This window comes from Streptomyces sp. AJS327, assembly GCF_013450295.1.
In the GTDB taxonomy this organism is placed as follows: Bacteria; Actinomycetota; Actinomycetes; order Streptomycetales; family Streptomycetaceae; genus Streptomyces.
In genome coordinates this window covers 1-57,671 of the sequence record NZ_SKBR01000001.1, presented here as the reverse complement: position 1 = coordinate 57,671, position 57,671 = coordinate 1, and the positions used below count along the sequence as shown (strand labels likewise).

Here is a 57,671-nt window from a genome sequence, read left to right as displayed (position 1 = left end):
GGCCCGCAGTACGCGGGGAACCGGCACAACGTCGGGTTCCTGGTGGCCGATCTGCTGGCCGAGCGGATGGGCGGCTCGTTCCGCACCCACAAGTCCCGCGCCCAGGTGGTGGAGGGGCGGATCGGCGATCCGGCGACCGGCAGCCACCGGGTGGTGCTGGCGAAGCCGATGAGCTTCATGAACCTCTCCGGCGGCCCCGTCTCCGCGCTGTGCGGCTTCTACAAGCTGCCGTTGAGCGAGGTACTGGTGATCCACGACGAGCTGGACATCGGCTTCGGCGCCCTGCGGCTGAAGTACGGCGGCGGCGACAACGGGCACAACGGACTGAAGTCGATCACCAAGACGCTCGGCCCGGACTACCACCGGCTGCGGTTCGGCGTGGGGCGTCCCCCCGGCCGGATGCCGGTGGCCGACTACGTCCTGCGGGACTTCTCCGCGCCCGAGCGCAAGGAGCTGGACTACCTGGTGGACCGCGCCACCGACGCCGTCGAGGCGCTGATCCTGGACGGCCTGGAGCGGGCGCAGCGCACCTACAACTCCTGACCGGGTCCCGGAGTCCCAGCCCGGACACCAGCCGCGGAGTGGCGGGGCACGCGCTCGCCGCCGTGGCCTTCCCGGCGTGCGCGCGCGGCATCCGCGTGACGGTGGAGGGTGTGGGGTGCTGGCCCCTCCCCGTGCCGGTGGTGGTGAGAGCCGTCAGAAGGCCGGGTGAGTCACCGGGGTGAGATCACGCAGGCCGGCCCAGCGGGAGGAGCGGAGGAACGCCGCCGCCCGTTCCGTCGTCGCCTGACCGACCGTGGCGGCCGTCTCGTCGCCCGTGCCCAGGTCCTTGACGGTGATGTGGAGAATGTTGTTGGCGTCGCAGTCGGCCGTCACCTCGATCCGGGGCGCGCCGCGGGGTGCGGGGGGCAGGGCGAGTTCGAGGACCGCGAGGGTCCTGTTGCGCGCCGCGTCCTCCAGTTCGCCCTCCACGACGTGGACCACCACCATGGGCTGGTCGTCCGTGTGCGTGGTGAAGATGTCGGAGCGCTTGGTGGGGACGGTCTCGTTCCGCGGGAGCAGCCTCGTCGTGGTCCCGTCGTGCGTTTCGACGCCGATCGAGTGGGGGGCGACGTCAAGCAGCAGCACGTCCTTGACCGTCCCGGTCAGGATGCCCGCCTGGAGCGTCGCGCCACTGGCTACGGCCCCGGAGGGCAGGTCCCGGTAGGGCTCCCGGCCGCCCGTGAGCCGACGGATCAGGTCGCCCACCGCGGGCATCCGGGCGGCGCCGCCCGTCAGGACGACCCGGTCGGTGTCGTCGAGCGTGTGCTGGGCGTCGGCGAGGACGTGTTCGACGGGGATCCGGCAGCGTTCCAGCAGGTCCCGGGTGAGCGTCTCGAACTCCTCGCGGGTCAGCTCCTCCTCAAGGTGGACAGGGCCGTCCGGTCCGGTGGCGAGGTAGGGCAGCCGGAGGGTCGTGGTGCGCGCCGCCGACAGTTCGACCTTCGCTGTCTCGGCCGCCTCCCGCAGCCGCTGGGTCGCGGCGACGTCGCCGTGGAGATCCATGCCGTGCCGCCGCCTCACGCGGTCGGTCAGGTGCTCGACGATCCGCAGACTCCAGTCGTCGCCCCCGAGCCGGCTGTCACCCGCGGTGGCTCTCACCTCCACGACGCCGTCGCCGAGTGCGACGAGGGAGACGTCGAGGGTACCCGCGCCGAGATCGAAGATCAGGACGGTACATTCGTCCCGGTACGGGCCGTACGCGATCGCCGCGGCCGAGAGCTCGTTGATCAGCCGCAGGACGTTGAGCCCGGCCCGTTCACCGGCCCGGACCAGCGCGGCCCGCTGGTCGCGGCTGAAGCCGGCGGGCACCGCCAGCACCGCGTCAGTGACGTGCTCACCGAGGTGGGCCTCGGCGTCCTGGCGCAGGCGGGCGAGGAGCAGCCCGGCGACGTCCTCGGCGGTCAACCGGACGTCGCCGCGTGCGACACGCCAGCCGGTGCCCAGCTTCAGCTTCGCGGCGCGCGCGGTGAAGCCGGGGTTGGTGAGGGCCTGCCGCTCGGCGGCCGTGCCGACGAGGACGTCCCCCTCGACGGTGAGGGCCACCAGACTGGGAGTGGTGTTCGCGCCCTGGGCGTTGGGGATCAGCGAGACCTCACCGCCTTCCATGACGGCGACGGCCGAGTTCGTGGTGCCGAGGTCGATACCGACGGGCCGACCCGCCCGATGGGCCGCGTCCGGTCCGCCGCCCGGCGGCGCCGTGGCCTCGGCGGCTTCGGTGTAGGGGGCTGTCGGGGGTGTGGCGTGCCGCTGGATGAGGGTGGTGACGGCGTCCGGCCAGGGTGAGCCGTCGGGGACGTCGTCCGGCGGCTCCCAGTGCGCGCCGATCCGCTCCAGCAACGTCGTGAGCGCGGGCCGGTCACGGGGATCCTTCGCCAGGCACGCGTCGACCAGCTCACGCAACGGCCCCGTGAGCCCGTCCAGCCGGGGCTGCCCGTTGACCACCCGGTGGAGCACCGCCAGCGGCGGGCCGTCCCCGAAGGGCCCGGTCCCCGTGGCGGCGAAGGCGATCACCGCCCCCAGCGCGAACACGTCGCCGGCCGGGCCGACCTCGCCGCCCTCGGCCTGCTCGGGCGCCATGAAGCCCGCCGTCCCCACCACCAGGCCGGTCGCCGTCAGCGCGGTGTCCTCCAGCGTCCGCGCGATCCCGAAATCGATCACCCGCGGCCCGTCGGCGGCCACCAGCACGTTCGACGGCTTCAGATCCCGGTGCAGCACCCCCACCGCGTGAATGGCCTGCAACGCCTCCACCAGTCCCGCCGCCAGCCCCCACACCGCGCCTTCTGGCAACGGACCCGCCACACCGACCGCTTCCGCCAGATCGGGCCCCGGAACGTAGACGGTCGCGATCCACGGCCGGTCGTCCTCCGGACCGGCGGCCATGACCGGAGCCGTGAACACCCCGCCCACCGCCCGCGCCGCCGCCACCTCCCGCGCGAACCGACGTCGGAAGTCCCCCTGCCGCGCCAGATGCTGATGCACCACCTTCACCGCCACCGCCCGCCCGCCCGGCGACCGGCCCAGGAACACCTCGCCCATCCCGCCGGCCCCCAGCCGGCCCCGCAGCCCGAACCCACCCACCCTCTCCGGATCCCCGGCCCTCAGCGGCTCCACTCCGGCCCCCTTCGCTACCCAGCACCCACGGCCCCGGCGCCAACGTCCGAAGCCCGCACGCAGGTTACGTTCCCCCGGCTCCGCCGGGATCAGCCAGCGGGCCGAGCGCACCGTGCGGTCCCCGCGTCGGGCAGTGCCTGGCCGTACTCGCCGAAGGTGCGGACGGCGGCCGCTGCCGGACGCGGCGCTGTCGGCCAGGCACGGCCCGGCCCGCCGCCCCACCACGCCCCCGCCGACAGCACGGCGTTCCCAGCCGCCCGGTAGCGCCCACAACCGGAGCCGACCCCTCGGAAGCAACCGGAACCAACAGGTTCGCGGTGGAAGCGAGTTGACGGGACAAGCGGTTACCTCAGGTTGACCGTCACGCTTTCTTCACCAAGGATCGCGCCATGCCCACGTCATCCTCCTCGTCCTCATCCTCCTGGGCAGACCGGTCCGTCCGGGCGCCCGCCCCGCGGCCCACCCGGCGCAGCCGCTCCCGCCGCGCCGGAGAGAGCGCCTACGGGGTGCTGTTGCTGGCCAGAACCGCGCTGATGGGGCTGGTGGCGGCGCTGCTGGTACTGGCCGGGGCCTGGTCCTGCTGGGGGGACGCGAGCACCGCGCTGGCCGGGGACGTCCGGGGGCAGGTCACCGTGGACAAGTGCGGCGGGGACACCTGCGAGGGCGCCTTCAGCGGCGACGGGCCGCGGCGGGTCACCATCGCCAAGTCGGTCTCGGGGGAACGGGGCGAGACGCTGGACGTGGCGCTGCGCGCCGGTGAGGAGCGGGCGGTGCGGACCGGCCCCGGCGGCGTCCTCTACACCTGGGTTCCGCTGGCGGGGGCGCTGCTGCTGGCGTCGCTGGTGGTGGCCGGGGGGCTGCGGATGCGGCGGACCGCCCTGGTGATGGGGCTGGTCGGCGCGGTGACGATGGCCGCCGCCTGGGGGCTGCTCGCCTTCTGAACCGTGCGGGCCCGCGAGTCCGCGCCCGCCGGGCCGGAGCCCGGACCCGAAGCCCGGCCCCGGACCCGGACCCGGAGGACCGTCCGGGACCGCCGAGGGCTGGAGCTGGGGGAGCGTCGGGTGGCCGCCCGGGGGCTGGCGGCCACCGCCGGGGTCAGGCGCGGCGGTGACCGATCAGCCGGGGCTTCTGCTCCATCCCGTCCAGGCCGTGCCAGGCGAGGTTCACCAGGTGCGCGGCGACCTCGGCCTTCTTCGGCTTGCGGACGTTCAGCCACCACTGGCCGGTCAGCGCCACCATGCCGACCAGGGCCTGCGCGTAGAGCGGGGAGAGCTTCGGGTCGAAGCCGCGGGACTTGAACTCCCGGCCCAGGATGTCCTCGACCTGGGTGGCGATGTCCGAGATCAGCGAGGCGAAGGTGCCGGTCGACTGGGCGACGGGCGAGTCCCGCACGAGGATGCGGAAGCCGTCGGTGTACTGCTCGATGTAGTCCAGCAGCGCGAACGCCGCCTGTTCGAGGAGTTCGCGGGGGTGGCCGGCGGTGAGCGCGCTGGTGACCATGCTGAGCAGCTGGCGCATCTCCCGGTCGACCACCACCGCGTACAGGCCCTCCTTGCCGCCGAAGTGCTCGTAGACCACCGGCTTGGAGACCCCGGCCTTCGCCGCGATCTCCTCGACGGAGGTGCCCTCGAAGCCGCGTTCGGCGAACAGGGTGCGGCCGATGTCCAGCAGCTGCTCCCGGCGCTCCTTACCGGTCATCCGGCGCCGGGAGCCGCGCGTGGGGGCCTTCTCGCGTTCTCGGGGTTTCCGGCGTTCCCTCGGCGCCCTGGAGTCCGCGGACCGGGCTTCCTTGGCTTTGCCGCGTTCCCGGTCACGGCGCGGGGTTCGGTCGCTGCTGTCGTCGGTGGGCACGAGTACCATCATGCCGCTTCGGACGCACGCTCCTTACGGCGGGCGTCGACGCGCTCGGCTTTCGGCCACCGCACGTCATAGGCCCAGCCGGCCTTCTCGCACCAGCGGATGATCCGGGCGCTGGAGTCGATCTGGCCGCGCTCCACACCGTGCCGCGCGCAGGTGGGGTCGGCGTGGTGCAGGTTGTGCCAGGACTCCCCGCAGGAGAGCACCGCCAGCCACCACACGTTCCCGGAACGGTCCCGGGAGCGGAAGGGCCGCTTGCCGACGGCGTGGCAGATGGAGTTGATCGACCAGGTCACGTGGTGGAGCAGCGCGACGCGGACGAGCGAGCCCCAGAAGAACGCGGTCAGCGCGCCCTGCCAGGACCAGGTGACCAGGCCGCCGACGAGCGGCGGGATGAGCAGCGAGACGGCGGTCCAGAGCACGAACTGGCGGGAGATGCGCCGGATCATGGGGTCGGCGACCAGGTCGGGCGCGTACTTCTGCTGGGAGGTCTGCTCCTCGTCGAACATCCAGGCGATGTGCGCCCACCACAGGCCCTTCATCAGGGCGGGGACAGTGTCGCCGTACTTCCACGGGGAGTGCGGATCGCCCTCGGCGTCCGAGAACTTGTGGTGCTTGCGGTGATCGGCGACCCAGCGCACGATCGGGCCCTCCACCGCCAGCGAACCCATGATCGCCAGGGTGGCGCGCAGCGGGCGCTTCGCCTTGAACGCGCCGTGGGTGAAGTGACGGTGGAAGCCGATGGTGATCCCGTGGCAGCCGATGAAGTACATCGCCACCATCAGGCCGAGGTCGAGCCAGCTGACGCCCCAGCCCCAGGCCAGAGGCACCGCCGCGACGATGGCGACGAACGGCACGATGATGAACAGCAGCAGGGTGATCTGCTCCAGCGAACGGCGGCGTTCGCCGCCCAGCGTCGCCGGGGCGCCGGTGGGGTCGGTCGCCGGGGGCGCGGGGGCCTGCGGCGAACTCTCAAGCACGTCGGGGCCAGTCGTCATAGAAGTCCCTTGTCGGGCCGGGGGCATGGCTACGGTGCCGTAACCTACGGCGACGTAAGTATGGCAGTAGTCGGAAGCAGTACAAGGGGGGCGTGCGGTTGCCCACCTTTCGGACGGTCCCCGGGTGCCCGCTCGGTGGCGGCCTATCCTGGTCGGGCCGGACAGCGCTGTCCGCGCCCTGCCAGAAGCACAGCTGCCCGAGCACACCAGCAAGGAGCCGCACCCGTGAGCAGCGCCGACAGCATCTCCACGCACGAGCCGGAACCCGGTTCGGAAGCCGCCACCGCGGCGACGCTGGCACTCCGGGCGGACATCCGCCGCCTGGGCGACCTGCTCGGCGAGACCCTGGTCCGCCAGGAGGGCGCCGAACTGCTCGATCTGGTCGAACGCGTACGGGCGTTGACGCGGAGTGACGGCGAGGCCGCCGCCGCGCTGCTGGGCACCACCGACCTGCCGACGGCCACCAAGCTGGTGCGGGCCTTCTCGACCTACTTCCACCTGGCGAACGTCACCGAACAGGTGCACCGGGGGCGGGAGTTGCGGGCCCAGCGCACCGCCGAGGGCGGCAACCTGTCGCGCACCGCGGTGCTGCTGAAGGACGCCGACCCGGACCACCTGCGCGAGACGGTCCGTCATCTCGCGGTCCGTCCGGTGTTCACCGCGCACCCGACGGAGGCCGCGCGCCGCTCGGTCCTCACCAAGCTGCGGAAGATCGCCGAGCTGCTGGAGAACACCGACTCCGGCGAGCGGCACCGCACGGACCTGCGGCTGGCGGAGAACGTCGACCTGGTCTGGCAGACGGACGAGTTGCGGGTGGCCCGCCCGGAGCCGGCCGACGAGTCCCGGAACGCCATCTACTACCTGGACGAACTGCACGCCGGGGCGGTCGGGGACGTGCTGGAGGACCTGGCGACCGAGCTGGAGCGGGTGGGCACCCCGCTGCCGCCGGAGACCCGGCCGCTCACCTTCGGCACCTGGATCGGCGGCGACCGGGACGGCAACCCGTACGTCACCCCCGAGGTCACCTGGGACGTCCTGCTCCTCCAGCACGAGCACGGCATCGACGACGCCCTGCGGCTGATCGACGAGCTGCGCGGCGCGCTGTCCAACTCGATCCGGAACGCCGGGGCCACCCCGCGACTGCTGGAGTCGCTGGAGACCGACCTGGAGCGGCTGCCGGAGATCAGCCCCCGCTACAAGCGGCTGAACGCCGAGGAGCCCTACCGGCTCAAGGCGACCTGCGTGCGGCAGAAGCTGCTGAACACCCGGGAGCGGCTGGCCGACGGCCTCCAGCACACCCCGGGCCGGGACTACCTGGGCTCCGGCGAGCTGCTCGCGGACCTCGTGCTGATCCAGGAGTCGCTGCGTGAGCACCGGGGCGGGCTGGTCGCCGGGGGGCGGCTGGAGCGCGCCCTGCGCACCCTGGCGGCGTTCGGCCTCCAGCTGGCCACGATGGACGTGCGCGAGCACGCCGACGCCCACCACCACGCGCTCGGTCAGCTCTTCGACCGACTGGGTGAGGAGTCCTGGCGGTACGCGGACATGCCCCGGGAGTACCGTCAGCGGCTGCTGGCGAAGGAGCTGCGCTCGCGCCGCCCGCTCTCCCCCAGCCCCGCCCCGCTGGACGAGGCGGGCGCCCGCACGCTGGGCGTCTTCCAGACGGTGCGGAAGGCGCTGCGGACCTTCGGCCCCGAGGTCATCGAGTCGTACATCATCTCGATGTGCCAGGGCGCGGACGACGTGTTCGCCGCCGCCGTGCTCGCCAGGGAGGCCGGGCTGCTCGACCTGCACGGCGGCTGGGCGAAGATCGGCATCGTCCCGCTGCTGGAGACGACGGACGAGCTGCGGATCGCGGACGAGCTGCTGGACGCGATGCTGTCCGACCCGTCCTACCGCAAGCTGGTGGCGCTCCGCGGCGACCTCCAGGAGGTCATGCTCGGCTACTCGGACTCCTCCAAGTTCGGCGGCATCACCACCAGCCAGTGGGAGATCCACCGGGCGCAGCGGCGGCTGCGGGACGTGGCGCACCGGCACGGCGTGCGGCTGCGGCTCTTCCACGGCCGGGGCGGCACCGTCGGCCGGGGCGGCGGCCCCACACACGACGCGATCCTCGCCCAGCCCTGGGGCACGCTGGAGGGCGAGATCAAGGTGACCGAGCAGGGCGAGGTGATCTCGGACAAGTACCTGGTGCCCTCGCTGGCGCGGGAGAACCTGGAGCAGACGGTCGCGGCGACGCTGCTGGCCTCCGCCCTGCACACCGCCCCCCGCCAGTCCGGGGAGGCGCTGGCCCGCTGGGACGCGGCGATGGACACCGTCTCGGACGCGGCGCACGCCGCGTACCGGCGGCTGGTGGAGGACCCGGACCTGCCCGCGTACTTCTTCGCCTCGACCCCGGTCGACCAGCTGGCCGACCTGCACCTGGGCTCGCGGCCCTCGCGCCGCCCGGACAGCGACGCCGGACTGGACGGGCTGCGGGCGATCCCGTGGGTGTTCGGCTGGACCCAGTCGCGGCAGGTGGTCCCCGGCTGGTTCGGTGTCGGCTCGGGGCTGCGGGCGGCCCGCGAGGCGGGGCTCGACGAGGTGCTGGAGGAGGCGTACGAGCACTGGCACTTCTTCCAGAACTTCCTCTCCAACGTCGGGATGACCCTGGCCAAGACGGACCTGCGGATCGCGCGGCACTACGTCGAGACGCTGGTGCCCGAGGAGCTGCGGCACGTCTTCTCCGTCATCGAGGCGGAGCACGAGCTGACGGTACGCGAGGTGTTGCGCGTCACGGGAGAGTCCCGGCTGCTGGACCGGAACCCGGTGCTGCGCCAGACGCTCCAGATCCGCGACGCCTACCTCGACCCGATCTCGTACCTCCAGGTCACGCTGCTGGCCCGGCAGCGGGAGGCGGCGGCCCGGGGCGAGGAGGCCGACCCGCTGCTGAGCCGGGCACTGCTGCTGACGGTGAACGGCGTCGCGGCGGGCCTGCGCAACACCGGCTGAGCACGACCGGCTGAGCGCACCCCACCCGCGGGGCCGTCCCGCCCGGCCACCCCGTTGCTCCCGCCCGGCCACCCTGTCCCTGCCGCCCGGCCTCCCTGTCCCTCCCGCCCGGCCTCCCCGTTGCTCCCGCCCGGCCACCCTGTCCCTCCCGCCCGGCGCCCGCGCCTCCCGTCCGGCTCGTCCGGCCCGGACGACGGGTCGGAGGGGGTGGCGGTGGCAGCGGGGGTGGTGGAGCACACCGCGGGGCCAGCGTCAACGTCTCGACGTCAAGAGGCTTAATGTCGACAGAACTATTACACTGGCGGCATGGAGGACGAGGTCGACCGCTTGGTGACGGCATGGCGCCGGGAGCGCCCCGACCTCGACGTGGAGCCGCTGGAGGTGCTCAGCCGGGTCAGCCGCCTCGCCCGCCACCTCGACCGGGCCCGCCGCCTGGCCTTCTCCGAACACGGCCTGGAGCCCTGGGAGTTCGACGTCCTCACGGCGCTGCGCCGGGCGGGCGCCCCCTACCAGCTCTCCCCTGGCCAGCTGCTCACCCAGACCCTGGTCACCTCGGGCACCATGACCAACCGCATCGACCGGCTCGCGAAGAAGGGCCTCGTGGAGCGGCTCCCGGACCCGCACGACCGGCGCGGCGTGTTCGTCCGTCTCACCACCGCCGGGCGGGACCACGCGGACAGCGCGCTCGCCGGGCTGCTCACCCAGGAACGCGCCATCCTCGCCGAGCTGTCGCCGCTTCAGCGCGGTGAACTCGCCGATCTCCTGCGTCAGTTGACGGCGCCGTTCGACAACACCCCAGGCTGAGCCGGGCACTGACCGCACGCACGCCCGTCCACCGCTCAACGGCGCGGCGCCGACTGGCCGGTGGCGCGGTGGGCCGCATAGCATCGGCGGCCATGAGCGCACGCTTCGCAGACCGTACCGTCATCGTCACCGGCGGTGGCTCCGGCATCGGCGCGGCCGTCGCGCACCGGCTGGCGGACGAGGGCGCCGCGCTCGTCATCCTGGACGCGGACGAGGGCGGCGGGCACCGCACCGCCCGCGAGATCACCGCCTCGGGCGGGCGCGCGGCCTTCGTCCTGGGCGACGTGACGGACGAGCCCGCCTGGTCCCGGGCGGTACGCACCGCCCGGCAGGGCTTCGGCCCGGTGGACGGGCTGGTGAGCAACGCGGCGCTGGCGGTGCGGGACAGCGCGGAGGCGCTCTCGCTGGCCGACTGGCAGGCGCAGCTCGCCGTCAACCTCACCGGCGCCTTCCTCGGCGTCCGGGCCTGCCTGGACGACCTTCGCGAACGGGGCGGCGCGGTGGTGCTCACCTCCTCCGTGCACGCCCACTTCGGGCTGCCCGGCCGTCCGGCCTACGCCGCGACCAAGGCCGGACTCACCGGTCTCGCACGGCAGTTGGCGGTGGAGTACGGCCCGAGACTGCGGGTGAACAGCGTGCTGCCGGGACCGATCCTGACCCCCGCCTGGGAGGGGGTCACCGAACAGGACGCGCGGGCGACGGCCCGGGACACGGTCGCGGGGCGCCTCGGGCACCCGGACGAGGTGGCGGCGGCCGTCGCCTTCCTGCTCTCGCCGGACGCCTCGTACGTCACCGGGACCGAGCTGGTGGTGGACGGCGGCTGGAGCGTCCACAAACCCGGCACCACCTGACACCGCCCCCGGGCGCGGCGGCGGCCGGGCACGACAGCGCTGGCCGGTGCGGGGCCGCCGGACGGATCGCCAACCCGGCGCGTACGTAAGCCTGTTGGGGCCGCCGGACGGAGCGGAGCGACGGAGGGGAACCCACGTTCCCGGGCGTACCGGGCGCGGCGGGGGGCGCGGGCGACGGGGAGGGAGAAGACGGCGGAAGCGTCAACAGGCCACCGACGCGGGACGCGTGACGGAACGCCTGAGGGGTGCGGGGCCGATCGCCGGACGTGGCTGGCGGCGGGGCCGCCGGGCCGGGTGCCGGGAGGGGGCCCGGGCGGTCGGCGGTGACGGAGGCGGCGCACGGCCATGTCACCGGTGAGCGGCCGCTGTTGACGGCGGGGCCGGTGTCCTGCGGGGCGCGGCGCCTCAACCGGCCGCCGGGGAACGGGCGGTGCCCTGCCCCAGCTCGGCGGGGCCGACCCCGGCTCGCCGCGCGAGCGCGACGGCCGCCAGTGTGGAGTGCACGCCCAACTTGCCCAGCACGTTCTGCATGTGAGTACGGACGGTGTGCGGGGAGAGGAACAGCCGCTCGGCCACGGCCTTACGCCCCAGCCCCGCCACCATGCAGCGCAGCACCTCGCGCTCCCGGGGCGTCAGCGAGCCGACCAGCCGCTCGCTCTCGGTGCGGTGCTTCCGGGATGCCGTCAGCTCCTTCAGCACGCCGGTGAGCAGCGCGGGCGAGAGATGCGTCTCGTCCTTCAGCACCCCGCGTATCACCTGGAGCAGCCGGGACAGCGAACAGTCCTTCGCCACCCAGCCACCGGCGCCCGCCTGAAGGGCCGCCGCCGCGTGCCGGGGGTCGTCACGCTCGGCGAGCATCACGGTGCGCAGCTTCGGGTACTCCGAACGCGTCCTGGTCAGCAGGGAGATGCCGCCCGTCGCGGCAGCGGCGGCGCCCGCCGTCCCGCCGGGCGTCCCGCCGGGCGGCGCGTTCGCGGGCTCGGCCGGGGGACCCGGTGGGGCGCCGCTCCGGGCCGGGGGGCGGCCGTCGCCGGGGCCGTTCGGCGCGGAGGGGGGCGGCGGACCGCCCGGGAGGCCGTCGCGCGGTGCCGTCGCGCCCGGCGCGGCCGGTCCGCCGGCGGCGGGGGCGGCGGGGCCGCCGTTCGACGGGGCCGCCAAGTCCGCGTCGACCAGCAGCACGTCGAAGCGGCGGCCCTCGGCCACGCCGCGCTCCAGACAGCGCAGCGCGGCGGGGCCGCTGCCCGCCGCCGCCACCTCGACGTCCTGTTCGGCCGCCAGCGCGGCGGCCAAGGACTCGGCGAAGATCCGGTGGTCGTCGACCACCAGCACACGGATACGTCGCATAGCACCCCCAGGCAGAGCGGGCCGGGCTCCGGGTCCGGAGCGCAGGGCAACCCGATCGCCGTCGTGCTGCGCTGCTACCCCACCCCGAGCCTCCGTACCCGGCTTCGTCACCCCCTGATCAGCACCGGCCCCCTCCGGTACTGGTCTTTCAGCATCAGCGTAAGTCCGGTGCGTGGCAAGGGCGGGCGATTCTACTGCGCCACGGGCCGCCTGCGGACCAACGCGCGCAATACGTCAACACACTTGCTCAGTACGGCAGTTGACGTGCGCGACTGCTGCCGCGCCGGGCCGCCGGTGACCGGGCGACCGCACCCGGCGGGCGGGTGGGCGGGGCTCAGACGAGACGGCGGGCGCCGGGGCCCGGCTCCACGTCGAAGACCCGTGGGGGCTGGTGACCGGCGCGGGCGAAGGCGTCCGAAACGGCCTCCCCGACGCGCTCCCGCGCCCCCTCCTCCACCAGTACCAGGGCCGAGCCGCCGAAGCCGCCGCCGGTCATCCGGGCACCGAGCGCCCCGGCGGCCAGCGCGGTGTCGACCACCAGGTCCAACTCGGCGCAGGACACCCGGAAATCGTCCCGCAGGGAGGTGTGACTCGCCGTCAGCAGCGGGCCGACGGTGGCGGGGTCACCCGCGTCCAGGGCGCGCACGGTGCGGCGCACCCGTTCGTTCTCCGTGAGCACGTGCCCCACCGCGCGCCGGACGTCCCGGTCCGCGATCCGCTCCAGCGCCGACTGCGCCTCGTCGGGCGGGACATCGCGCAGCGCGGCCACACCGAGCGCGGCGGCGCCTCGTTCACAGGCCGCGCGGCGCTCCGCGTACGCGCCGTCGGCCAGCGCGTGCCGCACTCCGGTGTCGACCGCCAGCAACCGCAGCCCGTGGGCGGGAAGCGCCAACGGCACCTGACGCCAAGAGAGTTCACGGGTGTCGAGGAACAGCGCGTGACCCGGGACGCAACAGGCCGCGGCCGTCTGGTCCATCACGCCGCTCGGCACCCCGACGAACTCGTTCTCCGCCCGCTGGCACAGCCGCGCCAGCGCTCCCCCGCCCAGCCCGAGCCCGTACAGCTCGTTCAGCGCGAGGGCGGTGACGACCTCCAGCGCCGCCGAGGAGGACAGCCCCGCCCCGGCCGGAACGGTGCTGACGAAGTGCAGGTCCGCACCGCCCACCTGGTGTCCGGCGCCGCGCAACGCCCAGAGCACGCCCGCCGGATAGGCGGCCCAGCCCTCCACCGCCGGTTCGCCGGGCACCAGTTGCTCGGGAGTGAGGGTCACCACCCCGCCCGGGACGCCGGAGGAGTGCACCCGCAGCAGCCCGTCGCGGCGGGGCGCGGCGGCGGCCTGGCAGGTCTGCGGGAGGGCTACCGGCAGCACGAACCCGTCGTTGTAGTCGGTGTGTTCACCGATCAGGTTGACCCGGCCCGGCGCCGCCCATACGCCGTCCGGCGCCGCCCCGTACACCGCGCGGAAGGCGCGGGGACCCGCCGGGTCGGCGCCCTGGCCCAGCTCCGAGGCGGCGTCCGCCCCGCTCCACGCGGCCGTCACCGGGCCGCCTCCGAGGCGGTGGCGCGGGCGAACTCCCAGGCGTCGCCGATGATGTCGGCCAGCTCGGCCCGTCGGGGCCGCCAGCCCAGCCGATCCCGCGCCCGCCGCGAGGAGGCGATGAGGACCGCCGGATCGCCCGCCCTGCGCGGGGCGGCGGTCTCCGGCAGCGGGTGACCGGTGACGCGCCGCGCGGTCTCGATGACCTCCCGCACGGAGAAGCCGTTGCCGTTGCCGAGGTTGCACACCAGGTGCTCGCCGGGCTCCGGGGCGCCCAGGGCGCGCAGATGGGCCTCGGCGAGGTCCGTGACGTGGATGTAGTCCCGTACGCAGCTGCCGTCCGGAGTGGGGTAGTCGTCCCCGTACACCGCGATGGACTCCCGCTGTCCCAGGGCGACCTGGAGGACCAGCGGGATCAGGTGGCTCTCCGGGTCGTGCCGCTCGCCCAGCACCGGCCCGCCGCCCTCCGGCCGGTGAGCGCCCGCCACGTTGAAGTACCGCAGTGAGGTGGCGGCGAGCCCGTGGGCCCGGCACTCCCCCGCCAGCAGGTGGTCGACCGCCAGCTTGGACGCGCCGTACGGGCTGGTCGGGGCGGTGGGCGCGGACTCGGTCAGGGGGGTCTCGGCGGGCTCGCCGTAGACCGCGGCGGTGGAGGAGAAGACCAGCCGCCGCACCCCGGCGCCCCGCATCGCGGCCAGCAGGTCGAGGGTGCCGCCGACGTTGTTCCGCCAGTACGGCTCCGGGTCCCGCACCGACTCGGCGACCTGCGAGCGGGCCGCGAAGTGCAGCACCGCGTCGTAGGACGGGTCCAGCCAGCGCGCGGCGTCCTGGATCCGCCCCTCGACGAGGCTGGCGCCCTCCGGCACGCCCGCGCGAAAACCGGTGGACAGGTCGTCCAGGACGGTCACCCGGTGGCCCGCCGCCAGCAGCCGCGCCGCCACCGCCCCACCGACGTACCCGGCACCGCCGGTCACCAGGTACCGGCCCGTTCCGCCGCCGCTCATCCGCTCGCTACCTCCCGCAGTCGCTGGGCCGCGGCCTCCGGCGGCACATCGTTGATGAACACGTTCATGCCGGACTCCGAACCGGCGAGGAACTTCAGCTTGCCGGGCGCCCGGCGCACGGTGAACAGGTCGAGATGGGCGCCGAACTCCGAGTGGGCGGCGTACCCGGCGCCGCTGCCGCCCCGCCCGGCACGGCGCCCCACGCCGGGAGCCTGGTTCCAGGCCGCGATGTACGGGGTGGGCGGCTCGTCCGGACCGAAGATCCGGTCGAAGCGGCGGAGCAGGTCGAGGTAGAGGCCGGGGAACTCGGCGCGGGCCTCCTCCGCCAGCTCCGTCAGGTCCGGCACCCGGCGGCGCGGGCAGATCCGCACCTGGTACGGCCAGCGCGCGGCGTGCGGCACGTGCGCCAGCCAGTGCTCGCCCGCCAGCACGACCCGGTCGCCCGCCGCCTCCTCGGCGGCCAGCACGTCGTCGAAGAGGTTCCGGCCACCGGTACGGGCCGTGTGGGCGGCGGCGGACTCCAGCATCCGCTCGGTGCGCGGGGTGACGAACGGGTAGGCGTACACCTGCCCGTGCGGATGGCTGAGCGTCACCCCGATCTCGGTGCCCCGGTTCTCGAAGCAGAAGACCTGCTCGACACCGGGCAGCCGGGACAGCTCGGCCGTCCGGTCGGTCCACACGTCCAGGACCAACCGGGCGCGTTCCTCGTCGAGTTCGGCGAAGGAGGCGTGGTGGTCGGAGGTGAAGCAGACGACCTCACACCGGCCCGCGCCCGGCCGCTCCCCGAACAGGCCGTGCGGGGCGGCCGGTTGCTCCGGACCGGGTCCCCCGGTGAAGGAGGGGAAGCGGTTCTCGAAGACCGCCACCTCGTAGTCCGGTTCGGGGATCTCGGTCCGCCGCCCTCCGTTGGTCACTCCCTCCGCCGGTTCGCCCGGCGGGGTGGAGGGGCACAACGGGCAGTCCGCGGCGGGCGGATGGTAGGTGCGGGAGTTGCGGTGCGCGGTGACGGCGACCCAGTCCCCCAGCAGCGGATCGCGGCGCAGCGCGGAGACCGCGTCCGGGACCCCCTGGACGGGCTCCCCACCCGAGGCCCGCGCGGGGCCGGAGTCCGACACCCGCGCGGGGCCGGACGGCTCGGCGTGCGGAACGCGGGGCCGTACGGTGTCGGCCGCGCTGTCGTAGTAGACGATCTCCCGTCCGTCCGGGAGCCGCAGTGGGGTCTTCCTCACGGCGGTCCCCCGTCGAGCTGCGCCACGTGCGAACTCCCTCTCGCCGACGGTCTCCTGGACCCCGATCGTTCCCCGGCTTCCACCCCACCACAAGCGCCCCGCCCCCGCGAACCCCCCACGACGCCGCTCCGCCCCCATCAACACGCCCCGGGCGCGCGGGGGTTGACGCTCGCCGCCGGACGCTTCCGCCTCCCGGGGCGTACCGCCCCACCCACCCCGGCGCGGCGCGCCCCGTACCCCGCGTACGGCGTCCGGCCCTCCGTCCCACGGACCGGGCTCGGGTCAGAGGGGCTGTGCGGGCACTCCACGGGCCGCCCCACCGGCCCGCTCCAGCAGGCCGGTGCGGGCGGCGAGCGCCGCCGCCTCCAGCCGCGAGCCGACACCGAGCTTCATCAGGACGCGCTGTACGTGGGTCCGGGCGGTGCTGGGGGCGATGCCCATGCCGACCGCGATCAGCCTGGTGTCCTCCCCCTCGGCGACGCGCACCAGCACCTCCACCTCACGCGGGGTGAGGACCTGGAGCAACCGCGCGCCCTCGTCGTCCGGTTCGGCGGCGGGGTTGAGCAGTTCGGTGAAGGACTCCTGGAGGAGCTGCGGCGCGACGGCCGCCTCCCCCGCCCTGGCCTTCATCATGGCGCGTTCGACACCCTCGATCCGCTCGTCCTGCCGTACGTACCCGGAGGCGCCGGCGGCGAAGGCGGCGGCGATACCGCGCGGGCTCGGTACCGGTCCCAGCACGACCACGGCGACCTGCGGCTTCTCCCGCTTGACCCGGACGACCGGATCGAAGACGCCCGGTTCCGCGGGGGTCGCGGTGCCCAGCAGGCACACCTCGGGCGCCCGGCTCACGATGAGGTCGGCGGCGCCCGCGCTGGGCGCCGCCGCCGCGAGCACCCGGTGCCCACGGAGTTTCAGGGCCGAGGCGAGGGCCTCGGCGAGCAGGCGGTGGTCGTCAACCACCATGAGACGCACGCTCATTCGGCTACCCCCACACCATCGGGAGAGGCGGGTCCCCCGATCCGTCCCTCTCCTGTCTCGGAAGCTACACGCTCCTCCGCCATCCCGCGCCCCCCGTGCGCCGAAAGGGCGGACGCGAGGCACCCCGCGGGAGGGAGACGCCCGCACGGGCGGCCCTCGGCCCATGGCATGTGCCTCCGGGGCACATACAACGCCACGGGACCGGCCCCACGCTAGGGCACGCCCCCCGAATCCGGACGGGCTCGGAGGCCCGCCCGAACCCGGAGGAGGTGTCCTCGCGGGACCGGTCCCGTGGTCGCGGTGTGGGCCCGGCGAGCCTCAGCGGCTCACCGGGCGGCCGTATCAGCGGGGTCCGTAGCCGACCACCAGTTTCCGCTCCTCGTCACCGATCGGCTTGCGGTCGGAGATGAGGTCCTGGTCCATGAAGAAGTACCCGTTGTGGTAGGTGGCGGGGTTGGTCGAGGAGATCGAGCTGATGGAGATCGCCTTCTCGTCCTCCAGCTTGTCGGAGGGCATCCGCAGCACCGTGGTCGCCTTGCCCGCCGCGTCGACCGAGACGACCTCGCCGCCCTTGTCGTAGGTCGGGCGCTTGTAGCCGATGACGTTGTCGCCGTCGGTGCCGATCGGCATGATCTCGCGGTTCGGGCCCCCCTCGACCATCCACTTGGTCTTGCCCTTGCGGTCGAAGGCCATGATCTCGTTGGTGCTGCCGTCCTGCCCGGAGTGGGTCTTGGTGGAGAGGGTGACGACCTTGTCGGTCACGCCCATCCGCAGGCAGGACTCCGTCTCCGTGCTGCACCCCGAGTAGTAGCGGTTCCCGAGCCGGATCTGGCCGTCGATGCCCTTCCAGTCGTCGGTGATCATGAAGACGTCGCTCGCCGAGCTGTCACCGGCGGCCACCTCCAGGGTCAGCGGCTGGGTGGAGGCGACCCGGACGGCCTCGACGTTCTTCGGCATCGCGTCGAACTTCTTCGTGGGCTTGCCGTTCTTCGGGTTGACCTTCTGGATGCTGAACTTGGGGCTGTCGTAGGAACCGCAGCGGGTCACGGCGACCAGCTGCTTGCCGCCCGCGTACCCCTCGTCCCGGCAGTCGCCCGAGTTCTCGGCCGCCCAGATCTCCTTCTTCGACTCGATGTTGTACCCGGCCGAACCGCCGATCCACGCGGTGGCGACCACGCCCTCCGCGAGGGTCACGTTGTCGTTGGTCGTGGGCTCACCGGGCAGCGTCTTCGACCACAGCTCCTCGCCCTCGTCCAGGTCGATCACCATGAGCCGGTTGCACTTCGCCTTGCTCGACTTGGTCTCCCGGGTGACCAGCGCCGCCCGGTTGTCCTCGGTCTTCTGCCGGGAGGCGGTGCACACCTCGCCCTTGAGCGGGATGCTCCACTTCTTGCTGCCGTTGTCGAGGCCGTAGCCGACGATGGCGTCCACACCGGACTTGGCGAACACCTTGTCCGTGGCCCAGCCGCCCTCCGCCGTGGTCAGATCGCTGACCTTGGGGGAGTTCTCGCTGATCACCAGCTTGCCCTCGACGTTCTGCGGCTTCTTCGGGTCGCCGCCGCCCTTCGGGTCACCGCCACCGGACGAGCCCTCCGAGGAGCCCTTGTCATCGCCCTTGGACTCGTCGTTGCCGTCCGAGTCGTCCTTCGTGAGGAAGAAGACCCCGAGCCCGGCTATGAGCACCACGGCCACCGCCGCGGCGACGATCGCGATGATCTTGTTCTTGTTGCCGTTGCCGGGACCGCCCGGCATGCCCGAGCCCATCGGCATCGTCGGGTACGCGCCGGGGTGCTGGCCGGGCGGCACCGGCGCCCCGAAACCACCCGGCGGCGGGGTCGGCTGACCCGGCTGCGGGTAGCCGTACGCACCGCCGGGCGGCGGCGTCGGCGGCTGACCCGGCGGCGGAGTCTGCGGCGGGCCAGCGGGCGCCTGCGGCGGCTGACCCGGCTGCGGATAGCCGTACGCGCCACCGGGCGGCGGCGTCGGCGGCTGACCCGGCGGCGGAGTCTGCGGCGGGCCAGCGGGCGCCTGCGGCGGCTGACCCGGCTGCGGGTAGCCGTACGACGGCTGGTCCTTCGGGTCCTGCGGCGCGCCAAAGCCGCCCGACGGCGGCTGATTGGGCGGCGGAGGCGGCTGCGACATGACAATCCCTCGTGTCAGAGAGACCGCACGATCCCCCTGAACCCTCTGCGGGCCGAGCGAATCGGACATGCGGCCTGTCATAGGCGGACAAGTGAGCGGAGGTTCTTTCTATCACCGGACACGTCAGACAGGCGGCCCGGTTCCCGGAGCACACCGAAGTCGAAACCAGACCGGAACACGACACCCATGGCGCGAACCCATCGGTCTCCCCCCATCCCCCACCGCCGACCATGACCTGCACAGCACCCACACAACCGGCGGCCCCGCCCCACCGCTCACCCCCACCCCGCCAACCCACCGCTCCCCGGCGCCCGTTGCGCGAACCGGACACTCCCGTAGCACGCCCGGGACACCCCCGCGACAACCCCGGAACGCCCCCGTGTCGCCCCCGCGACGCCACGAGCACCGCGCGGCGGCCACGCAGCGGAGAGCCCCCGACCCCGCACAGCCGGGCAAGAGACCACATCCCGGACCATGACGGACGAAACCCCGGCACCCGGCACCCGGCCCGAACTAGGAACACGCATGGACACTGACGGACACTGACGGACACGGATGGAACGGATATGACCGGACGAGCGCTGGCGGGTGCTGACGGGAACTGGCGGGCACTGGTGGGCACTGACAGATACGGACGGACACAGGTGGACACCGACGGATACGGCGTGCGCCGGTGGGACGCCGCCGGGGCCGGGTGCCGAACCCCGGCACCGGCGGGTTCGGCGTAGCGAACTCGACGCGGCCGGTACGGGACGCCGGGGGCTCAGCCGCCGGGCACCCGGTCCGGCGAGATCGGCGTATCGGGTGCGTTACCGGGTGCGGGGCGCCGCCGGGGACTCAGTCGTCCGCCAGTTCCAGCCAGCGGCTCTCCAACTCGTCCCGCTGGGCGGAGAGTTCACGCAGCTGCCCGTCCAGGCCGGCGACCCGCTCGAAGTCGGTGGCGTGCTCGGCCATCTCGGCGTGCAGCGCCGCCTCCCGCTGCTCGACCTTCTCCAACTGCCGCTCGATGCGCTGCATCTCCTTCTGCGCCGCCCGGGAGACCCCGGCCGACCTGGCGGGCTGCCCTGCGCGCTCCGCCGCCGTCTCCGGCGCGGCGGCCCGCCCGCCGGAGCGTGCCGCTCCCCCGGAGCGCGGAGCGCCCTGGGTGGCGGCGGCGGTCTGCTCCGCGCGACGTTCCAGGTACTCCTCCACGCCGCCAGGCAGCATCCGCAGGGTGCCGTCGCCGAGCATGGCGAAGACCCGGTCCGTGGTCCGCTCGACGAAGTACCGGTCGTGCGAGATGACGACCAGCGAGCCCGGCCAGCCGTCCAGCAGGTCCTCCAGCTGCGTCAGGGTCTCGATGTCCAGGTCGTTGGTCGGCTCGTCCAGGAACAGCACGTTCGGCTCGTCCATCAGCAGGCGCAGCACCTGGAGGCGCCGCCGCTCGCCGCCGGAGAGGTCGCCGACCGGCGTCCACTGCTTCTCCTTGACGAAGCCGAAGCGCTCGCACAGCTGGGAGGCGGTCATCTCGCGGCCCTTGCCCAGGTCCACTCGGGACCGCACCTGCTCGACGGCCTCCAGCACCCGGATGTCCGGGTCCAGTTCGGCGACCTCCTGGGAGAGGTACGCCAGCCGCACCGTCTTCCCGACGGTGATCCGCCCCTCGGGCACCAGCGCGGACGCGCCCCCGGAACCGGTGACGCCCGCGCCGGCCGTCTCCACGCCCTCGCGCTCCGCCGCGCTCCGCGCGAGCGCCCGCAGCAGCGAGGTCTTGCCCGCGCCGTTCACCCCGACCAGGCCGATCCGGTCGCCCGGCCCCAGCTGCCAGGTGACCTGCTTGAGCAGCAGCTTCTCCCCAGCCTGGACGGTGACCCCCTCCAGGTCGAACACGGTCTTGCCGAGGCGGGAGTTGGCGAACCGCATCAGCTCGCTGGTGTCCCGTGGCTCCGGCTCGCCCTCGATCAGCGCGTTGGCCGCCTCGATCCGGAACCGGGGCTTGCTGGTGCGCGCCGGGGCGCCGCGGCGCAGCCAGGCCAGCTCCTTGCGGACCAGGTTCTGCCGCTTCGCCTCCTCCTGCGCCGCGATCCGCTCCCGCTCGGCCCGCGCGAAGACGTAGTCGGAGTAGCCGCCCTCGTACTCGTGGACCGTGCCGCGCTGGACGTCCCACATCCGGGTGCAGACCTGGTCGAGGAACCAGCGGTCGTGGGTGACGCAGACCAGCGCGGAACGCCGCGCCCGCAGGTGGCCCGCCAGCCAGGCGATGCCCTCCACGTCGAGGTGGTTGGTGGGCTCGTCGAGCACGATGAGGTCCTGCTCCTCGATGAGCAGCTTGGCCAGCGCGATCCGGCGCCGCTCGCCGCCCGAGAGGGGACCGATCACGGTGTCCAGGCCGCGCGGGAAGCCTGGCAGCCCGAGGCCGCCGAAGAGTCCGGTCAGCACGTCCCGGATGCGCGCGACGCCCGCCCACTCGTGGTCCGCGAGGTCGCCGACGACCTCGTGCCGGACCGTGGCGGTGGGGTCCAGCGAGTCGTGCTGGGTGAGCACCCCGAGTCGCAGCCCGCCGGAGTGCGTGACCCGGCCGCCGTCCGGCTCCTCCAGCTTGGCGAGCGTGCGCACCAGCGTGGTCTTCCCGTCGCCGTTCCGCCCGACGACGCCGATCCGGTCGCCCTCGCTCACCCCGAGGGAGACGCCGTCAAGCAGCGCACGGGTGCCGTAGATCTTGCCCACGGCCTCCAGATTGACGAGGTTGACTGGGTTGGCTGCCATCTCACTCCTGTACGCGGGCCGGTCGGCTCTCCAGGGTAGTCACCCCCGCGGAGTCCCCCGGGCCCCGCGGCCCCCGCCCCACACGGCCCCCGCCCGGGCCACCCGGCCCCGCACGCGCCGGTCCACCGGGCCCGCTCACGTCCCGCTCCCGCGCCGCTCCCGTCCCGGAAACGGATGAGGCCGCTGCCGGAGCAGCGGCCTCATCGGTCGGTCGACCGTACGGACGGTCGGGTACGGGGCGGCTGGCGGAGGGTCAGCCAGCGCGGGTCAGCTTCCGGACTCCAGCACGTCGCGGACGACGGGACCGGCGTTCTTCCCGCCGTGCCCGGAGGCGGGCACCACGGCCGCCGCCGCGAGGTCCCCGCGGAAGGCGGTGAACCAGGCGTTCGGCTTCTTCTGCCCGTCGACCTCGGCGGAGCCGGTCTTCCCGCCGACGTCCCCGCTGAGGCCGGACAGCGCCTCGGCCGCGGTGCCGCTGCTGGCGGTGAGCTTCATCAGGTCCCGCAGCTCCCCGGCCACCTTGGGCTTCATCGGACGCGAGGCCTTGGCGATCTTCCGGTTGTCCAGCGAGGGCGCGACGATCACCGGCTGCCGGAAGGTGCCGCTCTCCACCGTCGCCGCGACGGAGGCCATGCCGAGCGGGTTCATCCGGACCCCGCCCTGGCCGATCAGCGACGAGGCCATCTGCGCGTCGGACTGCACCGGGACGCTGCCGTCGAAGGTGCCGGTTCCGGTCTTCCAGTCGAGACCGATACCGAAGACCTCGCGGGCCTCCTTGGTGAGGTCGTCGTCCTTCAGCTTCTTCGCCTGGGTGATGAAGGCGGTGTTGCAGGAGCGCGCGAAGCTCTGCGCGAAAGTGCCGTTCTTGATCTGGAACTTGTCCAGGTTCTGGAACTTCCAGCCGCCGTAGGTCGCGTACTTGGGGCAGGGGTGCGGCTTGCCGGGCGAGGCGAGTCCCTTGTCGAGCAGCATCGCCGAGGAGACCACCTTCATGGTGGAGCCGGGGGCGAGGGAGCCACGGACGGCGCTGTTGAAGCCGGTGGCCGGGGTGTTGGCGACGGCGAGGATCTCACCGCTGCTCGGCTTCACCGCGACGACGGACGCCTTGGCCTTGCCCTTGATCGCCGCTTCGGCCGCGCTCTGCGTCTTCTTGTCGATCGTGGTCTTCAGCTCGCCGGGGGTGCCCTTGGTGAGGGTGCGGAGCGTGGTGCCGGTGTCCTGGCCCTTCGGGCCGACGATCCGGGTCTCGACGCCCGGGGTGCCGTCGGTCTTGTCGCCGTACCGCTTGCGCAGGTCGTCCAGTATGGCGCCGAGCGACGGGTGGTCCGCCTTGCTCAGCGGCTTGCCGTCCCGGTCAACGGCCTTGATCGGCGGGTTCCCGGACTTGTCGGTCCGCAGCGACTGACCGTCCTTCAACCGCGGGTGGAGCACCGAGGGCTCCCAGTCGACCAGCGGCTTCCCGGTCTTCTTGTCCCGCACGACCTTCAGCGCCGTGTCGTACTGCCAGGAGGCCCGCTCCTCGCCGTACTCCAACTGACCGGCGACGTTGTAGGACACCTTGGTGTCCGAGGCGGGGCGCGGGGTCAGTTTCAGGTTCCGCAGCCGCGCCTCGTCGTGGAGCCCCTTCAGCCCCTTGGCGGCCGCGGCCTTGTCGTTGGTGAGTCCGGCGGCCTTCCGCACGTCCTTCGAGGACCAGGCGGTGAGGAACCCCTGGGAGGCCGTGCGGACTTCGGACGAGCTGAGCGGACCGGTCTTGACCTCCTTCTCCTCGCCGGAGGACGAGCTGTCGCCAGCGGCGGAGACGCTGCCCTTGTCCTTGTCGCCGCCGCCGTCGTCGCCGTTCCCCACGAGGGCGTAGACGCCGAAGCCGGTGGCGCCCAGGACCACGGCGGCGGCTCCACCGATCACGGCCAGTTTCTGACTGTCACGCATCTGAGAATTGCCCCTCCACCCCGCCTCAGCCGACTGACCGAGGACCTGTCCGAGGCACCCTAGAGCACACTGTCGACGCCCCGTGTCCGGGTATGCCCATTCAGCCCTGTATCAGGGCGATAACGATCGCTCAGCGGCGCGGGCCCGACGCGCCCCGCCCGCCCGGTGGTTGACCGGTCGTCACCTCGCTGAGCTGCGCGGACACCGGGACGTCCGGCGACGCCCGGCACAGCACCCGACCGGCGGGCACCCGGGGCCCCAACCGGCCGCCGCCCGGCCGGGGTTACCCGGCCCAGGCCCCGTCCCGGGCCGCCCGCCCGGCGGCCGCCGTCACCGTCCGTCGCCGTTCCGGGCCGGTGGCTAGACCCAGGTGTCGAGCCACATGCGGTGGCGCCAGTCGCTCATGGGCAGCGGCTCGCCGGTGTAGATGGGCCAGAAGTAGACGAAGTTCCAGATGATGAGCAGCCCGAGGACGCCCGAGGTCACCACCCCCACCACCCGTCTGCGTTCGGTGGAGCCCGGCGGCCCGGCGAGCGCCCCCATCGCCATGGCCAGCGCCAGGCAGAGGAAGGGCAGGAAGACGACCGCGTAGAAGAGGAAGATCGTCCGCTCCTGGTAGAGGAACCAGGGCAGGTAGCCCGCCGCGACCCCGCAGAGGATCGCGCCCGCGCGCCAGTCGCGGCGCAGCAGCCAGCGGTAGGCGACGTACAGCAGGGCGAGGCAGGCGGCCCACCACAGCAGCGGGGTGCCCAGCGCCAGCACCTCGCTGGCGCAGTTCTCGCTCTGGCCCCGGCAGCCGGGATCCCCCTTCTTGATGTCCTCGTAGTAGTACGAGACGGGTCTGCCCAGCACCAGCCAACTCCACGGGTTGGACTGGTAGGTGTGCTCCGAGGTCAGGGTGACGTGGAAGCCGTAGACCTCGTTCTCGTAGTGCCAGAGGCTGCGGATCGGGCCGGGGATCCAGCCGAAGGACGTCTCCGCCCCGGCCTTGTCCGCCCAGTCCCGCAGGTGGCCGCCGGAGGTCGCGAACCAGCCCGTCCAGGAGGCCACGTAGGTCGCGCAGGCGACGACCACCAGCGAGACGAAGGCGGGCACCGTGTCCCGCAGGAGCGCCGCCCGGAACGGGCGGGTGGCCCCGGCGGTACGCCGCGCGCCCACGTCCCACAGAACCGTCAGCAGCGCGAAGGCGGCCAGGATGTAGAGCCCGTTCCACTTGGTGGCGAAGGCCAGTCCGAGGCAGAGCCCGGCGGCGAGCCGCCAGGGCCGCCAGCCGAGCCGGACCCGGTCGGCGACGCGCGGGTCGGCGCGCGGCTCGCGGGTGTGCGGGTCGAGCGGGAGCGCGGCGGCCAGCCGCGCCCGGGTGCGGTCCCGGTCCAGCAGCAGACAGCCGAAGGCGGCCACCACCCAGAACATCAGCACCAGGTCCAGCAGCGCGGTGCGGCTCATCACGAAGTGCAGCCCGTCGAAGGCGAGCAGCGCGCCCGCGACGCAGCCCAGCGCCGTCGAGCGGAAGAGGCGGCGCCCGATCCGGCAGAGCATCAGCACCGAGAGGGTGCCGAGCAGCGCCACCATGAAGCGCCAGCCCAGCGGCTCCAGTCCGAAGATCGCCAGTCCCAGGGCGATGACCCACTTGCCGATGGGCGGGTGGACGACGTACGAACTCTCCCCGGGGAGCTTGACACTGCCTGGGTCCTTGAGGATCCGCTCGTTGGCGTTGTCCGGCCAGTCGGTCTCGTAGCCGAGGTGCAGCAGCGACCAGGCGTCCTTGGCGTAGTAGGTCTCGTCGAATATCACCTCGTGCGGCGAGCCCAGCTGGTGGAACCGCAGCAGCCCGGCGACGACGGCCACCAGTACCGGGCCGATCCAGGCCGCCCAGCGGGCCAGCCCGGCGGCGAGCCGGGGCGAGAGCCCGAACATCGCCCCCACCCGCACGTCCGGCGCCGGGAACGGCGGCACCAGCCGCTCGCGCACCCCCGGCCGGGACGGCGCGGTGTACCCGAAACGGCGCAGCCGTGACCGCCAGGCGGGCTGGGAGTCACCACGGTTCTCGCGGGTGGCGTCGGCCGTGGGTTCGGCGGTGTCACTGGTGGTCACCCGCGCCATCGTAGGTCCGGGTGGGGAGCGGGCGGGGACGCCGGTCCGTACGCCGGTGATGCCCGCAGCGCACCGTCCGGTCCCCTTCTCGTGCCCTCCGCCACCGCACGTCCCCTACGTGCGGTGGCGGAGGGCCTCGCACCACTTGTCCGCCCCGGCGCACCACCACACACCGGCCCCCGTCCGCGCCCGCGCACCCCCGCGCGCCGGACCCCTCCCCCGCCCGTCCCCGCCCGCGCGGCCCCCGTCCCGGCCCCAACCCCCGCCGGGCACACGACGGTTCGGGCGGACACGCGGTGCGGCCCGGCACGGTCCGGCTCGCGCCGGGGCGGTGCGGTCGGCGCCTGGGCCGCGCGGCTCGTACGGGGTCTGGGGCGGCGGCCGGGGCGTGGCCGATACGGGATCCGGGTGGCGGCCGGGGCTGGACGCCGCCGGGGCCGGGCACCGGCGACGGACGGAGGGCGGCCGGAGCAAGGCTCGGGTGGGTGGGGGGGGAGCAGGGCCCGGGTGGGTGGGGGCGGAGCGGGGGCGGGGCGGCTCGCGGTGACTGCGAGGATGGGCGGGTGACTGGAACCCTGGTACTCGCGGGCACCCCGATCGGCGACGTCGCCGACGCCCCGCCCCGGCTCGCGGCCGAGTTGGAGGGCGCGGACATCGTCGCGGCCGAGGACACACGGCGGCTGCGGCGGCTCGCGCAGGCGCTCGGCGTCCGGCCCTCCGGCCGGGTGGTGTCGTACTTCGAGGGCAACGAGGCCGCCCGCACACCGGAGTTGGCGGACGCGCTGGCCGAGGGCGCGCGCGTGTTGCTGGTGACGGACGCCGGGATGCCCTCCGTCTCGGACCCGGGCTACCGGCTGGTCGCCGCCGCCGTGGAGCGTGAGGTTCCGGTGACGGCGGTGCCCGGCCCCTCGGCCGTGCTGACCGCGCTGGCGCTGTCCGGCCTGCCCGTCGACCGGTTCTGCTTCGAGGGGTTCCCGCCCCGCAAGGCCGGGGAGCGACTGGCCCGGCTGCGAGAGGTGGCCACGGAGCGGCGCACCCTCGTCTACTTCGAGTCGCCGCACCGGCTGACCGCCACGCTGGAGGCGATGGCCGAGGTCTTCGGCCCGGACCGGCGGGCCGCGGTGTGCCGGGAGCTGACCAAGACCTACGAGGAGGTCCGGCGCGGCCCCCTCGACGAACTGCGCGCCTGGTCGGCCGACGGGGTGCGGGGCGAGATCACCGTCGTCGTCTCCGGGGCGCCGGAGCCGGAGCCCGGGGCGCTGGACGCGGCGGAGCTGGCCCGTCGGGTGGCCGAACGCGAGGAGGCTGGTGAGCGGCGCAAGGAGGCCATCGCCGCGGTGGCGAGCGCCACCGGGGTCCCCAAGCGCGAGGTGTTCGACGCGGTGGTCGCGGCGAAGCACCAGTCCTGACCCGGCGCCCGCGCCGCACCCGCACCCGCACCCGCACCCGCACGAAGCGCGATACCGCGCGAAAGCGATACCGGGGGAACGCGATACCGGGGGAACGCGCGAAACCCACGGGGACCATGTTTGCCGACGGGTTCCCCTGAGTACCCCTACTGATCCCGGTGCCGGTGAACGGTTCCGGGGTTTCGGTGAACGATGCCATTCGCCGAAATCCGACCCGTTCGGGAGGACGCCCATCCGGTAAAGCGTTGACGCGGGAAAGCAAAAGCAAAGGACGGGCATGCGGAAGCGCCCTCCAGCTACGGAAAACCCAAATCTCTCCCAACAGCAGGACGGGGCCGCTGCGTTTTCCCGATTCCAGGAGTCCACTGGTGAGTGGGCCACCCTGCGCGGGGAGAGAGGAGCTGCCATGAAGGACACCGACGGCACTGGCGGTACTGGAGAGACCACGGAGGCGGCGCCCGAAATTCAGCGGAAGGGCACCGCGGGCGAGACGCGGAACAACAACCACGCGGTACACGAGGCGTATTCCTTCGCCTGCATGCGGTGCGGACACGGCTGGGAGCAGGAATACGAGATCGTGCACCTCGCCTATCCCGACGGCCGTCCCATGATTGTCTACTACGCGGACGGCGAGCGCGTTCCGTCCCCCCTCACCCGCCCCACCTGTTCCGCCTGTGGCGGACACGTGGTGCGCATCATGCGCGCCGGACGCGTCTCGGAGGCCACGGCGGCGCTGTCACACTCCCGCCGCTGAACCCGCCGCGTCCTGACCCCGCACGCCCCCGGCACGAGAACGCCGGGGGCGTGCGAGCGGCTCCCCGCCCCGTATCCCCGCCCTCCCCGCTTTACCCCTCACCCAGTGTCTGACTAGAGTCAGAGAATGACGACGGAGCAGGTGGAGCAGGTACGGCGGTTCAGCAGAACGGTCGCCGAGCGGGTGGGGGTGCTGCACGACCGGTACCTGGGCGGCGCCCGTCCCTACGGCCAGGCCCGGCTGCTCTGGCAGATCGGCGACGCGGAGGAGCGCGGCGGCGCGGACGGGGGCAGGGACAGAGGCGCGGACGGGAGCCGGGAGGCGGACGGGGTCGGCGAGGGCGTCCCGCAGGACGTACGCGGCCTGCGCGCCCGACTCGGCCTCGACTCCGGCTACGTGAGTCGGCTGTTGCGGGCGCTGGAACGCGAGGGACTGGTCGCCGTCGCACCGCACCCGCGCGACCGGCGGGTGCGGACCGTGCGGCTGACCGAGGCCGGGCGTGCGGAGCGCGCGCGGCTCGAAGAGCGCAGCGAGGCGCACGCCGCCTCCCTCCTCGCCCCGCTCGACGCCCGGCAGCGCGAGCGGCTGACCGCCGCCATGACCGAGGTCGAGCGGCTGCTGACCGCCTCCGTCGTCACCGTCGAGACGCTCGACCCCGACCACCCCGACGCCGTGTCCTGTCTGCGCTCCTACGCCGCCGAACTGCGGGAGGTCTTCGACGGCGGCTTCGACCCGGCCAGCAGCCTGCTGCCCGACCCGGGTGAACTCCGGGCCCCACGCGGTCTGTTCCTCGTCGCGCGGCTGCACGGGGAGCCGGTGGGTTGCGGTGGGCTCAAGCTGCCGGCCGGGGCGCCCGCCGAGATCAAGCGGCTGTGGGTCTCGCCCGACGCCCGGGGACTCGGCCTGGCCCGACGGCTCCTGGCCACGCTGGAGGACCACCTCGTGCGGCGGGGCCGCGATCTGGTGCGCCTCGACACCAACAAGGCGCTGGAGGCGGCCACCCAGCTCTACCGCACCAGCGGTTACACCGAGGTCCCCGCCTTCAACGACGAGCCCTACGCCCACCACTGGTTCGAGAAGCGCCTCACCCCCGGAACGCCCGGGACCCGCGAGACACCCGGAGCGCCCGGGACCCCGTAGGGCGTCGGTCCGCCGGTGGTCCGCCCGAACCACTCCGGCGCCGGAGTGGTTCGGGCGGACCAGCGATCCGGCCGACGCGGGGCGTGCCGGGAAGGTCGGGCGGTGCCGGGGTCGGGCGTCGGCTGGCGGTTCGGGCGACGACTTAGGATCACGGCATGTCCCGACGCCAGACGCCCACGGCACCGCCCCTGCCCGAGCCCCTGCGGGTAGCGGTCCCCGACTCGCACACCCATCTCGACATGCAGCCGCCCGGCGTGGCGGACGCGCTGGCCGCCGCCTCCGCGGTGGGGGTCGGCCCACTGATCCAGATCGGGTGCGACGTCGAGCGGGCCCGGTGGGCGGCGGACGTCGCGGCGGAGTGGGACTCGGTCTGGGCGGCCGTCGCGCTCCACCCCAACGAGGCCCCGGTCCTCGCCGAGAAGGGCGAACTGGACGCCGCGCTGGGCGAGATCGAGCGGCTGGCCGCGCTGCCCGAGGTGCTGGCCGTCGGCGAGACCGGCCTGGACTACTTCCGTACCGGCGAGGAGGGGCTGGCCGCCCAGCAGCGCTCGTTCCGCGCGCACATCGCGATGGCGAAGCGGCTGGACAAGGCGCTCGTGATCCACGACCGGGACGCGCACGCCGACGTGCTGCGGCTGCTGCGCGAGGAGGGCGCGCCGGAGCGGACGGTCTTCCACTGCTTCTCCGGGGACGCGGCGATGGCGCGGGAGTGCGCCGCCGAGGGCTGGTTCATGTCCTTCGCCGGGAACGTCACCTTCAGGAACGCCGAGCCGCTGCGGGACGCCCTCCGCGTCGCGCCCGCCGAGCTGCTGCTCGTCGAGACGGACGCGCCGTTCCTCACCCCGGAGCCGTTCCGGGGCCGTCCGAACGCGCCCTATCTGATCCCGGTGACGCTGCGCGCCATGGCCGAAACCAAGGGGCTGGACGAGGACGCGCTCGCCACCCAGATCGCGGCGAACACCGCCCGCGCCTTCGGCTACTGACCGGCCGAGCCACCCCGCACCGGACGACTCCCCAAGTCCCCGCGCCCCGGCCCGTGTCCGGCACCCGCCGCCCCGGCCCGTGTCCCGGTAACCACCAGTACCCGCGTCCCGTCGCGCACCGTGTGCCGGGCATGACGTACGCGTGTCCGGTACCGCCCGTCGGGCGTCGAGGATCAGCCGTCGCGCATCCGGCATCGGGCGTCGCGTATCGGGTGGAACCGCGCTTCACGGTACTCGGCGGGCGCGACACAGCGTGGTCGTACCGCTTGGGAGAGTGACGTTCGCTCGGCTACAGTCCCGGCGCCCGTCCACTGGACCGCTGGGAGCACACCGTGAGTCCGAGTACGTCGCCACAGGGCCGCCGCGCGGCGCGCGCGGAACGGCGAGGCACGCCGACTGAGCCGTACGGGGGGCCGTCGTACGGGAATCCGGCTCCCGCCCCGCCCGCGAACGAAGCCCGGTCCGCCGCCGGTCGGTTCGCCGCCGGTGGGCCGGTCTGCGCTGGCCCGGGCGGGGACGGGTCGGTCGGTGACGGGTCAGCGGCTGGTGACTCCGGCACGGATGGGGCGGGCTTCGGGGGGACGGGCGGGGACGGGGCGGGCGGCCACGGTGACCCGGTGCGGCGGGCGGAGGGCACCGTGCGCGTGAGCGCGCCCTCGGGGCCCGCCCCCGGCGGCGAGCCGCCCGGGACCGTCCCCCGCCGGACCTCCGCGCCCGGGGAAGCGGAACACCCGACGGCGGGCCTCCCCGCTACCCCGGCACCGACGGGGAACACGGCGGACGCGGTGGACCGGACCGCCGAGCGGCGCGGCGGCCACCGGGCACGCGGACGGGGCGCGGGACGGGCGCGGGGACGCGGGAGCGGCGACGGGGGCGAGGGGCTGCGCCGCCTCCTGCCGCAGGCGCTGGTGGTGGCGTTCCTCGCGGGCGGCACCTCGGCCTTCGTCGCGCACGACAGGGCGGTCACGCTCAGCGTCGACGGGAAGGCGCGCACCCTGCACACCTTCGCCTCGGACGTGACGGGGCTGCTGGAGCGGGAGGGCGTCACCCTCGGGCCGCACGACGAGGTCACCCCCGCCCCGGACACCCCGCTCAGCCACGGCGACGAGGTGGCCGTCGGGCACGGGCGGCCGCTGCGGCTCACGCTGGACGGCGGGCACCGGATCGTGTGGACCACCGCCCGGACCGTGGGGGGCGCGCTCCGCGAACTCGGCGTGCGCCTGGACGGCGCGTACCTGTCGACGCCCGCCGGGACCCGCCTCGGGCGGGCCGGAACGGCGCTGGAGGTGCGGACTGAACGCCGGGTCACCGTCCTCGTGGACGGCCGGGAGCACACCGTGGCCACCAACGCGGCGACCGTCCGCGCGACGCTCCGCGCGGCGGGGGTGGACCTGGGCGCCGACGACACCACGAGCGTTCCGCTGGACGCCTTCCCCCGCGACGGGCAGACGGTGGCCGTGCTGCGGGTCGCCCGGAGCGAGCAGGTCCGCGCGAAGGCCATCGCGTTCCGGACGGTGCGGCGTCCCGACCCGGAGCTGGACCAGGGCACGGAACTGGTCGAGCGGGCCGGGAGGGCCGGACTCCGCCGCACCCTCTACCAGGTGCGCACCGTGAACGGGGTGCGCGAGCGGCCCCGGCGGGTGCGGAGCGAGGTCGTCCGGGAGCCGCGGGACGAGGTCGTCCGGGTCGGCACCCGGCGGTTGCCGACCTCCGTCCGGGGCGCGGACGGACTCGACTGGGACGCGCTGGCGCGCTGCGAGTCCGGGGGCCGTCCGGACGCGGTCGACCCCTCGGGCACCTACGGCGGGCTGTACCAGTTCGACCAGTCCACCTGGCGCTCGCTGGGCGGCAGCGGCCGCCCGCAGGACGCCCCGGCCGCCGAGCAGACCCTCCGCGCGAAGAAGCTCTACGTCTCCAGGGGCGCGAGTCCGTGGCCGGTGTGCGGCCGTAAACTGTCGCGGTGAGCGACGAGTCCGCACCGGAACCCCCCAGCTGCCCGCCCGGCCCCGACCCCCTGCTGGGCGCGGCCGACGTCCGGGAGCTGGCCCAGGTGCTCGGACTCCGCCCGACCAAACAGCGCGGCCAGAACTTCGTGATCGACGCGAACACGGTGCGCCGCATCATCCGCGCCGCCGACGTGCGCCCGGACGACGTGGTGGTGGAGGTCGGCCCCGGGCTCGGCTCGCTCACCCTGGCACTGCTGGAGTCGGCCCGCCGGGTCACCGCCGTCGAGGTGGACGAGGTACTGGCGGCGGCGCTGCCGTCGACCGTCCGGGCGCGCGCGCCCTGGCTCGCCGACTCCTTCGAGCTGGTGCACGCGGACGCGCTGCGGATCACCGAGCTGCCGGGGCCGGAGCCGACCGCCCTGGTGGCGAACCTCCCGTACAACGTCGCGGTGCCGGTGCTGCTGCACATGCTGGCCACCTTCCCGAGCCTGCGGCGCGCGCTGGTGATGGTGCAGGCGGAGGTCGCGGACCGGCTCGCGGCGGCGCCCGGCTCGAAGGTGTACGGGGTGCCGTCCGTCAAGGCGGCCTGGTACTGCGAGGTGCGGCGCGCGGGCGCCATCGGGCGGAACGTGTTCTGGCCCGCGCCGAACGTCGACTCGGGGCTGGTCGCGCTGGAGCGGCGGGACGCGCCGCCAGTCGCCGGGGTCTCCCGGGACGCGGTGTTCGCGGTGGTCGACGCGGCCTTCGCGCAGCGCCGGAAGACGCTGCGCTCCGCCCTCGCCGGGTGGGCCGGTTCGGCCGCGCGGGCGGAGGAGGCGTTGCGCGCGGCGGGCGTGGACCCGCGCGCCCGCGGTGAGGCGCTGAGCGTCGAGCAGTTCGCCGCCATCGCCCTGCACCACCCGGCGACGAGCGCGGCGACGGCGCGTACTCCGGGTCCGGCCGGCGTCGGCGGAACGGCCGGGGACGGGACGGGCCGGAGCCCCCGGGACCGGGCCGAGGGGGACTCCCGGGACGGCACCGGGCTGGCCCCGGACGGGGAGGCCGCCCGGGAGGGGCGGGAAGACGGAGAGGGGAACCACGCGTGAGCGTCACCGTCCGGGTACCGGCGAAGGTGAACGTCCAGCTGGCGGTCGGCGGACGGCGGGAGGACGGCTTCCACGGGCTGGCCAACGTCTTCCTCGCCGTCGGCCTCTACGACCACGTCACCGCGGAGCCCGCGGACGCCCTGCGGCTGGCCGTCTCGGGCAGCGGCGCCGACCAGGTGCCGCTCGACGAGCGCAACCTCGCGGCCCGCGCGGCACGGCTGCTCGCCCAGCGGTACGGCCGCGAGCCCCGGGTCGCGCTGCGGATCGAGAAGGACATCCCGGTCGCGGGCGGCATGGCGGGCGGCAGCGCGGACGCCGCCGGAGCGCTGCTGGCCTGCGACACCCTCTGGGGTACCGGGGCCTCGCGGGACGAGCTGCTGGAGATCTGCGCGGAACTCGGCTCCGACGTGCCGTTCAGCCTGGTCGGTGAGGCGGCGCTGGGCCGCGGCCGGGGCGAGCTGCTCACCCCGCTGGAGGTGAACGGCGCGTTCCGCTGGGTGTTCGCGCTCGCGGACGGCGGCCTGTCCACCCCGGAGGTCTACGGCGAGTGCGACCGGCTGCGCGCCGCCTCCGGTACGGGCGCGACCGTCGCGGAACGACCCGAGCCGGACGCGTCCCCGGAGCTGCTCGCCGCGCTGCGGGCGGGCGACGCGAAGGCGCTCGCCGCCACCGTCGGCAACGACCTCCAGGACGCGGCGCTGTCGCTGCGCCCCGCGCTGGCGGAGACGCTGGCGGTGGGCCGGGCCGCGGGCGCCTCGGCGGGGCTGGTCTCCGGATCGGGCCCGACCTGCGCCTTCCTGACGGAGAGCGACGAGACGGCGGAGGCCGTCGCGGAGGCGCTGCGCGCCTCCGGTAGCTGCCGGGACGCCCGTGTCGCGCGCGGCCCCGTCCCCGGCGCCACCCTCCTCCCCTGACGCCCGGCCCCGAGCCCCGTCTCCGGGCCCGCCCTGAGGGCCGGTCCGCCCTGACGCCCGCGTACGGAGGTCGCGCTGACGGCCCGTCCCGCCGCCCGACCGGCCCACGTCCGGGGGGTGCCGAGTACCGGACGGCGGGCGCCGGTTGGCCGTCTCCCGGCGGGCGCCGCAGACTGGCAGCACGATCCGGCGACCCGGGTCCGGCGGTCACGGCCCGGCCCGGGCACGCCCGCCCCGGCGGTGGCGCCCCGTCCGCGCGGACCCGCGTCACCCCGGACGGCGGGCGCACCGGCGGCGGTTGACGACTTCCGGGCCGGGTACCCGCCCGGGCGCCGCCCCCGGCAGCCCGGCCCGCGCCGTTCGGCCGGACCGTGCGCCGCCACGCGGCGGGCGGTCGGAGGGCCGGGCGGCCGGGACGACCACGAAGCGGAGGTCCGATGCCCGCGAAGACGCCCGCCGCACTCGCCGCGAACCGCGCCAGCCTCACCCACCGGGCGCGCTACGCGCTGCGCCACCCCGAACGCGTCGTCCCGTACCTGCGGCGGGCGGCGCGCGACCGCTGGCTGCGCTTCCAGCACCCCGACCACGTCGGGTACTACCGCGCGGTGATGGCCGACGACACCCGGCGCGACCCGGAGGCCGCCGTCGGCAGCGGCTGCCACGATCGCTGGCTGGCCCTCGGTCACATGCAGTTCGACTACCTCATGGAGCACGGGCTCCGCCCCGACCACCGGATGCTGGACATCGGCTGCGGCAACCTCCGCGCCGGGCGGCTCCTCATCGACTACCTGGAGCCCGGCCACTACTACGGCATCGACATCTCGCCGGACATCCTGATCGCCGCCAAGCGGACGGTGGTCGAGTACGGGCTGGCGGCCAAGCTGCCGCACCTGACCCTCACCGGTGACCTCACCCTGGACTTCCTGCCGAGCGGACACTTCGACGTGGTGCACGCGCACAGCGTCTTCTCGCACTCCCCCCTGGAGGTCATCGACGAGTGCCTCGCGCACGTCGGTCGGGTGCTGGCGCCGGGCGGCTTCTTCGACTTCACCTTCGACCGCACTGAGGGCGCCGAACACCAGGTACTGCGCGAGGACTTCTACTACCGCACCGAGACGCTGCTGGCGCTCGCCCGGAAGCACGGGCTGGCCGCCCGCTTCCAGGAGGACTGGGAGAGCCGTCCGCACGGCCAGTCCAAGATCCGCGTCTCGCTCCCCCCGGCCCCCGCGCGGGACGTCCCGGGCCTCCCCCAGCACCCCGGTCACGACACCCCGGACGGCGCCCCGCAAACCCACCGCGACATCCGCGGGACCACCGAACTCCCGGGCCACGACGGTCCGATGGGCACCCGCCACCCCCGCACCAGCTGACCCCCTCCGCCCCACGGCGTCCCCGTCCGTTCACCCCCGGCCCGTGCTGCCAGCCCCCCTGACACCCGACCCGGCGAGCCCCGAACTCCACCACGCGCCACGTCCCTTGCTTGGGACTCCAGCCGAACACACCGTTCCACCCGCCCCGTTGATCTCTGTCCGGGTGGCCTCGTTCCCGTTGCCCCACCAGCTTCCTGTCCCAACCCCGCTGCCTCACGGCCCTGTTGACCGTGCCAGAGCGGAACGGGTCACTCATGTCCCATAATGAGGCGCACCTTGCTGGTGGCGGTGTACTGGCTGTTACGGTCCGGCCATGGACAGCCCCCTCCCGGAGTCCGGCGCCCGTGGCCGCACGCGCCGGGCGATCCTCAGCGCCGCCGCGTCCGTGCTGTCCCGTCGGCGGGACGCCCCGCTGGCGGAGATCGCGGCCGCCGCCGAGGTCGGCCGCAGCACGCTGCAACGGTATTTCCCGGACCGGGAGTTGCTGATCGCGGCGGTCATCGAGGACTCGCTCCGGCGGCTCGACACGTCGCTACGCGAGGCCCGCGTCGACCAGGGGCCGCCGCTGGAGTCACTCCGGAGGCTGGTCAACGCGATGCTCGACGTCGGCGACCAGGTGCTGTTCCTCTACGGCGATCCGCGCGTCAGCGAAGCCGTCGACGCCGGGGACGGGCCCGATCCGGCGGCCGAGGAGATCCGGCGGCTCATCGCCCGCGGTCAGTCCGGCGGGCTCATCGACGCCGAGGTGAGCGGCGCGTGGATCGAGCACGTGCTGTGGGCGCACGTCTCCGCGGGCTGCCTCGCCGTCAGCGGCGGGACCCTGCCCCGTCACGGCGCCTCGGCCTGGGTCATCCGCACGCTGGAGAACGGCATCGGAACCCGCGCGCGCCCCACGGCAACCTGACCGACGTACTGAGCGGAAGGCGATCCATGACGATTCTGGTGACGGGAGCGTCCGGCAACGTCGGACGGCACATCGTCCGCCAACTGACGGCCCGGGGACGGGAGGTACGCGCCCTGACCCGCACGCCACACGCTGGCGCCCTCCCGGACGAGGTCCGGGTGTACGTGGGTGACCTCGCCCGGCCGGCGACCCTGGCCGGTGCCCTCGAGGGCGTCGACGCGCTCTTCCTCTTCCCGGTCGCGGAGACCGCCGGGGAAGTGGCCGACCTGGCCCGGCGCTCGGGGGTACGCCACGTCGTGGTGCTCTCCTCCGGGGCGGTCACCACCGGCCACGACACCGACTTCCACCTTCCGGTGGAACAGGCGGTGGAAGCCTCCGGGCTCACCTGGACGCACGTGCGCCCCGGAGAGTTCATGATGAACAAGCTGGCCCTGTGGGGCCCACCGATCCGGGCCGAGCGCGTGGTCCGCGACCCCGAGCCCGACGCCGCGTGGTACCCGGTACACGAACGCGACATCGCCGACGTGGCGGTCCTCGCCCTGACCGAGGAGGGCCACGCGGGACGGGCCCACACCCTCAACGGGCCCGAACTCCTCACCCGGCGGCGGCAGGTGGAGCACATCGCCGACGCCCTGGGGGAAGAGGTCCGGTTCGAGGTGGTCACCCCTGAGGAAGCCCGCGCGCTGTACCGCGCGCAGGGCGGCTTCGCCGCGGAGAACGCCGACTTCCTGCTCGGCTTCGAGGACTACGGCGGCGCCCCGTCCGACCCGGCGGCGTCCGCGACGTTCGAACCCGCCCTCCCCGAACCCCCACCGACGGCGGCGTCCGTCACCGGTCGGCCCGCCCGGACCTTCGCCCAGTGGGCCCGTGACCACGCGCCCGACTTCCGTGCCTGACACGGTCCCGCCGCTGGCCCCCTCGCCCGCGGGGGCGGGTGAGGGGGCGACGTTCCGCCTCAGTTCGGGCCGGTGAGTCGCGCACGTACCCAGGCGGGATCCGGGTTGACGTGCGACTCCCCCGCCACGACCACCGTCGGCACCGTCTCGTCGCCGTCGTTGGCGGCGCGGACGTCCGCCGCCCCGTCGGCGTCACGCCAGATGTTGACCCAGTACAACTGCCGGGCCTCGCGGCCGATTCGGAGGCGCAGCCGGAGGCAGAACGGACAGCCCGGCCGCCAGTACACGATCGGCCGGCCGTCGCTCGCGCTGCGGCGTCGCGCTTCCCGCGCGCCGGTCGACGCCGGGTACGCCAACGGCGAGTTCGCTCCCGCCCACAGGACGAACAGCAGCAGGAGTGCCACCCCCAGGACGGGCTTCCCACCCGACAGCAGCACGGCCGAGACGACCGCGCCGGAGAACACCAGTGCCACCGGCCGGATCCACACACGCAACATCCCCCGACCCTAACGGGGATGTCGACGCTTCCCTCAGCACCGCGACCGACCACCGGGCGCACGGCGGACGTTGGGCCCTGTCACGCCCCCCATCGGCCGCCAACCGAGCGTCGCGCACCACCAGTTCGGGGAGTCTCAGGCCGACGGTGGGATCCTCACCGCCGGTTCGGTGATCGTCGCGGCCGGTTACGACGTCCCGCCCCGAATCCGGGAGTCTCGCCGCCGGTCGCGCGGCCGGGGCCCGTCCGCCTCGGCCACGGTGCGCCGTGACGAACGGGGCGCGGCTCGGCGGATCACCGACCCACGTCACGGACTCGGACACAAGCGCCGACGCGGACACGGCCACCAGAACAGACCGGACACGGACGGGAGTTCACTCGTCGCCCGGCTCGGCCGGGCCCCGGGTCACGGGGAGCTTCCGGGGGCATCGCAGAGCCCCCGGGCGGTCCTGTCGGGTGGGGTGGTGGGTCAGGCGGGGGGTTTGCCGTAGGCGAGGAAGAGGCGCATCGCGGCGTTCCGCAGCGGGGCGACACGGCGGGGGGTGTGCACGGCGCGGTTCATCATCCGTGCGGCGCGGGCGAGTTGCTGGGTGGGGCGGCGGCGCGCCGCGTCGTAGTGGGCGAGGGCGTCCGTCACGCGGGCGTGCCCGGTCAGCGCGCGGGCCAGGGTGACGCCGTCGACCAGGGCCTCGCAGGCGCCTCGCCCCAGGTCGGGCGTCATGGCGTGTGCGGCGTCCCCGACGAGCGCGATGGTGCCGCTGACGTAGCTGGGGAGCGGCTTGGCCAGGTCGTAGAGGTCGTCGCGGCGCACCCCCTCGCCGCCGTCGGTCTCGACGAGCCGGTCCAGGACGCGGCGCACACCGGGGTGCCATCCGCCGAACCGGGCGCGCAGTTCCGCGAGGTCGCCCCGGGGGGCGGGTTCGCCCTCCGGAACGGGCACGCAGGCGAACCAGTTGCTCTGACCGCCCGCGCGAGGGGTGACGCCGAACCGGGCGCGGTGTCCCCATGTCTCGGTCATGCCCGGTGAGTCGAGGTCGACCGAGCCGTGCCACGCGGTGACGCCTGAGTAGCGCGGACGGTGCGCGTCACCGAACAGCACGGTGCGCGCTGGGCTGTTCAGGCCGTCGGCCGCGATCACCACGTCACAGTCGGTCAGTTCGCGCACATCGGTCACCGGTTCGCCGTAGCGCGTGATGCCGTCCGCGTGGGTCTCCAGCGCGGAGGTCAGCGTCTCCAGCAGCGCGGGGCGGGAGATCACGTGGACGCCGTCGCCGGTGCGGCGGCGCAGACCGTCCATGTCGACGGTCCCGATCCGGCCGCCGTCGGCCAGCAGGAAGCCGCCGTGTTCCGCGGCCCGGGCCCGTGCGCGGGTGGTGGCGCCGACTCCGAGCGTGTCGAGCGCCTGGAGCGCGCCGGGCCAGAGGCCGACGGCGGTTCCGGTGCCGCGCGGTTCCGGGGCGCGTTCGCGCACCTCGACGTCCCAGCCGCTGTTCCGGAGGTGGATGGCGGCGGCGAGGCCGCCGATCCCGGCGCCGACAACTATCGCGCGTGTGGTCATACCGACCACGGTACTATGTTTGTAGTAGGGCTCCGGCGCGGGCCCGCGGACGACGGAGGGGAGCGCGGATGACGGGCAGACGCGAGGAAGTCCTGGACGCGGCCATCGAGGTACTGGGCACCGGCGGCCTGCGGCGCCTCACCTACCAGGCGGTCGACGCGGCGGCCGGCGTACCGCAGGGCACCACCTCGAACCACTTCCGCAACCGCGACCTCCTGGTGGAGGGGGTGGTGACGCATATCGCCACCCTCGACGCGCGGGACTGGGGGACGTTCGCCGAGACCCCGGCGGCGGGCGACCCCGCGGAACTGGCCGGGGCCCTGGCCCGCGTCGTCCAGCACGTCCTCGGCCCCGCGCGGTCGCGTACCGCTGCCCGCTACGCGCTGGCGCTGGAGGGCATCGCCCGGCCCACGGTCCGCGAACCCCTCAACCGCGCGCGGGAGTCGCTGATCGACCTCACCTCGGCCTGGCTGCGGGAGCTAGGCTCGCCCACTCCCCTGGAGGACTGCCGGACCCTCTTCACCTACCTGGAGGGCCTGATCTTCCAGCACGTCACCACGCCCCGGGAGTCGTTCGACCCGGAACCGGGCATCCGCACCGTCCTCAGCGCCCTCCTCCCGGACGGGGCGGACGGGAGGGGCGGCCGGGAGGGGTGAGTCGGGCGGCCGCACGGGTCGGTGGGGGGCTTGCCCGGCGCCAACAGGGCCGCGCGGTAGGCCCGTCGGGGCTCGGGGCGAAGGAGCACGCCGCACGTGCGAGCCCGACCCGGTTCCCGTCCGGATTCGACCCGAGATCGGCCCGGCATCGGTCCGGCTCCGGTCCGGTTCCCGTGCCTCCGGGGTGCGGGCGGGGTGCGCGGCCGGTCCCTAGGTCCCCCGACCTAGGACGGTGGCATGGCGCCTTCTGGACCCGTACCGCGCCGAGTCGGGACCGATGTGGTCCGCGCGCCGGAGGTCCCGTGGCGACCGGCGGGACAGCATGACGGGGAACGACCGGTGACCCGCCGTCGGTAACCCGGCGCGACAGCCCGGTGGTTGACCGGAGCACGGGAGGAGAGGCACATGGGTGGCGTCTGGAGCGGTGCGGAGCTGGACCTCGACGCGTACCTGGGGCGCGTCGGCTTCACCGGGGAACCCACCCCGACGGCGGCGACGCTGCGGACGCTGCACACCGCACACGTGCTGGCGTTGCCGTTCGAGAATCTGGGGATCACGCTGGGCCAGGGCGCGCCGCTCGATCTGCCGTCCATCCAGGGCAAGTTGATCGCGCAGCGGCGCGGCGGCTACTGCTACGAGCACACGACGCTCTTCGCCGCCGTCCTGGAGCGGCTGGGCTTCGGCGTCACCGCGCTCTCCTCCCGCGTCCACATGAGCGAGGAGAAGCTGACCCCGGCCACCCACGCCGTCCTGCGGGTCGCCACCGAGGAGACGGCGGACACCGGCCTGGAGTGGCTGTGCGACGTGGGAGGCGGCGGCCAGCCGCTGGCACCGCTCCCGGCCACCCACGGCGCCGAGACCAGCGCGGGCGACTGGCACTACCGGATGGAGTGGCGGACGGTGGCGCCCGGCACCGAGGGCTGGACGCTGTACCTGTGGGAGAAGGACGGCTGGCGCGTCCGGCACAACACCGTCGACACCCCGCAGTTCCCCGTCGACTACCTGGTGGGCAACCACTACGTGGCCACCAGCTCGCACTCCCCGTTCACCACCCGGCCCGTCGCCGCCCGGAACACCGGCGCCGAACTGCGGTTCCTCGACGGCCGGACGTTGACCACCACGCGCGCCGCCGACCACCACAGCGAGGCCCGCGAGGTGCGTCCCGAGGAGATGCCGGAGCTGCTCGCCGAGGAGTTCGGCATCGTGCTCGAACCGGCGGACGCGCGGCGGCTGGTGGATCGGAGCGCCGCCCTGCCGCCCACGGACTCCCCGGTGGACGAGCACCCCCCGGCGGACGAGCGGGACGCGGCCGTCCACCGCGACCGGACGGCACCAGAGGAGCCGACACCGGAGGAGCCCGCACCCGCCGAACGGTGAGCGCGCGGCGGCCCGTTCGCCAGCGGGGCGCGCGGGCCCCGTTCGCGAACCGGGCCGCACACGACCCCGTACACGCTCCGCCGCACGACCGGGCACACACCCCGTACAGCGGTTCGTTCACGAACAGGGCCCGTGGGGTGTTCCGTTCACGAACGAGGCCCGTACGGCGGTTCGTTCACGAACGGAGTTCGCGCGCGACCCGGCCTCCGACGCGGGTCCGAGGCGCGGTTCGGCCCAACGCCGGGTGTGCCCGGGCCAGTTGGGCCCAGGCAACCGGTTGGGCCCGGGCCGGTCGGGCCCGGTGTCAGAGGCAGGCGCGGAGGGCGTGAACGAGGGCCTGGGCGCGGGGGTCGGAGGTCACCGACTTCTGCATCCCCGCCGTGACGTACGCGAAGGCCGTACCGGACTCCGGGTCGGCGAAGGCCAGGCTGCCGCCGCGCCCCGGGTGTCCGAAGGAGCCGGGGCCGAGCATCGGTGAGGACGGGCCGTGCAGCATGTAGCCGAGGCCGAAGCGGGTGGCCACCACCAGCACCCGGTCCGGACCCGAGGCGTCCTCGGCGCGGGCCTGCGCGAGGGTGGCGGGGGTGAACAGCCGTGCCGCCGCCGGGAATCGGGCCGCCGGATCGTCCGCGTACGGGCCCGTGTCCGGAGCGGCGCCGGGGCCCGCGTCCGTCGGGGCGCCCGGCTTCCGAGGGCGGGAGGCGTCGGTGGGCGGCGGGGTTCCGTGCGCGGGGAGCGGGCCGATCAGCGCCGCGTAGAAGCGGGACAGGGACCGGGCGGTGGCGATACCGCCGGAGGCGGGGAGTTCGGCGGCCCGGTAGGCGGAGCTGTTCTCGTCCGGCGCGGGCACGATGGCGTCGAAGGCACGGCGGGTGAGCGAGTCGGGGTCACGGTAGGCGCGCACCACCGAGTCCTTGGCGCGTACCCGGAGTCCCGAGGAGCGCGGTGGCTCGGGCCGCTCCGCCCGCTCCAGCCGGGCGACCCGCCCGTGCTCCCGTACGGGCAGCCCGATCCACAGGTCGAGGCCGAGCGGACGGGCCACCTCGGCCTCGAACCACTGGCCGAGGGTGCGGCCGGTGGTGCGCCGTACCAGCTCGCCGAGGAGCCAGCCGTAGGTGTGCGCGTGGTAGCCGTGCGCGGTACCGGGTTCCCAGACGGGCTCCTGGGCGGCGAGCGCGCGGGCGCCGGACCGTCCGTCGAGCGCCAGCGCGGGGCTCAACGGGACGGTGAGCGCGGGCAGTCCGGCGCGGTGCGACAGCAACTGCCGTACCAGGACGCGTTCCTTGCCGTGGGCGCCGAACTCGGGCCAGTACCGGGCGACCGGGGCGTCCAGGTCGAGTTGGCCGCGCTGGTGCAGCAGATGCGGGACGGCCGCCGCGACGCCCTTGGTGGCGGAGCGGATCACGGCGGCGGTGGCGGCGGTCCACGGCACATCGCCGTCCGCGCCGCCGGGGAGGGTTTCGCGCTCGTCGCTCCCGGCCACGGGCTGGCCGGTTCCGGACCCGGCGGGCCCACGGGTCTCCGGGCGGGCGCCGGGTACGCGGGTGGGCGCGTCGGGACTGGCGGTGGAGGACGGGCCAGCGGAGGGGGACGGGCCAGCGGAGGGGGACGGGGCGCCCGCACGGGCCACGGCGGACGCGGCGGACGCCGTGGCGGGCGCGTTCCGGTACGCGGTGCCGGGCGCGTGCTGTGGCCGGGAGGACTGGGACGGACGGGCGGGCCCGGAGGCGGAACCCGGGCCGCGTACGGCGGTTCCGCCCCACAGGTCGACGACGACGCGCCCGTGCCGGTGCACGGTGAGGGCGGCGCCGGTCTCGCCCCGCCGGCGGAAGTTCTCCGCGAAGGCGTCCCGGACGGCCTCGTACCCGTCCGCCACCGTGCCCTGGACCTCTGTCACGCTCGTTCGCTCCGCTCTCCCGCTCCGCCTGCCGTCTCTCCCTCCGCGACGCCCGTCCGCCTCGGTCGCCGAGGTCCGCCACGCCTCCCGTCCGTCCCCCGTCCGCTCCCCGTCCGCCGGGTCGCGCCGCGCGGTCCACGGAGGGCGCGCGGGGGCCGCGGTACGCCGGGGCCGTCGTCCATCGTCCTACGCACCGGCGCGCGCCGGGCGGGCGGGTCGCCCGGCGGACGCCGTCGGCGACTCGGGGGCGGGGGCGGCCGACGACGGTCACGAGCGGCGGTCCACGCGCCCGGCGGCGGGGCGCGGGCCCCCTGGCGACACCGCGAGCGACGGCGGCGAGGGGGGCGGGCGACGCCCGGCGCGCGAGCCCCCGGCACGCCACCCCGGGGAGTCCGGAGCGCCGGACGCCGCCCGGGGCTTGGGCGGGGGCCGCCGCCGGGTCCCGGTGCGGCGTCCAACGCTCCTCCGGAGCCGACCAGTTGACGCCCCGTCCCGTTCAGCGCCGGTGCCGCGCTCCCGGCCGCCGCCGGAACGTCGCCCGCACCGCTGACTTCTGCCGGATATTCGCGCCGACCGCCGTCCGATGCGCGTAGCCTTCGGTACCCGGCACGGACACGGAAGGACAGCCACCCGCACCGGTGGCCCGGACCCGGCCGGAACCGGCGAGCCGTCGGCGAACCCCGCACCCGATACGCACCAATCAGCCCCTATATCCATGGCGTATCTCACAGGCGCAGGCACTGTGGCACACCTCACCCCGTCATCCGGGTGACCCGGGTGCCCCATCGCGCGTCTGACAGGTCGAAGGGGCTGAGCGGAGCGGTACACGGTTCCGGTGCCCCCGACCGAAGAGGAGCTGACGATGACCGCAGTGATCGACCACCCCATGCAGGCCCGACTGATCGCCCAGCCGCCCGCCGCCCGGTCGCTCACTGCCTCCCTGCGCTACGAGGGCAGCGACCCCCTCGCGGTCCAGATGGTCTTCCCGCCGGACGCCGCGCTGGACGGCACCGAGGTGACCTGGACGTTCTCCCGCGATCTGCTGGAACGCGGGCTGGGTACGGCCGTTGGCGAGGGCGACGTTCAGGTCTGGCCGTGCGGGCCCGAGTCCACCGTCATAGAGCTGCACTCCTCGGAGGGCGTGGCGGTGCTGGAGTTCCGCAGCGCCGACCTCCGGCAGTTCCTGTTCCGTTCCTACGAGACGGTTCCGGCGGGACAGGAGTACCGCCACCTCGGACTGGACAGAGGTCTCGCCGCCCTGTTGCGGGGGGTGTGAGCGGGTGCGTCCGGCGCGGTCCGTCCCCGGGACCGTCCGCCCGACCCTCACTACGGCCGAACCGGCCTGGACACGGACGGAGTTGGTCGAACCCGGTCGGTCCGGCGCGCCAACTCCCGGCGTACCGGCGGGATGCGCCGAGACGGTGGTCGCGGGCCGACTCGGCGGCGACCTGTTCGCCGCCGCCCAAACCCCCCACGGACTACGCCTGTTGATCGCTGACGTACGAGGCAAGGGCCACGCGGCGGCGGGCGGCGCCAACGCGCTGCTGGGCGCCTTCCACACGGTGGCGCACGCGGCGCCCTCGTTGACCGTGCTCGCCGAGGTGCTGGAGCGCACCATGCTCCGGTACTCCGCGCGCCGCGCCCTCCCGGCGCCCGGCGACGGCGGGCAGCGGACGGCGATCCCCCGTCCCCGCGCGCACGACCGCGCCCCGGGACACGACCGCTCCACCGGGCGTGACCGGCGCCACGAGCCGGTCCAGCACCGGGAGTTCGGCCCGGGCCCCGGTCAGCGCTCCGGCCCCGGCCCGTTCGCGGAGCCGGGTCAGTCCCCTGAGTCCGGCGTGTTCCGGGAGTCCGGTGAACACGGCGAGTACGGCGAGCACTTCGCGACCGCGCTGCTGGCCGGGTTCTCCCCGGACGGCGCGCGGCTGCGGCTGCTCAACCGGGGCCATCCCGCGCCGCTGTTGCTGCGCCCGGACGCCCGGGTGCGCCGCACCCATGTCCACTCGCTCGAACTCAGCGAGCCGGGGCCGCCGTTGGGTCTGCGGGCGCTGGCCCTCCCCGGTCCGGGCTCCGCGCACGCGACCGGGGAGGGCTCGCTGCCCTTCCCGCCGGACGGGACGCTGCTGCTCGTCACCGACGGCACCACCGAGGCGCGGAACCGCGCGGGCGTCTTCTACGATCCGGCGGCCCGGCTCTCCCACGCCCCGGACACCACACCGGACGAACTGCTGCGGCTGCTGCGCCGGGACGTCACCGCGCACGCGGGCGGCCAGATCCGGGACGACATGGCGCTGTTGGCGGTACGCCCGGTGCCGGACGCGACGGGCCAGCTCCGCTGGCTGACCGGAATCCCCCGCCCCGCCCACTGAGTCAGCCGCCGAGCGGGGCACCCGTCACACCGCCTCGCCGCACCACCTCTCCGCGCCTCCGCACCGCCGCGCCTCCACTCCTGCGTACCGCCTGTATCCGGGCCGCTGGGGCCGGGTTCCCGGGACCGGTGGTTCCGGGGTTCCGGAGGGGGGTCAACGCGCGAGTCGCCGGACACCTCGGGGGTGTCCGGCGACTCGGTGCGGTTCCGGTGGTTCCCGCCCGGCGGGGCCGGGCGGGGTGCCGGGGTCAGACTCCGGTGTGCTCCGGGCTGCGCCGCTCGGACGCGACGGCGGCGTTACCGGCGGGAGCGGGGCTGTCCAGCTGCTGGTGCAGCTTCTCGCCCTCCACGTCGACGTTGGGCAGGATCCGGTCCAGCCAGCGCGGCAGCCACCACGCCCGGTCGCCCAGCAGTGCCAGGACGGCGGGGACCAGGGCCATGCGGACGATGAGCGCGTCGAAGAGGATCGCCACGGCGAGCCCGAAGCCCATCATCTTGATCATGGGTTCGGAGGCGCCGATGAACCCGGCGAAGACGCTGATCATGATGACCGCGGCGGCCATCACGACCCGGGCGCCGAGCTTGAACCCGGAGACGACCGCCTGGCCGGCGCTCTCCCCGTGCACGTAGGCCTCGCGCATCCGCGTCACCAGGAAGACCTCGTAGTCCATGGCCAGACCGAAGATCACGCCGACCATGAAGATCGGCATCAGGCTCATGATCGGCCCGGTCTGCTCCACGCCGATGACCTCGGCGAGCCAGCCCCACTGGAAGACGGCCACCACGGCGCCCAGCGCGGCGAGCACCGACAGCAGGAAGCCGAGCGCCGCCTTGAGCGGCACCAGGACGGACCGGAAGACCGCCAGCAGCAGGATGAACGCGAGGCCGACGACCAGCGCGAGGTAGGGGACGAGCGCGTCGCTCATCGTCTTGGAGAAGTCGATGTTGATCGCGGTCGCGCCGGAGACCAGGAGGCTCGCGCCGGTGGACTTCTCGATCGCGTCGGCCTCGCCCCGGATCGAGCGGACCACCTCCTCGGTCTCGGCGGCGGCCGGGGCCGAGGTGGGGATGGCGCTGATGGTGGCGGTGTCCCCGGCCTTGTTGAACTGGGCGGGGGCGACCCCGGCGACGCCGTCGAGCTTGGCGATGTCCTTGCCGACCTGGTCGGCGGCGGCCTGCGGGTCGTCCGCGCCACGGGTGTCGAGCACCAGCATCAGCGGGCCGTTGGAGCCCGCGCCGAAGCCGTCCGACACCAGGTCGTACGCCTTGCGCTGAGTGGTGTCGGTGGGCTGGTTGCCCTCGTCGGGCAGGCCGAGTTCCATGCCCGCGACCGGCACGGCGATGGCGCCCAGGCCGACGACCGCGGCGACCAGCACGGTGATCGGGCGGCGCAGCACGAAGTTCGCCCAGCGCTCGCCCGCCTTGGGCTTGCCACTCTGGTCGGCGCTCGGCACCCCGGTCTCCGGGTTGGCCTTGCGCACCTTGCGGCCGTATATCCGCTTGCCGACCATGCCGAGCGCCGCGGGCACCAGCGTGATCGCGGCGAGCACCGCGATGACGACGGTCCCGGCGGCGGCCAGACCCATCTTGGTGAGGATGGGGATGTTGACGACCGCGAGTCCGGCGAGGGCGATGACCACCGTGAGCCCGGCGAAGACCACCGCGGAGCCCGCGGTGCCGACGGCGCGGCCCACCGCGTCCTCCCGGTCGCGGCCCTCGGCCAGCTCGGCCCGGTAGCGGGAGGCGATGAACAGCGCGTAGTCGATGCCGACCGCGAGGCCGATCATCATCGCGAGGGTTCCGGTCGTCGCGGAGAGCCCGAGGGTGGCGCCGAGCGCGGTGATCGAACCGATGCCGATCATCACCCCGACCAGCGCGGTGATCAGCGGCAGCCCCGCGGCCACCAGGGAGCCGAAGGTCAGGAACAGCACGATCGCGGCGACGGCGATACCGATGATCTCGCCGTTGCCCATGTCCGGTTCGACGAGCAGCGCGTCGCCGCCGATCTCCACCTGGAGCCCGGCGTCCCGGCCGCTCTCCGCGGCCTTCTCGATGCCCTCCCGCGTCTCGTCGGTGATGTTGAGCATGTCCACCTTGTAGGTGGCCGTGCTCAGCGCCGTGCCGCCGTCCTTGCTGATGGCGCCGCTCTGCTTGACGAACGGGTCGGAGACGGCCGCGGCCTGCCCGCCCTGGAGGTCGTCGATCACGTCCCGCACCGCGGCCCGGTTGTCCGCAGCGGTGATCTTCTCTCCCGAGGGGGCCTTGAAGACCAGCCGGGCGGTCGCACCCTCGGCGTTCGCCTCCGGGAAGCGGTCCGCCATCACGTCGAGGGCCTCCTGGGCCTCCGTACCGGGCAGCGCGAACTCGTCGTCGGGCGGGCTGGACGCTGTGGACGCGCCAGCTCCGACCGCGACCAGCAGGACCACCCAGAGCAGGGCGGTGATGCGGCGGCGCCGGAAGGCGAGTCTGCCGAGTTTGTACAGGAAGGTGGCCACGGGGCGGGTTCTCCGGTCTCCGGTGTGTGCGGGTGAGTCAGCGTCGGCCGTGCGAGCCTCGGATGGTGCCGGGCGGCACCGACGTTCGGGACGTCGGGCCGCCTAATGAGAGTACGAACCAAAAGACGCCAGATCGCATCCGGAGGGTGGCCCCTAGGACAAAATGAGGGCCACATCACAACTTGCCACGCCGCATACGGGTGCGAACCATGGGATAGGTGACGAACGACGGCAGCGACCTCGCGTATCTCCGCTACCCCCACCTCCACGGTGACCTCGTCTGCTGCACCACCGAGGACGATCTCTGGGTCGCCCCGCTGACCCTCGCGGAGCCCGGCTCCGGCGGAGCGGCCACCGGCCAGCCGCCCCCGCCCGCCCGGCGGCTGACCGCCGACCGTACCCGGATCAGCCACCCCCGCTTCTCCCCCGACGGCCGCACCATCGCCTTCACCAGCTGGCGCACGCTCGACCCGGAGATCCACCTCGCCCCCACCGAGGGCGGACCGGCCCGGCGGCTCACCTACTGGGGCGCGACCGACACCCGCGTCTGCGGCTGGACCCCGGAGGGCGACGTCCTCGCGGTCGCCTCGCACGACCAGCCCTTCGCCCACTTCTCCTGGGCCTACCGGGTACCGGTCGGCGCGGGCCCCACGGAGGCGGCGGGCCCCACGGAGGCGGCGGCCGGACAGCGCGCCGCGGGCGATCCGGGCGGGCGGCTGCCCTGGGGTCCCTGCTCGGACATCGCGGTGGCCCACCTGGGCGGCGAGCGGCGGACGCTGCTGCTCACCGGGACGCCGCCGCACGAGCCCGCCTCCTGGAAGCGGTACCGGGGCGGGGCGACGGGCCGTCTCTGGCTGCACGGCAACCGGCTGCTGCCCGAGCTGGAGGGGCATCTGGAGGCCGCCATGCTGGTGGGCTCGCGGGTCGCCTTCCTCTCCGACCACGAGGGTGTCGGCAACCTCTACTCCTGCGCGCCGGACGGCGGCGATCTGCGCCGCCACACCGACCACGACACCTTCTACGCCCGGCACGCCTCGACCGACGGGCGCCGCGTCATCTACCAGTGCGCGGGCGAGCTGTGGCTGGTCGACGACTTCTCGCTGAGCGGCGTCCCGCGCCGCCTGACCGTGCGGGTGGGCGGGCCGCGCACCGGCCGCCGTACCCACCTCGTCCCGGCCGCCAGCAACCTGGACTCGCTCACCGTCGACCAGACGGGGCGGGCCAGCGCCGTCTGCGTGCGCGGCGGCCTGTACTGGCTGACCCACCGGGACGGCCCGGCCCGGGCGCTGGCCGACACCCCGGGGGTGCGGGTGCGGCTGCCCGCGATACTCGGGCCGACCGGCCGGGTCGCCTACGTCACGGACGCCGAGGGCGAGGACGCGATAGAGATCACCGACCTGCCCCGGGCGACCCGCCCCCGGCGGCCGCTGCGACTGGCGGCGGGACGGCTGGGCCGGGTGCACGAGCTGGTCGCGGCGCCGGACGGCCGCACCGTCGCGGTGGCCACACACGACGGGCGGCTGCTGCTGGTGGACGTGGTGGGCGGCGCGGAGACCGCCGACGCCTCTGACGCCTCCGTCGCCGAACCCTCCGTCGCCGAACCCACCCCCGAGGACCCCGCCGCCACGCGGGCTTCCGGCCCGGGGAGGTCCGGCGCGCGGGCTTCCGGTGCGGGAGCCGCTGCCGCCGAGCCGGAGTCCGGTGGCGCGGGCTCCGGGGAGCCGGCCGGCGGCCCGGAGGGACGGGAGAGCGGCTCCGGCGGTTCCGGCGGCCCCGGCGGCTCGGGGGCGTACAGCGTGCCCGGGACGGTCACCGAGCTGATCCGCTCCCTCAACGGGCCCGTGTACGACCTGGCCTTCTCCCCCGACTCCCGCTGGCTGACGTGGGCGCACCCCGGTATCGGCCGCTCCCTCAGCCAGATCAAGCTGGCCCGGCTGGACCGCGACGACCACAGCCGGACGGTCATCGACGTCACCGACGGCCGCTTCGAGGACGAGCGGCCGGTCTTCACCCGGGACGGCCGCTTCCTCGCCTTCCTCTCCTGGCGCGGCTTCGACCCGGTGTACGACGTGCACACCGGCGACCTCTCGTTCCCGCTCGGCTGCCGCCCCTACCTCGTCCCGCTCTCCTCCGCCACGCTGTCGCCGTTCGCGCTCACCCCCGAGGGCCGTCCGGCGGCGGGCGGTCTCGACCCGCAGGACGCCGGGGAGGGCGAGGAGGGCATGGTGCTGGTCGAGGCGGAGGGGCTGCCGAGCCGGGTCACCCCGTTCCCCGTCACCGCCTCCAAGTACGCGGCGCTCTGCCCGGTCAGCGGCGGCGGGCTGATCTGGCTGCGCTACCCGATCTCGGGGGCGCTGGGCGAGACCTTCGCGAACCCGGCGGACACCGGCCGCCCCACGCTGGAGCACTTCGACCTCGCCCGGGCCAAACGCACCGAACTCGCGGACGACGTCGAGTGGTTCGTGCCCAGCGGGGACGGCACCCGGCTGGTGGTGTACGACGAGGGCGACCTGCGCGCCGTGCCCTCGGCCGAGCCGCCGGAGAGCGACACCACCACCCCCATCGACCTGCGCCGGGTGCTGCACGAGGCGGACCCGGCGGCCGAGTGGCGGCAGTCCTACGACGAGGCGGGCCGCATCATCCGCTCGTACTTCTGGGACCCGGGCATGAGCGGCATCGACTGGGACGCGGTGCTGGAGCAGTACCGTCCGATGGTCGAACGCGTCGCCACCCCGGACGAGTTCGCGGACCTGCTGCGTGAGGTGCTCGGCGAACTCGGCACCTCACACGCGTACGTGACCCCCGCGCGGCGCAACGAGGGCCCACCGCACTACCAGCGTCCCATCGGTCTGCTCGGCGCGGACCTGACCCGCACACGGGACGGCGCCTGGCAGCTGACGCGCATCCTGCCCGGCAACTCCTCGGACTCCAAGGCCCGTTCGCCGCTGGCCGGAACACCCATCCGGGAGGGGGCGATCCTCACCCACATCGACGGACGACCCGTGGACCCGGTGGCGGGACCGGCGCCGCTGCTGAACGGGGCGGGCGGCACCACCGTCGAACTCGCCTTCCAGCAGGGCGAGTCGGGCGCGCTCACCCGGCGGGTCGCGGTGGTGCCGCTGATCGACGACCGCCCGCTGCGCTACCAGGACTGGGTGGCCCGACGTCGCGAGCTGGTACGGGAGTTGAGCGGCGGCCGCTGCGGCTACCTGCACATCCCGGACATGGGCGGCTCCGGCTGGGCGCAGTTCAACCGCGACCTGCGCATGGAGGTGGCCCGCCCGGCGCTGCTGGTCGACGTGCGCGGCAACGCGGGGGGCAACATCAGCGAGCTGGTGGTGGAGAAGCTGACCCGGACGATCCTCGGCTGGGACCTCACCCGCAACGCGCAGCCGGTCTCCTACGCGAGCAACGCGCCGCGCGGTCCGGTCGTGGCCGTCGCGGACGAGGCGACCTCCTCCGACGGCGACATGATCACCGCCGCCTTCCGGCTGCTCGGCCTCGGCCCGGTGGTCGGCACCCGCACCTGGGGCGGGGTCGTCGGCATGACCGGGCGGCACCGGCTGGGCGACGGCACGGTGATCACCGTGCCGATGAACGCCGCGTGGTTCGAGGGCTACGGCTGGTCCGTGGAGAACCACGGCGTCGATCCGGACATCGAGGTGCGGCGCACCCCGCTGGACTGGGCCGAGGGCCGCCCCTCGGTGCTGGACACCGCCGTCCGCACCGCTCTCGACCTGCTCCACGACCATCCGGCGGCCACCCCGCCCGACTACCGGGACCTGCCCGACCGCCGCCGCCCCCCCGCTCCCACCCCGCTGACCCCGGGGGACCGCCGCACCCGCGCCCCGGCTCCCACGCGCGGCCCTGACCAGCGTGAACAATGTCCCGTTCTACCCCGAACAGCCCAGCGTGCAAGGAATGCCGGGCCGTGCCACGCTGGGGAGAGCCCACCCCACAGCAAGCACACCCGAGGAGTCGTGATGGGCATCGCAGACCAGTTCAAGGGCAAGGCCGAAGAGCTTCAGAACCGCGCGAAGGAGCGGTTCGGCGGCCAGGAGGGAGAACGCGGCAAGGGCGGGATGACGCGGGGCGAGAAGTCCACGCGGCAGGGGGAGCACTCCCGGGAGCACGGTCACGAACAGAGCCGGGACGCGCGCGAGCGCGGCAAGGAGGAGCACCAGCGCCGACGGGAGAGCGGTGAGCAGGGCCGGAAGGGCAGCCAGCGCCGCATGGAGGAGGCCGACGACGCCGCGGAGCGTCGCCGGAACCAGTGACGGCCGGAGGCCACCGGGCCCGCACCCCCTTCCGTGACGACGCGGAGCCCGGCGGCCTGTGGCACCCGGAGATCCGCCCGGATCCGGCAGCCCCGGACCCGCGCCGCTCTCCGGGCCCGGTGGGGCGACCCGCACAGGGTCGCCCCACCGTCGACGTGCGCCCCGGCCCGGGACGGTGAGCCGGCGCGGCCGCACGCGAGGCCCGTCAGCCGGGGTGACGGCTCAGCCGCCGTGCTCCGCGCGGGACTTCTCGTCCGCCTCCCCACCCGCGCCCACCAGTCCCGTGGGGATGCCGCCGGAGTCCAGCCGGGAGGCGAAGGGCGCGAGTTTGCGCTGCCCCACCACCCCGATCGCGGGCGGCAGATAGCCCCGGATGGCCTGGAGTCCGCGCAGCCACCACTGTCCGTACACGTGCGCGGAGCGGCGCTCGACACCGTCCACGATCCGGTCGACGGACGGGCCCAGCGGGTAGGTCTTGTTGGCGGGCCAGGGGAGCTGCCGCCGGATCTCCCGCATCAGCGCGTCGGCGTCGGCGCCGCGCACCATGTCGGTGTCGGTCCAGCTGAGGTAGCCGACGCCGACGCGTACGCCCTTGTAGCCGACCTCCGCGCGCAGGCTGTGCGCGAACGCCTCGACGCCGGACTTCGAGGCGCAGTAGGCCGTCATCATCGGCGCCGGGGTGACGGCGGCGAGCGAGGCGATCTGGAGGAAGTAGCCCCGCGACTCGACCAGCACCGGCAGGAACGCCCGGCCGGTCACCGCGCCACCGATCAGGTTGACCTCGATGACCCGCCGCCAGGCCACCGGGTCGGAGTCCATGAACGGACCGCCCACCGCGACACCGGCGTTGGCGACCACCACGTCCACCTTGCCGAACCGCTCCTTGACCTCCCGCGCCACCCGGGCCATCGCCTCGTGGTCGGTGACGTCGGCGTGCCAGTGGTCGGAGTCGGTGTGCAGCCGCTCGCTGACCTGCCTCAGCTCCTCCGGCTCTAGGCCGACCAGGGCGATCCTGGCGCCCCGCGCGGCCAGTTTGCGGGCGAGCAGCTCCCCCACGCCCCGGGCCGCCCCGGTGACGACGACGACCTGACCCTCCAGGCTCATGCGGCTCATGCGCTCTTCTCCCTCGTCCCCTCGCCGGTGGTCCCGCCGGTGCTCTCGCTGGCCGTCCCGCTCGTGTCCCCCGGCGCCCTCGCCTTCCCGCTCTCGCTGGCTGCCGGGCTCGCGCCGTCGCCGGCCTTCGCCTCCGGGCCCTCGCTGGCCCTTCCGTCCGCACCCTCGCCGGCCTTTCCGTTCCCGCTCCGGGCGGCGCCCCGGGTCCGCGCGGACCCGCCACCCGTCCGGCTCCGACCGGCGGCACCGGACTTCCCGCCGGACTTCCTTCGTGGCCCGCCACCGGAGGTGTCGGCGGGCGCCGAACCGGCGCTGGGCGCCGGGGAGTCGGCGGTGGTGTCCGCCCGCGCTCCCGGGGCCGCGGAGCCGGGGCGCAGCGTGGTGCGGACCAGTCCGGCCAGCACCTCGCTCACCACGTCGGGCCGCTCCAGCGGCGTCATGTGCCCGGCGGTGGGCAGTTCGCGCACCTCCGTGCAGTGCGGCAGCGCGGCCGCCATCTCCTGGCTGTGCGGGTACGGGGTGAGCCGGTCGCGCCGTCCGGTGATCACGGCCGTGGGCACGTCCAGCCGGGGCAGCTTCGCGGCCAGGTCGAGCCGGGCCAGCACCCCGCCCCAGGCGCCCCGCACCCTCGCGGGGCAGGCGTGCACGATCCGCGCCGTCGCCTCCACCGTGGCCGGGGACGGCCGGTGGCCGAGGGTGCCGTAGGCCAACGCCCGGCGCGTGACGGGGGTGACCGGGCCGAGCGGCAGGCTGGCGTGCAGCAACGCCCGGTGGGCCAGGGCGCGGAGCTTCCGCAGGCCGAGGGGGAGCACGCGCGCCTCCGGCGCCAGCCGGTGCGATCCGGTGCTGCACAGCAGCAACCCGGCCGCGTGCTCGGTCAGTTCACGCCGTCCGGCCGCCGCCATCAGCGTCATGCCGCCCATCGAGTGGCCGCCGATGACGGCTCGTTCGCCCGGTTCCAGGGCGGCGTCCAGCACCGCGCACAGGTCGTCGGCGAGCAGGGCCGTGCTGTACGCGGCGGTGTCGCCGACCGGCGAACGACCGTGCCCCCGCTGGTCGTAGGCGATGACCCGGTGCCCACTGGCGGTCAGTTCGCGGATGACGGGGGCCCAGAAGAGCGTGGAGCAGGTCCAGCCGTGCACCAGGACGACGGCGGGGTCACGCTCCTCCCCGTGGATCTCGACGGGCAGTTCGACGCCGTCGCCGGAGCGGGCGGTCACCTCGCGGGTGGGGGTGGGCGGCGCGTACACCCCCGTCAGGCCCCGGACACGCCGCTCCCGGCTCGGGGCGCTCACGCGGGGTCCTCGGCCGTGTGGAAGGCGGCCGTGGCGGCGCCCCGGCTGACGCTTCCCGAGAGCGTGACGGAACGTCCGCCGCTGGCCGGGGAGTTGGGCTGCCGCAGCACCTCGTACTCCTCCAGCCGGACCTCCCGGGTGATCTTGCGGAACTCGGCCGTGGTGCCGGGCCAGACGGCCACCGGCCGCCCCTCGGCGTCCAGGTACCAGCTGCGGCAGCCGGTCTGCCAGACGCTGCCGCTGATCCGCTCGCGCAACCGCGCGTTGTAGGTGTGCTGGGCGATCGGCCGCACGTCCAGCGCGACGCGTGATCCGCCGCCGAGCGTGTCGAGCTTGCGCACGTAGTCGGCGAGGTAGTTCAGCTGCGCCTCGATGATCAGGATCATCGAGCTGGTGCCGAGACCGGTGTTCGGGCCGATCAGGAACATGAAGTTGGGAAAGCCCGTGGTGGTGGTGCCGCGCAGCGCGTTCATCCCGTCCGGTGCCCAGGACTCCGCCAGTGTCTGCCCGGTGGCCCCCTTGACCTGGTGGGCCACCGGCATGTCGCTGACGTGGAAGCCGGTGGAGAAGACGATCGCGTCGACCTCCACCTCCCGGCCGTCGGCCGCGACCAGCGTGCTGCCCCGGATCTCCTTCAGCCCGGAGTCCACGACCCGGGTGTTGGGCTGGGCGAGCGCCGGATAGTAGTCGTTCGACAGCAGCGTCCGCTTGCAGCCGATCCGGTAGTCCGGCGACAGCGTGCGCCGCAGCTCCGGGTCCCGGACCGCGCGCCGCATGTGCAGCTTGGCGACCTTCTCGACGGTGGCCAGCAGGTTGGGGTAGTTGGCGAAGACCTGCGTCTGCAACTCCCGTACGCCCCACAGCGTGAAGCGGCGCAGCTTCTGGGTGGCCGGGGCCTTGCCGTGCACCCACTTCTCGGCCTGGGTGATGCCCCGGTCGTTCCGTGGCAGCACCCACGCGGGCGTCCGCTGGAAGACGGTCAGCTCGCCGACGACGGGCTGGATGGCCGGGATGATCTGGATGGCCGAGGCCCCGGTGCCGATCACGGCGACGCGCTTGCCGCGCAGGTCGTAGTCGTGGTCCCAGGTGGCGGAGTGGAAGACCTTCCCAGGGAAGTCCTCAAGTCCCGGCACGTCGGGGAAGCTTGGCGCGGACAGCGGGCCGGTGGCGCTCACCACCAGGTCGGCGGTGAGGGTGCCGCCCGAGGTCCGCACGGTCCAGCGCAGTTCCTCCGGGTCCCACTGCACCTGCTGGACCTCGGTGTTGAGCCGGATGTGCTGGCGCAGCCCGAAGGTGTCGGCCACCCGCTCCAGGTAGGCGTGTATGTCGGCCTGCCCGGAGAAGGCGCGCGGCCACTCCGGGTTGGGGGCGAAGGAGAAGGAGTACAGGTGGGAGGGGACGTCGCAGGCGCATCCCGGATAGGTGTTGTCGTTCCAGGTGCCGCCCACGGCTCCCCGCCGTTCCAGCACGACGAAGTCGGTGACGCCCTCCCTGCGCAGCCGCACGGCGGCACCCAGGCCGCCGAATCCGGATCCGATCACCGCCACTCGTACGTGCTCTTGCTCGCGTTCGGCCGCCATGCTGCCGCCTCCAGAGAATCCGTCCGCTGCCCGGCTGTGCGTACCGCGCCAGTAATCACTGGCACTTTTCGGAGAGTAGAGCAGATGGATACCGATGGGTAGGGGTCGCGCGACGGAAGTTACCGGCGGTCGCACCACGCCGCCCGCGGCCCGCCTCCCACCCCGCGCACCACCCCCGGCCCGGCCCCGTCCGGGGCGACCCGGCCCACCCCCGGTGGGCCGCCGCTTAGGGTGGCCACGTGGGGAGACCAGACGACCGACAACCGCAGCCGACCGAAGCCCAGCGGGGCGGCCACCGGCCGGGAACGACCATGGACACCGAACAGCCCGCCAGCCAGGAGCCGTTCACCCCCGCACCCAGCGACTCCAACGGCGCGGCGGCCACCCCGTCCGCACCCCCCGCCGATCCCGCCGACGCCGCCGACGCCGGTGCCCCCGCCCACCCCACGGGCCCGGACACTCCCCGTGGACGCGAGTTCCGGGCCGCCGAGCTGGCGGAGACGGCCGGGATCACCACCCGCACCCTGCGGTTCTACCGGGAGCGGAAACTCCTGCCGCCGCCGCGCCGCGAGGGCCGCATCGCCTGGTACGACGAACACCACCTGGCCCGGCTCCGCACCATCAGCGGCCTCCTCGCGCGCGGCCACACGCTGGGCGGTATCACCGAACTCCTGGACGCCTTCGAGTCCGGGCGGGACACCCGCAGCACCGCCGAACTCCTCGGCCTCGACTCCTCGTTGAGTACCTTCTCCGAGGAGGTCCCGGTGCGGCTCACCCCGGAGGAACTGGCCGACCACTTCCACGGCCAAGTCACCGTGGAGAACCTGGCCGCCTCGCTCGACATCGGCTACGTCGCCGTCGACGGCGACACGTTCGTCCACGTCAGCCGACGGCTGCTGGACGCCTCCTCCAGCCTGGTCGACAAGGGGGTACCGCTCTCGGCGGTGCTGGAGGCCGGACGCGAACTGCGCCGCCACACCGACGCGATCGCCGCCACGTTCACCGAACTGTTCCGCAGCCACCTACTCCCACCGGACGAGCCCGCCCCGGACGCCGGAACCGTCAACGCGGCTCTGGAGCGCGTACGCCCCCTGGCCAAGCAGGTGGTCGAGGCCGAGCTGGGCCTCGCCCTCGACCGCCACCTGCGCACCCTGCTGGAGCCACCCCCCGCCAACCCACCCGAGCCGACGGACGAGCCGACGAGCGAGACAGGGGACGAGACGACGGGCGGCGCGGGCGAGACCCCGGAGGCCGCACACCACCCGGGGGACGGCGCGGACGGGACGTAGCCGGGACGGCGGACGGGCGCCCGGCGGGGGCACCACGGCAACGGGGCGCCGGAAGGAGCCGGGGGCCTCGGGTCAGTGGTCGAAGACGGCGGTGACGGGAGCGTGGTCGGACCAGCGCTCGGCGTGACTGGCGGCCCGCTCCACGTACGCCTTCACCGCGCGCTCGGCCAGCCCCGGCGTCCCCATGTGATAGTCGATGCGCCAGCCGGT

38 protein-coding genes and 4 pseudogenes (1 of these 42 running past the window's edge) are annotated in these 57,671 nt (G+C 74.3%); 21 read left to right on the top strand and 21 right to left on the bottom strand.

Features of this window, described 5'->3' with window-relative positions; all coding sequences use genetic code 11:
- Positions 1 to 543 carry the 3' portion of an aminoacyl-tRNA hydrolase gene (gene pth / locus E0L36_RS00205; protein ID WP_180926827.1) on the top strand. The gene continues 54 nt to the left of window position 1, outside the view, so 543 of the gene's 597 nt are visible here — the last part of the coding sequence; the start codon falls outside the window, past its left edge; the stop codon is at positions 541 to 543.
- A 153-nt stretch (positions 544 to 696) separates the two neighbouring features.
- Here pth and E0L36_RS00200 read toward each other — a convergent pair whose 3' ends face one another.
- Positions 697 to 3,153, bottom strand: a complete 2,457-nt coding sequence (locus tag E0L36_RS00200) for an Hsp70 family protein (protein WP_180926826.1) — start codon at positions 3,151 to 3,153, stop codon at positions 697 to 699.
- A gap of 389 nt (positions 3,154 to 3,542) precedes the next feature.
- Between E0L36_RS00200 and E0L36_RS00195 the strand changes: the two genes are divergently transcribed.
- Entirely contained in the window at positions 3,543 to 4,094 is a 552-nt protein-coding gene (locus tag E0L36_RS00195; protein ID WP_180926825.1) for a hypothetical protein, read from the top strand.
- Between the two features lie 154 nt (positions 4,095 to 4,248).
- On the opposite strand, the gene E0L36_RS00190 is transcribed toward E0L36_RS00195, so the two are convergent.
- Together E0L36_RS00190 and E0L36_RS00185 are read right to left on the bottom strand one after the other, a co-directional pair.
- Complete coding sequence (locus tag E0L36_RS00190) at positions 4,249 to 4,851, bottom strand: TetR/AcrR family transcriptional regulator (protein ID WP_180928491.1); 603 nt, start codon at positions 4,849 to 4,851, stop codon at positions 4,249 to 4,251.
- Positions 4,852 to 5,012: 161 nt separating this feature from the next.
- Positions 5,013 to 6,008, bottom strand: coding sequence for a fatty acid desaturase (locus E0L36_RS00185; protein WP_180926824.1), 996 nt, complete (start codon positions 6,006 to 6,008; stop codon positions 5,013 to 5,015).
- A gap of 225 nt (positions 6,009 to 6,233) precedes the next feature.
- On the opposite strand from E0L36_RS00185, the gene ppc reads away from it, so the two are divergent.
- The 3 genes from ppc (at position 6,234) to E0L36_RS00170 (ending at position 10,651) form a co-directional block, all read left to right on the top strand.
- Positions 6,234 to 8,996: a phosphoenolpyruvate carboxylase gene (ppc, locus tag E0L36_RS00180; protein WP_180926823.1), complete on the top strand. Its 2,763-nt coding sequence runs from the start codon at positions 6,234 to 6,236 to the stop codon at positions 8,994 to 8,996.
- Positions 8,997 to 9,302: 306 nt separating this feature from the next.
- On the top strand, positions 9,303 to 9,800 hold the full coding sequence (locus E0L36_RS00175) for a MarR family winged helix-turn-helix transcriptional regulator (protein WP_180926822.1): 498 nt from the start codon (positions 9,303 to 9,305) through the stop codon (positions 9,798 to 9,800).
- 92 nt (positions 9,801 to 9,892) lie between these two features.
- Positions 9,893 to 10,651, top strand: a complete 759-nt coding sequence (locus tag E0L36_RS00170) for an SDR family NAD(P)-dependent oxidoreductase (RefSeq protein ID WP_180926821.1) — start codon at positions 9,893 to 9,895, stop codon at positions 10,649 to 10,651.
- A 405-nt stretch (positions 10,652 to 11,056) separates the two neighbouring features.
- Here the strand turns inward: E0L36_RS00170 and E0L36_RS00165 are convergent, their stop codons facing one another.
- The 9 genes from E0L36_RS00165 to E0L36_RS00125 all read right to left on the bottom strand — a co-directional run bounded on the left by E0L36_RS00165 (position 11,057) and on the right by E0L36_RS00125 (position 25,665).
- Positions 11,057 to 11,995: a response regulator transcription factor gene (locus E0L36_RS00165; protein WP_180926820.1), complete on the bottom strand. Its 939-nt coding sequence runs from the start codon at positions 11,993 to 11,995 to the stop codon at positions 11,057 to 11,059.
- 334 nt (positions 11,996 to 12,329) lie between these two features.
- Positions 12,330 to 13,496 carry a galactokinase gene (gene galK / locus E0L36_RS00160; protein WP_180928490.1) on the bottom strand — a complete coding sequence of 389 codons (1,167 nt, stop codon included), beginning with the start codon at positions 13,494 to 13,496 and terminating at the stop codon, positions 12,330 to 12,332.
- A gap of 35 nt (positions 13,497 to 13,531) precedes the next feature.
- Positions 13,532 to 14,536 (bottom strand): UDP-glucose 4-epimerase GalE, encoded by a 1,005-nt coding sequence (gene galE, locus E0L36_RS00155; RefSeq protein ID WP_180926819.1) that lies wholly within the window; start codon positions 14,534 to 14,536, stop codon positions 13,532 to 13,534.
- Positions 14,533 to 15,765 carry a galactose-1-phosphate uridylyltransferase gene (galT, locus tag E0L36_RS00150; protein WP_180926818.1) on the bottom strand — a complete coding sequence of 411 codons (1,233 nt, stop codon included), beginning with the start codon at positions 15,763 to 15,765 and terminating at the stop codon, positions 14,533 to 14,535. The genes galE and galT overlap by 4 nt, the downstream gene beginning before the upstream one ends.
- Before the next feature lie 282 nt (positions 15,766 to 16,047).
- The gene (locus E0L36_RS00145) at positions 16,048 to 16,743 is read right to left on the bottom strand and encodes a LuxR C-terminal-related transcriptional regulator (RefSeq protein ID WP_180926817.1); all 696 of its coding nucleotides are present in this window, start codon (positions 16,741 to 16,743) and stop codon (positions 16,048 to 16,050) included.
- A gap of 342 nt (positions 16,744 to 17,085) precedes the next feature.
- Positions 17,086 to 18,885, bottom strand: a complete 1,800-nt coding sequence (locus E0L36_RS00140; RefSeq protein WP_180926816.1) for a PQQ-binding-like beta-propeller repeat protein — start codon at positions 18,883 to 18,885, stop codon at positions 17,086 to 17,088.
- 837 nt (positions 18,886 to 19,722) lie between these two features.
- Positions 19,723 to 21,630 (bottom strand): ABC-F family ATP-binding cassette domain-containing protein, encoded by a 1,908-nt coding sequence (locus tag E0L36_RS00135; RefSeq protein ID WP_180926815.1) that lies wholly within the window; start codon positions 21,628 to 21,630, stop codon positions 19,723 to 19,725.
- A gap of 267 nt (positions 21,631 to 21,897) precedes the next feature.
- Positions 21,898 to 23,562 carry a penicillin-binding transpeptidase domain-containing protein gene (locus tag E0L36_RS00130; protein WP_180926814.1) on the bottom strand — a complete coding sequence of 555 codons (1,665 nt, stop codon included), beginning with the start codon at positions 23,560 to 23,562 and terminating at the stop codon, positions 21,898 to 21,900.
- A 360-nt stretch (positions 23,563 to 23,922) separates the two neighbouring features.
- The gene (locus E0L36_RS00125; protein WP_180926813.1) at positions 23,923 to 25,665 is read right to left on the bottom strand and encodes a dolichyl-phosphate-mannose--protein mannosyltransferase; all 1,743 of its coding nucleotides are present in this window, start codon (positions 25,663 to 25,665) and stop codon (positions 23,923 to 23,925) included.
- A 554-nt stretch (positions 25,666 to 26,219) separates the two neighbouring features.
- On the opposite strand from E0L36_RS00125, the gene rsmI reads away from it, so the two are divergent.
- The 10 genes and pseudogenes from rsmI (at position 26,220) to E0L36_RS00075 (ending at position 37,057) form a co-directional block, all read left to right on the top strand.
- Positions 26,220 to 27,065, top strand: a complete 846-nt coding sequence (gene rsmI, locus E0L36_RS00120; RefSeq protein ID WP_180926812.1) for a 16S rRNA (cytidine(1402)-2'-O)-methyltransferase — start codon at positions 26,220 to 26,222, stop codon at positions 27,063 to 27,065.
- A 406-nt stretch (positions 27,066 to 27,471) separates the two neighbouring features.
- Positions 27,472 to 27,819, top strand: coding sequence for a hypothetical protein (locus E0L36_RS00115; protein ID WP_258015841.1), 348 nt, complete (start codon positions 27,472 to 27,474; stop codon positions 27,817 to 27,819).
- A 126-nt stretch (positions 27,820 to 27,945) separates the two neighbouring features.
- On the top strand, positions 27,946 to 28,959 hold the full coding sequence (locus tag E0L36_RS00110) for a helix-turn-helix domain-containing GNAT family N-acetyltransferase (RefSeq protein ID WP_180926811.1): 1,014 nt from the start codon (positions 27,946 to 27,948) through the stop codon (positions 28,957 to 28,959).
- A gap of 155 nt (positions 28,960 to 29,114) precedes the next feature.
- Positions 29,115 to 29,942, top strand: coding sequence for a TatD family hydrolase (locus tag E0L36_RS00105; protein ID WP_180926810.1), 828 nt, complete (start codon positions 29,115 to 29,117; stop codon positions 29,940 to 29,942).
- A gap of 785 nt (positions 29,943 to 30,727) precedes the next feature.
- Positions 30,728 to 31,906 carry a ubiquitin-like domain-containing protein gene (locus tag E0L36_RS00100; protein ID WP_308416574.1) on the top strand — a complete coding sequence of 393 codons (1,179 nt, stop codon included), beginning with the start codon at positions 30,728 to 30,730 and terminating at the stop codon, positions 31,904 to 31,906.
- Complete coding sequence (gene rsmA / locus E0L36_RS00095) at positions 31,903 to 32,973, top strand: 16S rRNA (adenine(1518)-N(6)/adenine(1519)-N(6))-dimethyltransferase RsmA (protein ID WP_180926808.1); 1,071 nt, start codon at positions 31,903 to 31,905, stop codon at positions 32,971 to 32,973. Before E0L36_RS00100 ends, rsmA begins: the two co-directional genes overlap by 4 nt.
- The gene (locus E0L36_RS00090; protein WP_180926807.1) at positions 32,970 to 33,887 is read left to right on the top strand and encodes a 4-(cytidine 5'-diphospho)-2-C-methyl-D-erythritol kinase; all 918 of its coding nucleotides are present in this window, start codon (positions 32,970 to 32,972) and stop codon (positions 33,885 to 33,887) included. Before rsmA ends, E0L36_RS00090 begins: the two co-directional genes overlap by 4 nt.
- A 437-nt stretch (positions 33,888 to 34,324) precedes the next feature.
- Positions 34,325 to 35,104: pseudogene (locus E0L36_RS00085) on the top strand (class I SAM-dependent methyltransferase); the annotation flags it as partial.
- 466 nt (positions 35,105 to 35,570) lie between these two features.
- Positions 35,571 to 36,161, top strand: a complete 591-nt coding sequence (locus tag E0L36_RS00080) for a TetR/AcrR family transcriptional regulator (protein WP_180926805.1) — start codon at positions 35,571 to 35,573, stop codon at positions 36,159 to 36,161.
- Between the two features lie 26 nt (positions 36,162 to 36,187).
- Positions 36,188 to 37,057 (top strand): NAD(P)H-binding protein, encoded by an 870-nt coding sequence (locus tag E0L36_RS00075; protein WP_180926804.1) that lies wholly within the window; start codon positions 36,188 to 36,190, stop codon positions 37,055 to 37,057.
- A gap of 59 nt (positions 37,058 to 37,116) precedes the next feature.
- On the opposite strand, the gene E0L36_RS00070 is transcribed toward E0L36_RS00075, so the two are convergent.
- The gene (locus tag E0L36_RS00070) at positions 37,117 to 37,554 is read right to left on the bottom strand and encodes a glutaredoxin domain-containing protein (RefSeq protein WP_180926803.1); all 438 of its coding nucleotides are present in this window, start codon (positions 37,552 to 37,554) and stop codon (positions 37,117 to 37,119) included.
- Positions 37,555 to 38,022: 468 nt separating this feature from the next.
- On the bottom strand, positions 38,023 to 39,111 hold the full coding sequence (locus tag E0L36_RS00065) for an FAD-dependent monooxygenase (protein ID WP_180926802.1): 1,089 nt from the start codon (positions 39,109 to 39,111) through the stop codon (positions 38,023 to 38,025).
- A 68-nt stretch (positions 39,112 to 39,179) separates the two neighbouring features.
- Between E0L36_RS00065 and E0L36_RS00060 the strand changes: the two genes are divergently transcribed.
- On the top strand, positions 39,180 to 39,767 hold the full coding sequence (locus E0L36_RS00060) for a TetR/AcrR family transcriptional regulator (RefSeq protein ID WP_180926801.1): 588 nt from the start codon (positions 39,180 to 39,182) through the stop codon (positions 39,765 to 39,767).
- Between the two features lie 405 nt (positions 39,768 to 40,172).
- Positions 40,173 to 41,144, top strand: a complete 972-nt coding sequence (locus E0L36_RS00055; protein WP_180926800.1) for an arylamine N-acetyltransferase — start codon at positions 40,173 to 40,175, stop codon at positions 41,142 to 41,144.
- A gap of 304 nt (positions 41,145 to 41,448) precedes the next feature.
- On the opposite strand, the gene E0L36_RS00050 is transcribed toward E0L36_RS00055, so the two are convergent.
- The gene (locus tag E0L36_RS00050; protein WP_374705498.1) at positions 41,449 to 42,627 is read right to left on the bottom strand and encodes a serine hydrolase domain-containing protein; all 1,179 of its coding nucleotides are present in this window, start codon (positions 42,625 to 42,627) and stop codon (positions 41,449 to 41,451) included.
- A 264-nt stretch (positions 42,628 to 42,891) separates the two neighbouring features.
- Positions 42,892 to 43,041: pseudogene (locus E0L36_RS28410) on the bottom strand (esterase); the annotation flags it as partial.
- A gap of 862 nt (positions 43,042 to 43,903) precedes the next feature.
- On the opposite strand from E0L36_RS28410, the gene E0L36_RS00045 reads away from it, so the two are divergent.
- Both E0L36_RS00045 and E0L36_RS00040 read left to right on the top strand, forming a co-directional pair.
- Positions 43,904 to 44,317: an SsgA family sporulation/cell division regulator gene (locus E0L36_RS00045; RefSeq protein WP_180926798.1), complete on the top strand. Its 414-nt coding sequence runs from the start codon at positions 43,904 to 43,906 to the stop codon at positions 44,315 to 44,317.
- Between the two features lie 82 nt (positions 44,318 to 44,399).
- Positions 44,400 to 45,413: a PP2C family protein-serine/threonine phosphatase gene (locus tag E0L36_RS00040; RefSeq protein WP_219636056.1), complete on the top strand. Its 1,014-nt coding sequence runs from the start codon at positions 44,400 to 44,402 to the stop codon at positions 45,411 to 45,413.
- A 247-nt stretch (positions 45,414 to 45,660) separates the two neighbouring features.
- Here E0L36_RS00040 and E0L36_RS00035 read toward each other — a convergent pair whose 3' ends face one another.
- Positions 45,661 to 47,907, bottom strand: a complete 2,247-nt coding sequence (locus tag E0L36_RS00035) for an MMPL family transporter (protein WP_180926796.1) — start codon at positions 47,905 to 47,907, stop codon at positions 45,661 to 45,663.
- 218 nt (positions 47,908 to 48,125) lie between these two features.
- Between E0L36_RS00035 and E0L36_RS00030 the strand changes: the two genes are divergently transcribed.
- Positions 48,126 to 52,184 (top strand): S41 family peptidase, encoded by a 4,059-nt coding sequence (locus E0L36_RS00030; RefSeq protein ID WP_308416573.1) that lies wholly within the window; start codon positions 48,126 to 48,128, stop codon positions 52,182 to 52,184.
- A gap of 222 nt (positions 52,185 to 52,406) precedes the next feature.
- Here the strand turns inward: E0L36_RS00030 and E0L36_RS00025 are convergent, their stop codons facing one another.
- From E0L36_RS00025 to E0L36_RS00015, 3 genes and pseudogenes are all read right to left on the bottom strand, one after another.
- On the bottom strand, positions 52,407 to 53,297 hold the full coding sequence (locus tag E0L36_RS00025; RefSeq protein WP_180926795.1) for an SDR family oxidoreductase: 891 nt from the start codon (positions 53,295 to 53,297) through the stop codon (positions 52,407 to 52,409).
- A 329-nt stretch (positions 53,298 to 53,626) separates the two neighbouring features.
- Positions 53,627 to 54,592: pseudogene (locus tag E0L36_RS00020) on the bottom strand (alpha/beta fold hydrolase); the annotation flags it as partial.
- A complete protein-coding gene (locus tag E0L36_RS00015) occupies positions 54,589 to 56,172 on the bottom strand; it encodes an NAD(P)/FAD-dependent oxidoreductase (protein ID WP_180926793.1) in 1,584 nt (527 codons plus the stop codon). The pseudogene E0L36_RS00020 and the gene E0L36_RS00015, both read right to left, overlap by 4 nt.
- A gap of 311 nt (positions 56,173 to 56,483) precedes the next feature.
- Between E0L36_RS00015 and E0L36_RS00010 the strand changes: the two genes are divergently transcribed.
- On the top strand, positions 56,484 to 57,461 hold the full coding sequence (locus tag E0L36_RS00010; RefSeq protein ID WP_180926792.1) for a MerR family transcriptional regulator: 978 nt from the start codon (positions 56,484 to 56,486) through the stop codon (positions 57,459 to 57,461).
- A gap of 72 nt (positions 57,462 to 57,533) precedes the next feature.
- On the opposite strand, the pseudogene E0L36_RS27210 reads toward E0L36_RS00010, so the two are convergent.
- A pseudogene (locus E0L36_RS27210) lies at positions 57,534 to 57,671 on the bottom strand (exodeoxyribonuclease III); the annotation flags it as partial.

What these genes read in the sequence shown, in the direction of transcription:
- E0L36_RS00135 (WP_180926815.1), bottom strand. Translation starts at nt 21,630, where the DNA reads ATGGCAGCCAACCCAGTCAACCTCGTCAATCTGGAGGCCGTGGGCAAG.
- E0L36_RS00075 (WP_180926804.1), top strand. Translation starts at nt 36,188, where the DNA reads ATGACGATTCTGGTGACGGGAGCGTCCGGCAACGTCGGACGGCACATC.
- E0L36_RS00045 (WP_180926798.1), top strand. Translation starts at nt 43,904, where the DNA reads ATGACCGCAGTGATCGACCACCCCATGCAGGCCCGACTGATCGCCCAG.
- E0L36_RS00140 (WP_180926816.1), bottom strand. Translation starts at nt 18,885, where the DNA reads ATGTCGCAGCCGCCTCCGCCGCCCAATCAGCCGCCGTCGGGCGGCTTT.
- E0L36_RS00125 (WP_180926813.1), bottom strand. Translation starts at nt 25,665, where the DNA reads ATGGCGCGGGTGACCACCAGTGACACCGCCGAACCCACGGCCGACGCC.
- E0L36_RS00060 (WP_180926801.1), top strand. Translation starts at nt 39,180, where the DNA reads ATGACGGGCAGACGCGAGGAAGTCCTGGACGCGGCCATCGAGGTACTG.
- E0L36_RS00025 (WP_180926795.1), bottom strand. Translation starts at nt 53,297, where the DNA reads ATGAGCCGCATGAGCCTGGAGGGTCAGGTCGTCGTCGTCACCGGGGCG.
- E0L36_RS00080 (WP_180926805.1), top strand. Translation starts at nt 35,571, where the DNA reads ATGGACAGCCCCCTCCCGGAGTCCGGCGCCCGTGGCCGCACGCGCCGG.
- E0L36_RS00010 (WP_180926792.1), top strand. Translation starts at nt 56,484, where the DNA reads ATGGACACCGAACAGCCCGCCAGCCAGGAGCCGTTCACCCCCGCACCC.
- E0L36_RS00130 (WP_180926814.1), bottom strand. Translation starts at nt 23,562, where the DNA reads ATGCGTGACAGTCAGAAACTGGCCGTGATCGGTGGAGCCGCCGCCGTG.
- E0L36_RS00070 (WP_180926803.1), bottom strand. Translation starts at nt 37,554, where the DNA reads ATGTTGCGTGTGTGGATCCGGCCGGTGGCACTGGTGTTCTCCGGCGCG.
- E0L36_RS00055 (WP_180926800.1), top strand. Translation starts at nt 40,173, where the DNA reads ATGGGTGGCGTCTGGAGCGGTGCGGAGCTGGACCTCGACGCGTACCTG.
- E0L36_RS00190 (WP_180928491.1), bottom strand. Translation starts at nt 4,851, where the DNA reads ATGACCGGTAAGGAGCGCCGGGAGCAGCTGCTGGACATCGGCCGCACC.
- E0L36_RS00175 (WP_180926822.1), top strand. Translation starts at nt 9,303, where the DNA reads ATGGAGGACGAGGTCGACCGCTTGGTGACGGCATGGCGCCGGGAGCGC.
- E0L36_RS00185 (WP_180926824.1), bottom strand. Translation starts at nt 6,008, where the DNA reads ATGACGACTGGCCCCGACGTGCTTGAGAGTTCGCCGCAGGCCCCCGCG.
- galE (WP_180926819.1), bottom strand. Translation starts at nt 14,536, where the DNA reads ATGAGCGGCGGCGGAACGGGCCGGTACCTGGTGACCGGCGGTGCCGGG.
- E0L36_RS00115 (WP_258015841.1), top strand. Translation starts at nt 27,472, where the DNA reads ATGAAGGACACCGACGGCACTGGCGGTACTGGAGAGACCACGGAGGCG.
- E0L36_RS00065 (WP_180926802.1), bottom strand. Translation starts at nt 39,111, where the DNA reads ATGACCACACGCGCGATAGTTGTCGGCGCCGGGATCGGCGGCCTCGCC.
- E0L36_RS00105 (WP_180926810.1), top strand. Translation starts at nt 29,115, where the DNA reads ATGTCCCGACGCCAGACGCCCACGGCACCGCCCCTGCCCGAGCCCCTG.
- E0L36_RS00195 (WP_180926825.1), top strand. Translation starts at nt 3,543, where the DNA reads ATGCCCACGTCATCCTCCTCGTCCTCATCCTCCTGGGCAGACCGGTCC.
- E0L36_RS00110 (WP_180926811.1), top strand. Translation starts at nt 27,946, where the DNA reads ATGACGACGGAGCAGGTGGAGCAGGTACGGCGGTTCAGCAGAACGGTC.
- E0L36_RS00015 (WP_180926793.1), bottom strand. Translation starts at nt 56,172, where the DNA reads ATGGCGGCCGAACGCGAGCAAGAGCACGTACGAGTGGCGGTGATCGGA.
- E0L36_RS00170 (WP_180926821.1), top strand. Translation starts at nt 9,893, where the DNA reads ATGAGCGCACGCTTCGCAGACCGTACCGTCATCGTCACCGGCGGTGGC.
- E0L36_RS00165 (WP_180926820.1), bottom strand. Translation starts at nt 11,995, where the DNA reads ATGCGACGTATCCGTGTGCTGGTGGTCGACGACCACCGGATCTTCGCC.
- E0L36_RS00145 (WP_180926817.1), bottom strand. Translation starts at nt 16,743, where the DNA reads ATGAGCGTGCGTCTCATGGTGGTTGACGACCACCGCCTGCTCGCCGAG.